Annotated in this window: 53 protein-coding genes and 1 pseudogene (1 of these 54 only partly in view); 20 read left to right on the forward strand and 34 right to left on the reverse strand. The window is 71.8% G+C overall.

Annotation, left to right across the window (positions count from 1 at the left end; genetic code table 11):
- Positions 1–503 precede the first annotated feature (503 nt).
- The 5 genes from ACFWIA_RS13780 to ACFWIA_RS13800 all read right to left on the reverse strand — a co-directional run bounded on the left by ACFWIA_RS13780 (position 504) and on the right by ACFWIA_RS13800 (position 5,654).
- A complete protein-coding gene (locus ACFWIA_RS13780; protein ID WP_387003665.1) occupies positions 504–2,234 on the reverse strand; it encodes a zinc ribbon domain-containing protein in 1,731 nt (576 codons plus the stop codon).
- Between the two features lie 185 nt (positions 2,235–2,419).
- The gene (locus ACFWIA_RS13785) at positions 2,420–3,115 is read right to left on the reverse strand and encodes a demethylmenaquinone methyltransferase (RefSeq protein ID WP_385494977.1); all 696 of its coding nucleotides are present in this window, start codon (positions 3,113–3,115) and stop codon (positions 2,420–2,422) included.
- A 45-nt stretch (positions 3,116–3,160) separates the two neighbouring features.
- Positions 3,161–3,628 (reverse strand): hypothetical protein, encoded by a 468-nt coding sequence (locus ACFWIA_RS13790; protein ID WP_387003668.1) that lies wholly within the window; start codon positions 3,626–3,628, stop codon positions 3,161–3,163.
- Positions 3,629–3,635: 7 nt separating this feature from the next.
- Positions 3,636–4,835 (reverse strand): cyclic dehypoxanthinyl futalosine synthase, encoded by a 1,200-nt coding sequence (mqnC, locus tag ACFWIA_RS13795; protein WP_387003671.1) that lies wholly within the window; start codon positions 4,833–4,835, stop codon positions 3,636–3,638.
- An 81-nt stretch (positions 4,836–4,916) separates the two neighbouring features.
- Complete coding sequence (locus tag ACFWIA_RS13800) at positions 4,917–5,654, reverse strand: prepilin peptidase (protein ID WP_387003674.1); 738 nt, start codon at positions 5,652–5,654, stop codon at positions 4,917–4,919.
- A gap of 231 nt (positions 5,655–5,885) precedes the next feature.
- Between ACFWIA_RS13800 and ACFWIA_RS13805 the strand changes: the two genes are divergently transcribed.
- The gene (locus ACFWIA_RS13805; protein WP_387003677.1) at positions 5,886–6,599 is read left to right on the forward strand and encodes a hypothetical protein; all 714 of its coding nucleotides are present in this window, start codon (positions 5,886–5,888) and stop codon (positions 6,597–6,599) included.
- A gap of 19 nt (positions 6,600–6,618) precedes the next feature.
- On the opposite strand, the gene ACFWIA_RS13810 is transcribed toward ACFWIA_RS13805, so the two are convergent.
- Positions 6,619–8,286 (reverse strand): serine/threonine-protein kinase, encoded by a 1,668-nt coding sequence (locus ACFWIA_RS13810; RefSeq protein ID WP_387003680.1) that lies wholly within the window; start codon positions 8,284–8,286, stop codon positions 6,619–6,621.
- Between the two features lie 652 nt (positions 8,287–8,938).
- On the reverse strand, positions 8,939–9,814 hold the full coding sequence (locus ACFWIA_RS13815; protein ID WP_387003858.1) for a menaquinone biosynthetic enzyme MqnA/MqnD family protein: 876 nt from the start codon (positions 9,812–9,814) through the stop codon (positions 8,939–8,941).
- Positions 9,815–10,253: 439 nt separating this feature from the next.
- On the opposite strand from ACFWIA_RS13815, the gene ACFWIA_RS13820 reads away from it, so the two are divergent.
- Positions 10,254–10,457, forward strand: coding sequence for a cold-shock protein (locus tag ACFWIA_RS13820; protein WP_385494970.1), 204 nt, complete (start codon positions 10,254–10,256; stop codon positions 10,455–10,457).
- Between the two features lie 136 nt (positions 10,458–10,593).
- Here the strand turns inward: ACFWIA_RS13820 and ACFWIA_RS13825 are convergent, their stop codons facing one another.
- Positions 10,594–12,228: an alpha/beta hydrolase gene (locus ACFWIA_RS13825; protein ID WP_387003683.1), complete on the reverse strand. Its 1,635-nt coding sequence runs from the start codon at positions 12,226–12,228 to the stop codon at positions 10,594–10,596.
- Positions 12,229–12,522: 294 nt separating this feature from the next.
- Here ACFWIA_RS13825 and ACFWIA_RS13830 point away from each other — a divergent pair, with 294 nt between their 5' ends.
- From ACFWIA_RS13830 to ACFWIA_RS13840, 3 genes are read left to right on the forward strand one after another with little or no spacing between them, the layout of a single operon-like run.
- Complete coding sequence (locus tag ACFWIA_RS13830; RefSeq protein WP_387003686.1) at positions 12,523–13,413, forward strand: helix-turn-helix domain-containing protein; 891 nt, start codon at positions 12,523–12,525, stop codon at positions 13,411–13,413.
- Entirely contained in the window at positions 13,410–14,069 is a 660-nt protein-coding gene (locus tag ACFWIA_RS13835) for a short chain dehydrogenase (protein WP_387003689.1), read from the forward strand. The genes ACFWIA_RS13830 and ACFWIA_RS13835 overlap by 4 nt, the downstream gene beginning before the upstream one ends.
- Positions 14,066–14,572: a precorrin-3B C(17)-methyltransferase gene (locus ACFWIA_RS13840; RefSeq protein WP_387003691.1), complete on the forward strand. Its 507-nt coding sequence runs from the start codon at positions 14,066–14,068 to the stop codon at positions 14,570–14,572. The genes ACFWIA_RS13835 and ACFWIA_RS13840 overlap by 4 nt, the downstream gene beginning before the upstream one ends.
- A 234-nt stretch (positions 14,573–14,806) precedes the next feature.
- Here ACFWIA_RS13840 and ACFWIA_RS13845 read toward each other — a convergent pair whose 3' ends face one another.
- The 7 genes from ACFWIA_RS13845 to ACFWIA_RS13875 all read right to left on the reverse strand — a co-directional run bounded on the left by ACFWIA_RS13845 (position 14,807) and on the right by ACFWIA_RS13875 (position 20,433).
- Positions 14,807–16,159 carry a dicarboxylate/amino acid:cation symporter gene (locus ACFWIA_RS13845; RefSeq protein ID WP_387003693.1) on the reverse strand — a complete coding sequence of 451 codons (1,353 nt, stop codon included), beginning with the start codon at positions 16,157–16,159 and terminating at the stop codon, positions 14,807–14,809.
- A 178-nt stretch (positions 16,160–16,337) separates the two neighbouring features.
- Positions 16,338–16,487: a hypothetical protein gene (locus tag ACFWIA_RS13850; protein ID WP_385495023.1), complete on the reverse strand. Its 150-nt coding sequence runs from the start codon at positions 16,485–16,487 to the stop codon at positions 16,338–16,340.
- A 234-nt stretch (positions 16,488–16,721) separates the two neighbouring features.
- On the reverse strand, positions 16,722–17,024 hold the full coding sequence (locus ACFWIA_RS13855; protein ID WP_387003696.1) for a DUF4229 domain-containing protein: 303 nt from the start codon (positions 17,022–17,024) through the stop codon (positions 16,722–16,724).
- A gap of 128 nt (positions 17,025–17,152) precedes the next feature.
- Positions 17,153–17,677, reverse strand: coding sequence for a GNAT family N-acetyltransferase (locus ACFWIA_RS13860; protein WP_387003699.1), 525 nt, complete (start codon positions 17,675–17,677; stop codon positions 17,153–17,155).
- Positions 17,678–17,835: 158 nt separating this feature from the next.
- A complete protein-coding gene (mqnE, locus tag ACFWIA_RS13865; protein ID WP_387003702.1) occupies positions 17,836–18,999 on the reverse strand; it encodes an aminofutalosine synthase MqnE in 1,164 nt (387 codons plus the stop codon).
- A 121-nt stretch (positions 19,000–19,120) separates the two neighbouring features.
- On the reverse strand, positions 19,121–19,576 hold the full coding sequence (locus tag ACFWIA_RS13870; RefSeq protein WP_385494957.1) for an Lrp/AsnC family transcriptional regulator: 456 nt from the start codon (positions 19,574–19,576) through the stop codon (positions 19,121–19,123).
- 143 nt (positions 19,577–19,719) lie between these two features.
- On the reverse strand, positions 19,720–20,433 hold the full coding sequence (locus tag ACFWIA_RS13875) for a UbiX family flavin prenyltransferase (protein ID WP_387003705.1): 714 nt from the start codon (positions 20,431–20,433) through the stop codon (positions 19,720–19,722).
- A 231-nt stretch (positions 20,434–20,664) separates the two neighbouring features.
- Between ACFWIA_RS13875 and ACFWIA_RS13880 the strand changes: the two genes are divergently transcribed.
- Positions 20,665–21,258 (forward strand): rhomboid family intramembrane serine protease, encoded by a 594-nt coding sequence (locus ACFWIA_RS13880; RefSeq protein ID WP_387003708.1) that lies wholly within the window; start codon positions 20,665–20,667, stop codon positions 21,256–21,258.
- 110 nt (positions 21,259–21,368) lie between these two features.
- Positions 21,369–22,241, forward strand: a complete 873-nt coding sequence (locus ACFWIA_RS13885) for a helix-turn-helix domain-containing protein (protein WP_387003710.1) — start codon at positions 21,369–21,371, stop codon at positions 22,239–22,241.
- A 133-nt stretch (positions 22,242–22,374) separates the two neighbouring features.
- Here ACFWIA_RS13885 and mqnP read toward each other — a convergent pair whose 3' ends face one another.
- Together mqnP and ACFWIA_RS13895 are read right to left on the reverse strand one after the other, a co-directional pair.
- Positions 22,375–23,295: a menaquinone biosynthesis prenyltransferase MqnP gene (gene mqnP, locus ACFWIA_RS13890; protein ID WP_387003713.1), complete on the reverse strand. Its 921-nt coding sequence runs from the start codon at positions 23,293–23,295 to the stop codon at positions 22,375–22,377.
- A 28-nt stretch (positions 23,296–23,323) separates the two neighbouring features.
- Entirely contained in the window at positions 23,324–24,775 is a 1,452-nt protein-coding gene (locus tag ACFWIA_RS13895) for a menaquinone biosynthesis decarboxylase (protein WP_387003715.1), read from the reverse strand.
- Positions 24,776–24,864: 89 nt separating this feature from the next.
- On the opposite strand from ACFWIA_RS13895, the gene ACFWIA_RS13900 reads away from it, so the two are divergent.
- Entirely contained in the window at positions 24,865–25,251 is a 387-nt protein-coding gene (locus tag ACFWIA_RS13900) for a PLD nuclease N-terminal domain-containing protein (RefSeq protein WP_387003718.1), read from the forward strand.
- Between the two features lie 105 nt (positions 25,252–25,356).
- On the opposite strand, the gene ACFWIA_RS13905 is transcribed toward ACFWIA_RS13900, so the two are convergent.
- From ACFWIA_RS13905 to ACFWIA_RS13935, 7 genes are all read right to left on the reverse strand, one after another.
- The gene (locus ACFWIA_RS13905) at positions 25,357–26,271 is read right to left on the reverse strand and encodes a CU044_5270 family protein (protein WP_387003721.1); all 915 of its coding nucleotides are present in this window, start codon (positions 26,269–26,271) and stop codon (positions 25,357–25,359) included.
- Positions 26,268–26,918: an RNA polymerase sigma factor gene (locus tag ACFWIA_RS13910; RefSeq protein WP_387003723.1), complete on the reverse strand. Its 651-nt coding sequence runs from the start codon at positions 26,916–26,918 to the stop codon at positions 26,268–26,270. Before ACFWIA_RS13910 ends, ACFWIA_RS13905 begins: the two co-directional genes overlap by 4 nt.
- Positions 26,919–27,018: 100 nt before the next feature.
- Positions 27,019–28,098: a c-type cytochrome biogenesis protein CcsB gene (gene ccsB, locus ACFWIA_RS13915; RefSeq protein WP_387003726.1), complete on the reverse strand. Its 1,080-nt coding sequence runs from the start codon at positions 28,096–28,098 to the stop codon at positions 27,019–27,021.
- Complete coding sequence (locus ACFWIA_RS13920; protein ID WP_387003729.1) at positions 28,095–29,975, reverse strand: cytochrome c biogenesis protein ResB; 1,881 nt, start codon at positions 29,973–29,975, stop codon at positions 28,095–28,097. Before ACFWIA_RS13920 ends, ccsB begins: the two co-directional genes overlap by 4 nt.
- 4 nt (positions 29,976–29,979) lie before the next feature.
- Positions 29,980–30,726: a cytochrome c biogenesis CcdA family protein gene (locus ACFWIA_RS13925; RefSeq protein WP_387003861.1), complete on the reverse strand. Its 747-nt coding sequence runs from the start codon at positions 30,724–30,726 to the stop codon at positions 29,980–29,982.
- A gap of 80 nt (positions 30,727–30,806) precedes the next feature.
- Positions 30,807–31,499, reverse strand: coding sequence for a TlpA family protein disulfide reductase (locus ACFWIA_RS13930; RefSeq protein ID WP_387003731.1), 693 nt, complete (start codon positions 31,497–31,499; stop codon positions 30,807–30,809).
- 144 nt (positions 31,500–31,643) lie between these two features.
- Entirely contained in the window at positions 31,644–32,966 is a 1,323-nt protein-coding gene (locus tag ACFWIA_RS13935; protein WP_387003734.1) for a hypothetical protein, read from the reverse strand.
- Between the two features lie 244 nt (positions 32,967–33,210).
- On the opposite strand from ACFWIA_RS13935, the pseudogene ACFWIA_RS13940 reads away from it, so the two are divergent.
- Positions 33,211–33,643 (forward strand): annotated as a pseudogene (locus tag ACFWIA_RS13940) (hypothetical protein).
- 91 nt (positions 33,644–33,734) lie between these two features.
- Here ACFWIA_RS13940 and ACFWIA_RS13945 read toward each other — a convergent pair.
- Entirely contained in the window at positions 33,735–34,433 is a 699-nt protein-coding gene (locus ACFWIA_RS13945; protein ID WP_387003737.1) for a histidine phosphatase family protein, read from the reverse strand.
- The gene (gene hemL, locus ACFWIA_RS13950; RefSeq protein ID WP_387003740.1) at positions 34,430–35,770 is read right to left on the reverse strand and encodes a glutamate-1-semialdehyde 2,1-aminomutase; all 1,341 of its coding nucleotides are present in this window, start codon (positions 35,768–35,770) and stop codon (positions 34,430–34,432) included. The genes ACFWIA_RS13945 and hemL overlap by 4 nt, the downstream gene beginning before the upstream one ends.
- A 1,158-nt stretch (positions 35,771–36,928) precedes the next feature.
- Here hemL and ACFWIA_RS13955 point away from each other — a divergent pair.
- Both ACFWIA_RS13955 and ACFWIA_RS13960 read left to right on the forward strand, forming a co-directional pair.
- On the forward strand, positions 36,929–37,546 hold the full coding sequence (locus tag ACFWIA_RS13955; protein ID WP_385494939.1) for a hypothetical protein: 618 nt from the start codon (positions 36,929–36,931) through the stop codon (positions 37,544–37,546).
- Positions 37,547–37,882: 336 nt separating this feature from the next.
- A complete protein-coding gene (locus tag ACFWIA_RS13960; protein WP_387003743.1) occupies positions 37,883–39,175 on the forward strand; it encodes a glycosyltransferase family 4 protein in 1,293 nt (430 codons plus the stop codon).
- Between the two features lie 105 nt (positions 39,176–39,280).
- Here the strand turns inward: ACFWIA_RS13960 and ACFWIA_RS13965 are convergent, their stop codons facing one another.
- The 3 genes from ACFWIA_RS13965 to ACFWIA_RS13975 all read right to left on the reverse strand — a co-directional run bounded on the left by ACFWIA_RS13965 (position 39,281) and on the right by ACFWIA_RS13975 (position 41,974).
- Complete coding sequence (locus ACFWIA_RS13965; RefSeq protein WP_387003746.1) at positions 39,281–39,970, reverse strand: FMN reductase; 690 nt, start codon at positions 39,968–39,970, stop codon at positions 39,281–39,283.
- Complete coding sequence (locus ACFWIA_RS13970) at positions 39,967–41,088, reverse strand: LLM class flavin-dependent oxidoreductase (protein WP_387003749.1); 1,122 nt, start codon at positions 41,086–41,088, stop codon at positions 39,967–39,969. Before ACFWIA_RS13970 ends, ACFWIA_RS13965 begins: the two co-directional genes overlap by 4 nt.
- A 241-nt stretch (positions 41,089–41,329) precedes the next feature.
- Positions 41,330–41,974, reverse strand: coding sequence for a TIGR03086 family metal-binding protein (locus ACFWIA_RS13975; protein WP_387003752.1), 645 nt, complete (start codon positions 41,972–41,974; stop codon positions 41,330–41,332).
- Between the two features lie 83 nt (positions 41,975–42,057).
- Here ACFWIA_RS13975 and ACFWIA_RS13980 point away from each other — a divergent pair, with 83 nt between their 5' ends.
- Positions 42,058–42,894 carry a DUF6597 domain-containing transcriptional factor gene (locus ACFWIA_RS13980; RefSeq protein WP_387003755.1) on the forward strand — a complete coding sequence of 279 codons (837 nt, stop codon included), beginning with the start codon at positions 42,058–42,060 and terminating at the stop codon, positions 42,892–42,894.
- A 121-nt stretch (positions 42,895–43,015) separates the two neighbouring features.
- Here the strand turns inward: ACFWIA_RS13980 and ACFWIA_RS13985 are convergent, their stop codons facing one another.
- Positions 43,016–43,501, reverse strand: coding sequence for a hypothetical protein (locus tag ACFWIA_RS13985; protein ID WP_387003757.1), 486 nt, complete (start codon positions 43,499–43,501; stop codon positions 43,016–43,018).
- 255 nt (positions 43,502–43,756) lie between these two features.
- On the opposite strand from ACFWIA_RS13985, the gene ACFWIA_RS13990 reads away from it, so the two are divergent.
- The 3 genes from ACFWIA_RS13990 (at position 43,757) to ACFWIA_RS14000 (ending at position 45,237) form a co-directional block, all read left to right on the forward strand.
- Complete coding sequence (locus tag ACFWIA_RS13990; protein WP_387003760.1) at positions 43,757–44,095, forward strand: YnfA family protein; 339 nt, start codon at positions 43,757–43,759, stop codon at positions 44,093–44,095.
- A gap of 141 nt (positions 44,096–44,236) precedes the next feature.
- A complete protein-coding gene (locus ACFWIA_RS13995; protein ID WP_387003762.1) occupies positions 44,237–45,034 on the forward strand; it encodes an SDR family NAD(P)-dependent oxidoreductase in 798 nt (265 codons plus the stop codon).
- Complete coding sequence (locus ACFWIA_RS14000; RefSeq protein ID WP_387003765.1) at positions 45,031–45,237, forward strand: hypothetical protein; 207 nt, start codon at positions 45,031–45,033, stop codon at positions 45,235–45,237. The genes ACFWIA_RS13995 and ACFWIA_RS14000 overlap by 4 nt, the downstream gene beginning before the upstream one ends.
- 30 nt (positions 45,238–45,267) lie before the next feature.
- Here ACFWIA_RS14000 and ACFWIA_RS14005 read toward each other — a convergent pair whose 3' ends face one another.
- Positions 45,268–46,461, reverse strand: coding sequence for an RtcB family protein (locus tag ACFWIA_RS14005; RefSeq protein ID WP_387003767.1), 1,194 nt, complete (start codon positions 46,459–46,461; stop codon positions 45,268–45,270).
- Positions 46,462–46,676: 215 nt separating this feature from the next.
- Here ACFWIA_RS14005 and ACFWIA_RS14010 point away from each other — a divergent pair, with 215 nt between their 5' ends.
- The 3 genes from ACFWIA_RS14010 (at position 46,677) to ACFWIA_RS14020 (ending at position 50,220) form a co-directional block, all read left to right on the forward strand.
- On the forward strand, positions 46,677–47,543 hold the full coding sequence (locus ACFWIA_RS14010) for a DUF3558 domain-containing protein (RefSeq protein WP_387003770.1): 867 nt from the start codon (positions 46,677–46,679) through the stop codon (positions 47,541–47,543).
- A 123-nt stretch (positions 47,544–47,666) separates the two neighbouring features.
- The gene (locus ACFWIA_RS14015) at positions 47,667–48,554 is read left to right on the forward strand and encodes a DUF3558 family protein (protein ID WP_387003773.1); all 888 of its coding nucleotides are present in this window, start codon (positions 47,667–47,669) and stop codon (positions 48,552–48,554) included.
- Between the two features lie 145 nt (positions 48,555–48,699).
- On the forward strand, positions 48,700–50,220 hold the full coding sequence (locus ACFWIA_RS14020; protein WP_387003776.1) for a DUF2637 domain-containing protein: 1,521 nt from the start codon (positions 48,700–48,702) through the stop codon (positions 50,218–50,220).
- A gap of 14 nt (positions 50,221–50,234) precedes the next feature.
- On the opposite strand, the gene ACFWIA_RS14025 is transcribed toward ACFWIA_RS14020, so the two are convergent.
- Together ACFWIA_RS14025 and lysS are read right to left on the reverse strand one after the other, a co-directional pair.
- Positions 50,235–50,450 (reverse strand): hypothetical protein, encoded by a 216-nt coding sequence (locus ACFWIA_RS14025; RefSeq protein ID WP_387003779.1) that lies wholly within the window; start codon positions 50,448–50,450, stop codon positions 50,235–50,237.
- Between the two features lie 130 nt (positions 50,451–50,580).
- Positions 50,581–52,314 (reverse strand): lysine--tRNA ligase, encoded by a 1,734-nt coding sequence (lysS, locus tag ACFWIA_RS14030; RefSeq protein ID WP_387003782.1) that lies wholly within the window; start codon positions 52,312–52,314, stop codon positions 50,581–50,583.
- Positions 52,315–52,473: 159 nt separating this feature from the next.
- Between lysS and argS the strand changes: the two genes are divergently transcribed.
- Both argS and ACFWIA_RS14040 read left to right on the forward strand, forming a co-directional pair.
- On the forward strand, positions 52,474–54,252 hold the full coding sequence (argS, locus tag ACFWIA_RS14035) for an arginine--tRNA ligase (RefSeq protein WP_387003785.1): 1,779 nt from the start codon (positions 52,474–52,476) through the stop codon (positions 54,250–54,252).
- Between the two features lie 335 nt (positions 54,253–54,587).
- Complete coding sequence (locus ACFWIA_RS14040; RefSeq protein ID WP_385494918.1) at positions 54,588–55,073, forward strand: beta-class carbonic anhydrase; 486 nt, start codon at positions 54,588–54,590, stop codon at positions 55,071–55,073.
- Here the strand turns inward: ACFWIA_RS14040 and ACFWIA_RS14045 are convergent.
- Positions 55,057–55,782 carry the 3' portion of a PLP-dependent aminotransferase family protein gene (locus ACFWIA_RS14045; RefSeq protein ID WP_387003788.1) on the reverse strand. The gene runs 486 nt beyond the window's last position, so the window shows 726 of its 1,212 coding nt (coding positions 487–1,212); its start codon lies beyond the right edge, outside the window — the gene reads right to left on this strand; the stop codon is at positions 55,057–55,059. The genes ACFWIA_RS14040 and ACFWIA_RS14045 overlap by 17 nt on opposite strands.

Here is a 55,782-nt window from a genome sequence, read left to right on the forward strand (position 1 = left end):
CGAACTTCGCTGCCCTACACAGGTGCGCTGTGGCTTCGCGCAGTTCCCCGCGCCCCTGATCCGGTGCGCTCCGGAACCCGTACACGGTCCAGTCCGCGTGCGCTGGAGGATTGCGCAGTTCCCCGCGCCCCTATCCGGTGCGACCCGCCCGAACTTCGCTGCCCTACACAGGTGCGCTGTGGCTTCGCGCAGTTCCCCGCGCCCCTGATCCGGTGCGCTCCGGAACCCGTACACGGTCCGGTCCACGTGCGCTGGGTCGATGCGCAGTTCCCCGCGCCCCTGTGGGGTGCGTTCCGGCGGAGTGCATCTCGACCGGGGTGCCCCGATAGGGGCGCGGGGAACTGCGCGAACCATCAGCGCACCCGAGCCGGACCACGCACGCGCAGCGGAACGCACCCGCCCAGGGACCGCGCACCCGAGCCGGACCGCGCACGCGCAGCGGGACGTACTCAGGGGGCGCGGGGAACCGCGCGAACGGCCGGCCCGCAGCCGACCACGCACCGCTACCGCTGAGGCGACCGCACCGCCGGAGGGGAAACCATCCGGACCAGCACCGCACCCACCAAGATGCCACCGGCGACCCACAGGAGCCCGAAGAGCAGGGCGTCCGACACCTGAGTGCCGATCTCCGTGGCCCCGGAGGACCCGTAGCTACCGACGGGCCGCTGCTGCTCCATCCCGTAGCCACCGATCGCCACCAGGACCAGGAGCAGCCCCAGGAACAGCGCGCCCGCCAGCACCCGGTCCGCGGTCCCCGGATGGCGGCGGGCCGCGAGGACGCCCAGGAACACCGCGCACACCGCGCCCGCAGTGAGCGAACCGGCGACCGCCCACCCACCGACCGCATCGCCGAGTTCGGAGAGGCCGAAGGTCTCGCGCTCCCGTCCGCCGCCGCTTCCGACCTCCACCCCGGTGGCGGCGCCCCAGGAGAAACCGAGCCCGGACACCGCGAAGTTCAGCAGCAGGAGCAGGGCGACGGAGTACGAGGAGTAGTCGCCGCCCAGCGAACCGCCGTCCTCGAACTCGTCGCGTTGCAGGTACACGACGAGCAGGATCACTGCGCACAGGCCCAACGCGAAGCCCATCGCCCGCAGCGCGGTGCCGAACGCCTGGGTGAACCGCAGCAGGCCCGGCCGGGCGGCGAGCCAGCCGGCGTGTTCGTCACGGCCGAGGACGACCGCCGACAGGACGGCGGTGAGCAGCAGCGCGCCCGGGACCGCCCACAGCGCCCCGGAGATCTCGAAGTCCTTGATGGAGGGCCGGGCGAACAGGGCCAACACCAGCACCCCGCCGGCGACGAGCACGCTGACCCGCACGGCTGCTTCGAGCCCGGCGGTGGCGCCCCGGGTCCAGGGCGTGGCCGACGCCCAGGGGTCCGCCGCGGCGCCGGACGGCGGGAAGCCGAGGGCGGACCGTTGCCGTGTCCGGGTGCGCAGGGCTCGCAGCCCGCCGTAGAGGGCGAGCAGCCACAGGGCCGTGACGGTGAGCGGGATCAGTGATATCTCGATCTTCTCGCCGTCCGTGCCGCCGAGCGCCGAGGAGTCCGATCCGTACGCGTCGCCGTAGTCGTCGCCGTAGTCGTCGCCCTCCGGCCAGGACTCCCCGGACCGCTCGTCCGGTCGGGACTCCTGGAACGTGACGTCCCCGCCCACCGACTGGAGCACCGCGGCGAGGCTGATCTGGAAGCGGTCGCCGAAGCCGACGGCATCCGGGTCGGACGTGTCCTGACCGTACGTGGGCGCAGCGAGCGCGAAGGTGACCGCCACCAGGACCACCAGCGGCCACACGGCGGCCTGGAACGCCCCGCCCCAGTCTCCGCCGAAGGCCCGCCGCAGGAACGAGCCCGCGCCGGACGGCGGGGCCGGGGGCGGCGGCAGGACGTGACCGGGCGGGTGGGCAGTGAACCCCGGTGCGGCCGGGGGGACCTGTGCGGCGGGAGGCGGCGGCGGTGCGCTGGAGGCGATGAGTTCGGGCTCCCCGAGGGCCTGGCCGGGGGCCGGCGGGGGCGGGACGGGTACGGGCGGGGTGGGTGAGGGCGGGGCGCCGGGCGGCGCGGGCGGGACCTTCGCCGTCGGCACCTGCCCGGTGGGCGGGCCGGTCGGCGCCGGCGGGGCCTGGGGCGCGGGGGGCGCCGCCGGGGGATCGGGCACGGGCGGGCGTTCCCGCCCGCAGCTCATGCAGAAGCGCCCCTCCTCGGGAGCAGGTGTTCCGCAGTACGGGCAGTACGACGCCATCAGGGCACGCTCCGTCGTCCGGGACCGGGAGTGAGACACCCGCTACGGGGCGCGATCACGTAGTCAACGGACACATCTTCGGTGCCACCGGTTCCCGTCATCCAGACATCTGCGCAAGGAAGTTGGGCCGATTCGACCGGGAGTGGACGGCCCCGTCCCGGAACGGGGTGCGACCGAGGGGGGGCTCAGCCCTGTTTGAAGCCCCGGTGCAGGGTCACGATCCCGCCCGACAGGTTCCGCCAGGCGACCCGCGACCAGCCCGCGTCCTGCAACATCGCGGCCAACCGGGGCTGGTCCGGCCAGTCACGGATGGACTCGGCGAGGTACACGTACGCCTCGGGGTTGGAGGACACCGCGCGGGCCACCGGCGGCAGGGCGCGCATCAGGTACTCGCTGTAGGCGGTGCGCAGCGGGGCCCAGGTGGGGTGGGAGAACTCGCAGATGACGACGCGTCCGCCGGGCCGGGTGACGCGCAGCATCTCGCGCAGGGCCCGCTCGGTGCCGTGGACGTTGCGCAGCCCGAAGGAGATGGTGACCGCGTCGAAGGTGTCGTCCTTGAACGGCAGTCGGGTCGCGTCGCCCGCCGTGAGCGGCAGCCAGGGGTTGCGCCGCTTGCCGACCTTGAGCATGCCGAGGGAGAAGTCGCAGGGCACGACGTAGGCGCCGGCGCGGACGAACGGGAGGGAGGAGGTGGCGGTTCCGGCGGCGAGGTCCAGGACCTTCTGCGCGGGCCGGGCGTCCACCGCCTTGGCGACCTCGCGGCGCCAGATCCGGTCCTGTCCGAGGGACAGCACGTCATTGGTGAGGTCGTAGCGTTCCGCGACGTCGTCGAACATCGAGGCGACGTCGTGCGGCTGCTTGTCCAGAGATGCGCGGGTCACCCCCCCATTGTCGCAGCCCTCCGCCGCCCGCCCGGGACGGGGGCGCTATCGGCGGCGGTGCACGATGCGGCCGGCGCAGACCGTGACGAGGCATTCGCCCGGGGCGCCCGCGCGCGGGTCGCCGTCGAAGGCCGCGAGGTCCGCGCGGGCCGACTCGGCGAGCGTCAACGGCCGTCCGTCGGGGCGGACGAGGACCCCGGCCCGCTCGGCCGCGGACCGCAGGGCCGGATCGGTGAGGTGGCCGGCCACCACGGCCACGCCGCCCGTGGTGAGCACCGCGTGCACCCGCTCCCGGGGCGAGGGCGCCCCGGGCAGTGCGCCGTCGTGCACCCGCCCCGGACCGAGCACCCCGGGCCAGGACCGCACCCGGGCGGTGGGGAACCGCTCCCGCAGGACGTCGAGCGCACCGATCGCGGCGATCCGGTCACCCCGCACGGCGACCGCGCCGTGCGGCACGGACGGGCCGCCGTCCCAGTCGAGGACCAGTTCCCGGCCGGTGTGGAGGGTCAGCACCGGCGGGTCAGTTGCTGCTGAGGAGCTTGAGTTCGGGGTGCGCGGTGCCCCCGGCGATGGCGGTCGAGGAGATGTGCGACTGCACCCGCTCGTCCACCGGGTCGTTCGCCGGGTCGTCGTGCACCACCAGGTGCTCGTACGTGGTGGCCCGCTGCGCGGGGACCCGTCCGGCCTTGCGGATCAGGTCGATGATCTCCAGCCGGTTGGACCGGTGCTTGGCCCCGGCCGAGGAGACGACGTTCTCCTCCAGCATGATCGACCCGAGGTCGTCCGCGCCGTAGTGCAGGGAGAGTTGGCCGACCTCCTTGCCGGTGGTCAGCCAGGAGCCCTGGATGTGCGCGACGTTGTCGAAGAAGAGCCGGGCGATCGCGATCATGCGCAGGTACTCGAAGAGGGTGGCCTGCGTACGGCCCTTGAGGTGGTTGTTCTCCGGCTGGTACGTGTACGGAATGAAGGCGCGGAAGCCGCCCGTCCGGTCCTGTACGTCCCGGATCATCCGCAGGTGCTCGATGCGCTCGGCGTTGGTCTCGCCGGTCCCCATGAGCATGGTGGACGTGGACTCGACGCCCAGGCCGTGCGCCGTCTCCATGATCTCCAGCCAGCGCTCGCCGCTCTCCTTGAGCGGGGCGATGGCCTTGCGCGGGCGGGCCGGCAGCAGCTCCGCGCCGGCCCCGGCGAACGAGTCGAGCCCGGCCGCGTGGATGCGGGTGATGGCTTCCTCCACGGAGACCTTGGAGATCCGCGCCATGTGCTCGACCTCGGAGGCGCCGAGGGAGTGGATGACGAGCTGCGGGAACGCCCCCTTGATCGCGGCGAAGTGCTCCTCGTAGTACTCGACGCCGTAGTCGGGGTGGTGGCCGCCCTGGAACATGATCTGGGTGCCGCCGAGTTCGACGGTCTCCGCGCAGCGGCGCAGGATGTCGTCGAGCTCGCGCGTCCAGCCCTTCTTCTTGTCCTTGGGGGCCGCGTAGAAGGCGCAGAACTTGCACGCCGTCACGCACACGTTGGTGTAGTTGATGTTCCGCTCGATGATGTACGTCGCGATGTGCTCGGTCCCCGCGTACCGCAGCCGGCGGGCGGCGTCGGCGGCGGAGCCCAGGGCGTGCAGCGGCGCGTCCCGGTACAGGTCGAGGGCTTCCTCTGGGGTGATCCGGCCACCCGCGGCGGCACGGTCGAGGATGGGCTGGAGGCCGGCCTTCTCGGTCACCGGGCGGTCCCTTTCGGCAGGGGTTGGTCGGTCCGATCCAGCGTACGTCAGCGGGGTGCGGCCCCCGGGAACGGGCCGCCGTCAGGCCCCGTACCCGCCAAGCAGGACGCCGACGAGGGCCCCGCCGAGCAGGAACGGCCCGAAGGGGATGGCCGTGCGCCGGGTCGCGCGCCGCCGCAGCACCAGCACCGCCCCGTACAGCGCGGCGAACAGGAACCCGGCGAAGGTGCCGACGAGGACGGCCCCCCAGCCGTACCAGCCGAGGGCGGCGCCGAGCGGCAGGGCGAGCTTCACGTCGCCGAAGCCCATGCCGTCGGGGTTCAGCAGGAAGAGGACGAGGTATCCGGCGCCCAGCGCCAGCGCACCGAGCAGGGCACCCGGCCAGCTGCCCCCGTGGCCGGGGAGCAGGGCGGCGGCGCCCAGGAGCACGGGTGCGGCGGCGGCGAGCGGCAGGGTCAGCACGTCGGGCAGCCGCTTCACCGCGAGGTCCACGAGCGCGAGCAGCACCGCCGGCGGCGCCAGCAGCAGCCAAACGGCGACTTCCGGCCGTACTCCGGTGGCGCCCGCGAGCAACGCGCACACCACCGCCGTCACCCCCGCGACCAGGGACGTCCGGGGGCCGATGCGGCCCTCGGCGCAGCGCGCCGGGCCCAGCCAGCCGCGCACTCCGCGGGGCAGCGGGTGCCCGTGCGGGCCGTGCGCGCGCCAGGGGTCGCCGGGCTCCACCGACAGGCGGTACGCCACCCGGGGGAGCAACGCACCGGCGGCGAGCCCCCACCCCGCCGCCACCACCGTCACGACCACCCCACCCGTACCCATGCCGCCCCCGCTCCCCCGGCGGTCGGCCCGCTGCCCACCGCTCGCGGGGTCCACCCTGGCCACCCCGGCGCCCGCCTGGATACCGTTTCCGCGTCCCGGGACGGACGTTGGCCGAAATCACACCGTCAGCGGAAGGACGCAACCGTGGGCGCGGTTCCCGTCGTCACCGCACGGGAGGGCCCGACCCGCGGGTGGGGGCCTCCCCGGGGGCACGCAGCGAGGAGACGACACATGCGCACGGTCACGACGGGGTCCGGCAGCGGGCTCCGGGCACCCCGGTGGACGGCACGGTCCGCCGCGGCGTTCGGACTGGCGACGACCCTGCTGCTCACCGGCTGCGGAGGCGGGGCGAAGGACGGGGCGAAGGAGCGGGCCGCCCCCACGCCCACGCTCAGCGCCTCCGTCGCGCCGCTCGAAACCGGCAACGCCCGGCCGCGCACCGAACGCCCCGACGTCACCCTCCCCCGTGACCTCACTGAGCGGTACGAGACCTGGGTGACCCACGACTCCGAGCGGGACCTGGTGCTGGGGGACGCCGGTCTGGCCCGGGGCACGGTCCTGGACGCGCTGGTCAGCGGCGAGACCACCACGGAGGCGGTGGAGTTCTTCTTCACCGGGAAGGCCCTGTCGGCCGTCCGCGCGTACACCCGCGACGGTGCCGCCTCCGGCTCCCGGCCCACGGGCTTCGTCCGCTACTTCGAGCCGAAGCTCGACCTCCCCGACGGGCTGTTGGACCTTCCGGACCGACCCCGCGCGGCCCTGTCCTTCTGCGCCGACGAATCGAGGCTGTCCCCCAAGAACCGGGTGACCGGCAAGGTCGGCCCGGCCCCGCGCGGGGCGGACGCACACGTGCTCTACGAGACCCGGCTACGGCTGAGCGACCGGGGCGTGTGGCAGACCTTCGAACTCACCACGGAGCGCGGCGCCGCGGAGTGCGCCCCGTAACCCGGGCCTTCCCCGTAGCTCAGGAGACCTTCTCCAGTTGGGCCGTGGGGTTGCCCGCCGGTGCGTTGTCGGACTCGTACCGCAGGCCCTCCGCGGTCGGCTCCAGTCGGACCTCGTGGGCCCCGGTCGTGCACTGGTACGGGTTCGACTCCTTGGGGCGGCCGGTGGCGACGAGGCGCTTCGCGTCGGCGCTGCGCAGCACGAGGACGTTCTCGCAGACCCCGTCGATCGGGTCGACCTGGCGGAACGTCCCGATCGTGGCGCCCCCGGCGGCCTGTCGGACGGTGACGGTGAAGGTGCCCATCGGCAGGGCGCCGGACAGGGCGAAGCCCTCGCCCTCCCAGGTGCCCAGGTACCGCTCGGGCACGGCGGGCCGCTTGGCGTCGGAGGAGCCCGGGGCACCGTCACCCGAGTCGCCCCCGCCGAACAGGTCGAAGACGAACGCCGAGCCCACCGTGACGGCGGCCAGGGCGCCCGCCACGACCAGGGCGATCGTGCAGCTCACCCTGCGCCCCCGGCCGCGGACGTCCGCCGTGCGTTCGGCGCCCGCCGAGACGGAGATCCGGTCGGGCGACACGGTGCCGGTCGGGGCATCGGCAGGGGCGGCAGAAAACGACGCCGGGGTGACGGCCGCGGGCGGGTAGGGCGGCGGCGGCCCCACCCGACCGCCGCCGGGCAGGGTCGTTCCGGGGCCGCCCACGGACGGGCTGGCGAACGGGACCGGGCCGGTGGGGCAGGCGGCGGGTGCCAGGGGTTCCCGGTGCGGGACCGCGTCCAGGTCCAGCAGACCCACCGCGACCCGGCTCACCTCGGCCACCAGCGCGGTCGGCAACCAACCGGCCGGCACCAGCGGGCCGGTGCCCTCGGGCGCCAGTCGCCGCACCAGTTCCGCGGCGTCCGGCCGGTCGCCGGGGTGCTTCGCCAGACAGGCGGCCACGACCTCGCGCAGCTCCCCGGTGACCCCGGACAACTCCGGCTCCTCGTGGACCACCCGGTAGAGCAGCGAGGCCGAGGAGTCCCCGGGGAACGGGGACGCACCGCTCGCGGCGAAGGCCAGGACCGCGCCGAGCGAGAAGACGTCCGCCGCGCCCGTGACGTCCCCGCCGAGTATCTGCTCGGGCGCCATGTAGCCGGGTGAACCGATGGAGACGCCGGTGGAGGTGAGGGTGGTGGTGCCGTCGGTCGCCCGGGCGATGCCGAAGTCGATCAGCCGCGGCCCGTCGAGGGCGAGGAGCACGTTCGACGGCTTCACGTCGCGGTGGACCAACCGCAGCCCGTGCACCCGGACCAGCGCTTCGGCGAGCCCCGCCCCGAGGATGCGGACCGTGTGCGCGGGAAGCGGTACGGGCCCGTCCGGGCCGCTGACCGCACGGGCCAGCGAGGGGCCCGCGACGTAGCCGGTCGCCACCCAGGGCACCGCGGCGGTCGGGTCGGCGTCCAGGACAGGGGCCGTCCAGTCGCCGCCGACCCGCTGGGCGGCGGTCACCTCGCGGCGGAACCGGGCCCGGAACTCCTCGTCGCGCGCGAAGTGCGGGTGCACGACCTTGACGGCGACCGTCCGGCCGCCGGCGCTGCGCCCGAGGTAGACCCGGCCCATCCCGCCGGAGCCGAGGCGGCCGACCAGGCGGTAGGGGCCGATCGCGGTCGGTTCGTCGACGTCGAGTGGTTGTACGGTGCCCGGCTGCACGACGTCGGCCTCCCCCAGAAGCACATGGCTGTGCGCAGCAGCGTAGCCCCGTGCGGTACGGGGCGGTGCGGGGCCGTCGGGACGGCGTTCCGGGCGGTGCGGATTCGGTCCGTCCCGCAGGACTCCCCCGGGGCCGGACGCCCCCTCAGTCGCCGTTCATGGATAACCCGTTGCCGGGGACGCTCCCGTTCGTCCCGCAAATGCCCCCGTAATTGACGCCGGACATGATTGGCCGGTCGAACAGGACCGGCTCGTTCCGCAAGGAGTGGGGACCGCGTCCGGTTCCGCCCCCCGGTCCCGGGGCCGGAAGGCTCCCCGGGGGTTAGGGGAATTCCCGGTGACGCCCCGGGGAATTCCAGGACGCCGTCAGCACGCTATGACGCTGCTAAAGCGATTCACGCGGAATGCGCACGACCACCGCACGGAAACCCGGTACCGCCCGGTTCCGTCGCGTTCCGTTCCGTCGCGTTCCGTCGTGCTCTGTTCCGTTGCGTTCCGTTCCGATCCGTTCGGGTTCGTTGCGCGGCGTTCGGGTCCGGCGTGCCGCCTTGCGGTCCCGGCGTGCCGCCTCCGGGTCGGGTCCGAGGCGTCCGGGTCCGACGCAGGGCGCCGCCCGCTTCCGATGCGGGCACCCCGGCCGGACGCGGCCCGCTCACGGTTCCAGGAGCCGCACCCGGACGTCCGCCGGGAACCCGGTCGTCGGGCCCACCCGGCGGGCGAACTCGGAGACGGCGGCCAGCTGCGGAGCGGCGAAACGGAAGTCGAGCGTCCGGAAGTACCGTTCCAGCACCTCCGTGTCGAACGTCTCCCACCGCGCGGCCTGTTCGGCCACCTTGGTGACCTCCTCCAACGACAGGTCACGGGAGGCGAGGAACGCCTCGTGCACCTGGCGCACCACCTCGGGCTCCCGCTCCAGGTAGTCGCGACGGGCCGCCCACACGGCGAACACGAAGGGCAGCCCCGTCCACTCCTTCCACAGCGCCCCCAGGTCGTGCACCTGGAGCCCGAGCCGGGGCGCGTAGTGCAGGTTCGCCCGCAGGGCCGCGTCCCCGATCAGCACCGCCGCGTCCGCCTCCTGCATCATCAGGCCCAGGTCCGGCGGGCAGGTGTAGTAGTCGGGGCGCACGCCGAAGCGCTCGGCCAGCAGGAGTTGCGCCAGGCGCACGGAGGTCCGCGAGGTGGAACCCAGGGCGACCCGGGCCCCGTCCAACTGGTCCAGCGGCACCTGGGAGACGATCACGCAGGACATGACGGGGCCGTCGCAGCCCACGGCGATGTCGGGGAAGGCGACCAGGTCGTCCGCGTGCTTCAGGAACTCGACGAGGGTGATGGGCCCGATGTCCAGGCGGCCCGCCACGAGGTGCTCGCTCAGCTGCTCGGGGGTGTCCTTCATCAGTTCGAGGTCGAGGAGCGTTCCGGTCCGCGCGAGCCCCCAGTACAGGGGTACGCAGTTCAGGAACTGGATGTGACCGACACGGGGCCGGGTACGGCCGGCGGCCGGGGGCGCGGTGGCGTCCTGGGCCGGCAGGGGTGCCGCGGGAGAATTGTCCACATCGCGAGGCTAGCCCGCGGGGGCGCGCGGCGGGCGCAGGGGGGCGCCCGTCACGGTGCGCCGGACGGCGGTCCGGGGAGTAGGTCGGGCCTCGCGAGCCAGCGGCAAGGGGCAGCGGGTTATGCCGCGTCACTTTGCCGAACCATTGGCTCCGACAGGGCCCCGGCGCGGCTCCGACACGGCACCCTCGCGTCAAGGCCAACGGCCCGACTCAAACATCCGGGTGACGTGATCTTGACCTCTATCGCTTTCCCGGGGCTCCGTGCTAAGCTCAACGCAAGTTGCAGTTTGGTTTCCCTTGCAGTACAGAGCCTGCGGAGCATGTAACCCGCAGGCTTTTGTCGTTTTCAGACTTTTGCAGTTGTTACAACAGCAGGTTCTGGAGCAGGGCAACCCTTTGGCCCAAGGAGGGCTTATGGCTACCGGAACCGTGAAGTGGTTCAACGCCGAAAAGGGCTTTGGTTTCATCGCCCAGGAAGGCGGGGGCCCCGATGTCTTCGTCCACTACTCCGCGATCAACGCGGCCGGGTTCCGCTCCCTTGAGGAGAACCAGGCCGTGAGCTTCGACGTCACGCAGGGCCCGAAGGGCCCGCAGGCGGAGAACGTCACCCCGCTGTAGCGGGACTCCCGAGGTCACTCGGGGACCGATCCGGAACGGATAGCAGTACCCAAGGAGCCCCGCTCCCTCCGCGCCTGCCGCGGTGGGAGGCGGGGCTCCTGCCTGTTCCGCCCGCTGCACGGGTCGGGCGCCCGCTTCACGGGTCGGGCAACAGGGCGGGGTCCACCGGGTCGGCGGGGCAGGAACGCCCCGAAGCGGGCAGGTCCCCCTCCAGGAAGAACGCGTCCACCACCCGCTTCACGCACTTGGACGAGGTGTAGCCGCCGTGCCCCTCGCCCCGGTTGTCCAGGACGACGGCCGAGTCGCCGAGGCGGCGGGCGGTCTCGACGGTCCACCGGTAGGGCGTGGCGGGGTCCCCGCGCGTGCCCACCAGCAGGAACCTGGGCGTCGGAACGTCATGGATCGAGCGGATGAAGTCACTGCCCGGCGGGTAGCCGGTGCACAGCAGCACCTGACTCAGCTGGGCGGGGCCGAAGAGGGGCGAGGCCGCGGTGTAGTCGGCGAGCAGCCGTTCGTACGCCGGACCGGACAACTCGGCGGCGGTCGGCCGGTCGGGGTCGTCCGCGCAGTTGACGGCGGTCAGCGCGGCCCATCCGTTGTCCAGGGGCACGGCGGGCACGTCCTTGCCCCTGGGGTGGGGGGCACCGGTGACCGGGACCGGCATGGAGGTCGCCAGCAGCGGGATCGGGTCGTCGTCCTCGATCAGCGAGGTCAGGGCGAGGGACAGCGCCGGCCAGTTGGACTGGCTGTACAGCGTGGCCGACAGCGCGGAGACCAGGGTGTCCACCGTGAACAGCGAACCGTCGTAGAGGGTGATCGGCTCGGCCGTGACGCGCTCGACCAGTCGGGTGACGGCGCGCTTGGCGTCCCGGGCGTTGGTCCCGAGCGGACAGTCGGGGCGGGTGGCGCACCAGGTGGCGAAGTCGTCCAGGGCCCGCTGCCGCCCCTCCGCGGTCACCAGGCCCTGTTCGACCAGCGGCTCGGTGAGGGTGTCGACGCCGTCGAGGACCATCCGGCCGACGCGGTGCGGGAACTCGGCGGCGTACGCGGCACCGAGCCGGGTCCCGTAGGAGAAGCCCAGGTAGTGGAAACGGTCGTCCCCGAGGGCGTGCCGGATGACGTCCAGGTCACGCGCGGTGTTGATGGTCCCCACGTACGGCAGTACGGGGCCCGAGGCGCGGCGGCACTCCTCGTAGTGGGCGTCCGCCTGCTCCACGAAGGCGTCCGGGTCCGTGCCGGTGAAGACGGGCGGGGCGCTGTCGCCGCAGCTGACGGGGGAGCTCCGGCCGACGCCGCGCGGGTCGAAGGTGACCACGTCGTACGCGTCGGTGAACTCGTTGAAGGTCCTGCCGAAGCCGGCGAGGGTGACGATGCCGGGGTCGCCCGGGCCGCCGAAGTTCAGCAGCAGCGAGCCTTCGGGGTCGTCGGTGGTGGCCTTGATGCGGGCCAGGGCGATGCGCAGGGTGCCCTCGTCCGGGGCGGCGTAGTCGAGGGGGACGGTGACCTCCGCGCAGGTCATGTCCTCCGGGTTCTGCGGTAGGTCCTCACAGGGGTGCCAGGTGATGCGTTGCTCGTAGAACGGGCGTAGGTCCGGCTGCTCGGCCTGCTCCGCTCGGCCTGGCCGGTCGGCTCGGTCGGGGCTGGCCGGTTGCGCCGGAGCGAGCGCCGGGGCGGTCACTGTGAGTAGCGTCGCGAGCAGGGCTGCGGACCGTATCCGTAGCGTGCGCTTCGCGCCCATCGCGCCCTCCAGTAGGGGGGAAGGTGCACTCACCTCACCATAGGAGCGGTGCGGTGACCCCGCGCTACGGAGTCCCGGCCGGGTGCTCGGGGCTCCGACGGTGCGCTGCACTCTGCGGGTGCGCTGGGGTCGCTCGCGCAGTTCCCCGCGCCCCTATCGGGGCGCCCCCCTGTTGGGTGACCTGGCGGTCGGGGCGTCCAGCGGGTCGATCAGGGGCGCGGGGAACTGCGCGAAAGTCGAAGCCGGCACGGACCATCGGCATCCGGGCCGCGAAGGTATCCCTGTTTGGGGCAGGGGGAGTCCCGGAATCCACGCGACGATGGGCTCGTGGTCACCTCAGCAGCGAACGACCTCGGCGGATTCCTGCGCAGCAGGCGCGAACGTCTGACGCCGGAGGCGGCAGGCATACGCCCCGGCATCACCCATCGGCGCGTCCCGGGACTGCGCAGGGAGGAACTGGCCGAACTCGCCGGGGTCAGCATCGGCTACTACACCCGGCTCGAACAGGGAGCCAGCAGCAGCGCTTCGCCCGCGGTCGTCGACGCACTGGCCGCGGCGTTACGGCTGGACCCGTCCGAACACGAACACCTGCGCGTCCTCGCCGCCCCGAGACGACCGACCCGGTCCCGGGCGCACCGCAGCAAGCTGAGGCCATCGGTGCGCGATCTGCTGGCCGCCGTCCCCACAGCGGCGGCGATCGTGATCGACCACCGCGCCGACGTCCTGGCGTGGAACCGTCTCGGTCACGCCCTGCTGGCCGGTCACGTCGACTTCGACGCCCCCGACGCACGCGTCCGGCCGAACATCGCGCGCATGCTGTTCCTCGATCCGCACCACCGCGCGGTGTACTGCGACTGGGCCGGCAAGGCACAGGTCACGGTCGCGGCCCTGCACCAAGCGGTCGCCCGGCACCGGGCGGACGCCGGGCTCGAACGCCTCGTGGGCGAACTCGTCGCCGAGAGTCCGGAGTTCGCCCGGATGTGGGCGCGGCGTCCCGTTCGCACCTGCTCGTCCTCCGTACGCACACTCGACCATCCCGTCGTCGGACGGCTGACCCTGTCGAACGAGACGGTCACCCTGCCCGACGACGACCAGCAGATCGGGCTGTTCTACGCCCGCCCCGGCACCCCCGACGCCGACGCCCTCGCCCTGCTGGCGCAGGGCATCGACCGACGATCCGCGCCGGACGCCCCGTCGCAGGAGGAGAACGCACGATGAAGATCATCACAGTGGGCGGCGCCGGCACCATCGGACGCCGACTGGTGCCCGCGCTCCGGGCCCGGGGCCACCAGGTCGTCGTGGCCGGACGCACCTCGGGTGACGTCCACGTAGATCTGACCTCGCACGAGACCATCGAGGCCATGTACCGCGAGGTCGGGGCGGTCGACGCGGTCGTGAGCATCGCGGCGCACGGCGAACTCGACGACTTCCAGACGCTGACGCGGCAAGCGCTGTACGAGAACACGCGCGCCAAGTTCTTCGGCCAGGCCGATCTGGTCCTCACCGGTCAACACCACGTCGCCGACGGCGCCTCCTTCACCCTGACGTCCGGCGTCTTCGCCGACCAGCCGTGGCCGCACGTCACCGGCGGCGGCGTCATCAGCGGCGCCCTGCACAGCTTCGTCCTGTCGGCCGCGATCGAGTTGCCGCGGGACCTGCGGATCAACGTGGTCAGCCCGACGCTGATCGGCGACTCCGTCGATGACTTCGGCGCGCACTTCCCCGGCCTGCGACCGGTGCCGATGAACGAATTGGTCGAGCACTACCTGGCCTGCGTCGAAGGCGACGGCACCGGCCGGATCATCCGCGCGTACGGACCCGCTCCCGAGAAGGCCCACGCAGGAGGCACGCACCTGGCATCGTCGGACGCATGACACGGATACGCCCGCGGCTGACCACCGCCGCCCCGTCCCTCGCCCTGCTCGCCCTCACGGCGACCGGCTGCGCCTTCCCGACCGACCCCAACCCCGCACCCGGCGCTTCCTCGTCCGCTCCCGCGCCGCCCGTCACGGACGAATGGAACGACCGGTTCGCGGAGAACCACGCGTACCGCAAGCAGGCGTCCATCACCGCCGAGCAGCGACGGGAAGCCGGGCCCAGGGCCGAGGCGTTGGCCACGGCCCTGCGGAAACTCGCGGACTCCGGCAGCACCACCGAAGCGGCCCTGCGCACCGTAGCCGCCCGGGCCCTCGGCTTGCGGCCCGAGCACGTCGAGTCGGTGGGCGACCGGTTCGCCCCGCTGCGCAATGCGCTGGTGGGCGGCGGCGAGGGCAGCGTGTGCGTCAACGGCACGGTCCACGCCACCGGCAAGGTGCAGACGGAGGTCGTCGGCCGCACCGCGGACGGCACCTGCATCCCCGACCTGGGCAAGTACTGAGCCACCCCCGAGCCTCCGACGACGCACGACCGGCTGACCGCCCCGAAAGGGGCGCGGGGAACTGCGCACCACCACCGCGCACCGCGCAGACAAAGCGCACCCGCGCCCAGACGCACGCGAAAGCACCCGCAGGGAATCGCACCCGCAGGAGCACGCCGATACGCCCGTGGGGCCCACCGAGAACGGCGAGCCCCACGGACGTGAGCGGCACCCCGGGAACCCGGGGGTCAGAGGTCAAGCAGTAGCGGGAGCCGGGCCCCGGTCCTGCGGGACGGGAGCAACAGCCTCCGCCTCGTCGATCGGCGAGGCCGACGCATTGTTGTACGCGTCGTGGTCGAGGATCTTCTCGCGGGCCGAGACGATCACCGGAACCAGCGCCTGACCGGCGACGTTCGTGGCGGTGCGGATCATGTCGACGATCGGGTCGATCGCGAGGAGCAGACCGACGCCCTCGATCGGCAGGCCCAGCGTCGACAGGGTCAGCGTCAGCATGACCGTGGCACCGGTGAGGCCGGCCGTGGCCGCGGAGCCGACCACCGAGACGAAGGCGATCAGGATGTAGTCACCGAGGTTGAGGTCGACCTTGAAGATCTCCGCGACGAAGATCGCGGCGATGGCCGGGTAGATCGCGGCGCAGCCGTCCATCTTGGTCGTGGCGCCGAACGGCACGGCGAAGGACGCGTACTCCTTCGGAACGCCCAGGCGCTCGGTCACGCGCTGGGTCAGCGGCATCGTGCCCACGGAGGAGCGGGAGACGAAGGCGAGCTGGATCGCGGGCCAGGCGCCCTTGAAGAACTGGAGCGGGTTGACCTTGGCGACGACCGCCAGCAGCGTCGGGTACACGCCGAAGAGCACCAGGAGGCAGCCGACGTACACGGCGGCGGTGAAGACGGCGTAGTCGCCGATCAGGTCCCAGCCGTAGGTGGCGATGGCGTAGCCGATGAGGCCGACGGTGCCGAGCGGGGCGAGCTTGATGACCCACCACAGGGCCTTCTGGAGGAGTTCGAGGACGGCCTCACTGAGGCTGAGGATCGGCTTGGCCCGGTCACCGATCTTCAGCGCGGCGATACCGGCGACGGCGGCCAGGAAGACGATCTGGAGGACGTTCAGCTCGGTGAACGGCGTGATCACGTCGGTGGGGACGATGCCGGTGAGGAAGTCGATCCAGGAGCCGGTGTTCTTCGGCTCGCCGCCGTCCTTGGGGGTCAGGCCGGTGCCCGAGCCCGGGTTGGTCACCAGGCCGATGACCAGGCCGATCGCCACCGCGATCAGCGAGGTGATCATGAACCAGAGGAGTGTGCGGGACGCCAGCCGCGCGGCGTTGTTGACCTTCCGGAGGTTGGTGATCGACACCAGGATGGCGAAGAACACCAGCGGGCCCACGGCGAGCTTCAGCAGCCCGACGAAGATGTCGCCGATCTTCTCCAGCGTGGTCTGCAACCACGAGATGTCGAAGTGTCGGGACAGCCAGCCCAGGGCCACACCGAGTACGAGACCGATGAGTATCTGGGCCCAGAAGGGCACCGGGAACTGCCGCTTGGCCGGTGTCACCGGCTGCGACGGCGTGTTCGTGGCGGGGACGGACACGAGGACACTCCCTTGGGGGGTGATGGGGGTCGGGGGGTGGTGCTGGCGGCGCGGCGCTGCCCTGGGGAACGGATGCCCGAGGGTTGCGGGCAGGGGCGGGAAGCACCACCGGATCGGCCGGCGGTCGCGCACGGGGGTCCGGACGGGCCTGGGAACGGGGCGGGTCCGGCGGGGGAACTCAGAAGCGGCGACAGGCCGCGCGGGGGTGACGACAGGCCGCGGAGAGACAGCGGCACAGGTCCACGTGCAGGCGCGCCACGAGCGGGACGCCCATGGTGGTCATGGGCGACGGACCCATGACGGAGCGGCGCGCGGCGGTGGACTTCATGCCGCACACGTTAACACTTGTACTTTCAGGTCCTCAAAGCCCCACTTTGACCTCGGTGCCGGGCCCCGCACTCTCGGTTCCATGCCCTGATGGTCCCCAACGGCCCCCGCACGCACACCACATGAAACAGGCCGACTCCTCGTCACGGCGAGGAGCCGGCCCTTTATCTGAGACATACCTCACGCCCGCGGAACGCGGAACGGGGCCGCGGACCGGGGGGCCGCGGAACGCGGTTCACGCGCGGGTGGGTCCCGCGTCCTCGACGAGGTCCACCAGGTGGTCCTCCTGGCTGGCGGAGCGTTCGAACCCGGCCTTGGCCTGGTCGACGCGGTTGACGATCTGCCCGGAGGCGACGTCCCGCTGCTTGCGCAGCACGATGAAGCTGATCGGCGCGGAGACCACCATGGCGAGCAGCAGGATCCACAGGCCGTTGGAGGAGCCGAGCCCGCGGGGGAGCAGACCCGCGTAGACGAGGGCCCAGACGAGCCCGAAGCAACCGGCGAAGATCCCCAGGCGCATCAGTGTGTAGCGGAGCATGATCCACTCTTCCGTTCCGACAGTGGGCGCATATCAGTGAAGCACTACGCCCTCGGCGGCCGTCAGCCGGGTGGGACGCTCGGCGCGCCGGACCCGCCCGTCCGGCCCTCGTCGGTCACCCTCGGTGGTCAGGTGAGCGGCAGCAGCATGGTGACGTCGTCGCGGTCGTCCCCCGGGGCGACCCGGATCGCGTCGGGCACCCGTCCGACCTCCTTGTACCCGCAGGAGGCGTAGAACCGCTCCAGGCCGAGACCGCCGCGGCAGGTCAGCCGGAGGGCTTCGACGCCCGGCACGGCGCGCGCCGTGTCCGCGGCGGCGGCCATCAGGTCCTGCCCGTAACCCTTGCCCTGGTGCCGGGGGTGGACCATCACCGTGTACAGCCACAACCAGTGGCGCATCAGCCGGTGCCGGTTGGCGGTGAGGAACGCGGTCGCGGCGACCTCGCCGCGGTCGTCGCGGCCGATGAGCAGCCGGGTGCGCCCCTCGGCCATCGCCGCGAAGTGCTCGACCACCTCGGGCCGGACCTCCCGGGCGGTCACGGGCGGCACGAAACCCACCGCGCCGCCCGCGTTGGACACGTCCACCCAGAGGCCGACCAGCCCGTCACGGAGCTCCTCGTCCACGGAGGGGTCCACGGTGAATGTAAGGGTCATAGGCGCATTCTAATCATTACGTCCGGGTGGTCGTTCCCGGCGCCGCCCCCGGGAACGGCCGTGCCCCCGTACGCGCTTCGGCAGGCGAGGCGTACGGGGGCACGGATGCTCGGGGGCTCGGGGGCACGGCGGCGTCCGCTCGGCCCCGCGCGGAGGGTTCAGACCCGCATCGGCTGCGGCGACTCCCGCCGCCCGGGATCGGGACCGTCGTACTCGCGGATGATCTCGTACCGCGTGTTCCGCTCCACCGGCCGGAAACCGGCGTCCCGGATCAGCTCCAGCAGGTCGTCCCGGGTCAGCTTGTTCGGGGTGCCGAAGTCGTCCGCGTCGTGCGTGATCTTGTACTCGACGACCGAGCCGTCCATGTCGTCGGCGCCGTGCAGCAGGGCGAGCTGCGCGGTGTGCAGCCCGTGCATCACCCAGAAGCACTTCACGTGCTGCACGTTGTCGAAGAGCAGCCGGGAGACGGCGAAGGTCTTCAGGGCCTCCGCGCCGGTGGCCATGGTGGTCTGCGCCTGGATGCGGTTGCGGACCTTGCCGTCCTTCACGTCCACGAAGTCGTGCTGGTAGCGCAGCGGGATGAAGACCTGGAAGCCGCCGGTCTCGTCCTGGAGCTCACGCAGCCGCAGTACGTGGTCGACCCGGTGGCGCGGCTCCTCGATGTGGCCGTACAGCATCGTCGAAGGGGTCTTGAGCCCCTTCTCGTGGGCCAGCCGGTGGATGCGCGACCAATCCTCCCAGTGCGTGCGGTGGTCCACGATGTGCTGGCGGACCTCCCAGTCGAAGATCTCCGCCCCGCCGCCGGTCAGCGATTCGAGGCCGGCGTCGATCAGCTCGTCCAGGATCTCGCTCGCGCTGAGCTTGGAGATCGTCTCGAAGTGGTGGATCTCGGTGGCGGTGAACGCCTTCAGCCCGACGTTCGGCAGGGCCTCCTTGAGGGCCCGCAGCGAACGCGGGTAGTACCGCCACGGGAGCGAGGGGTGCAGACCGTTGACGATGTGCAGCTCGGTGAGGTGGTCGCCCTCCATCTCCTTCGCGAGCCGCACGGCCTCCTCGATGCGCATGGTGTACGCGTCCTTCTCCCCCGGCTTGCGCTGGAAGGAGCAGTACGCGCACGACGCGGTGCACACGTTCGTCATGTTCAGGTGGCGGTTGACGTTGAAGTGGACCACGTCACCGTTCTTGCGGGTGCGCACCTCGTGTGCGAGACCGCCGAGCCAGGCCAGGTCGTCGCACGCGTACAGCGCGACACCGTCCTCGCGGGTCAGCCGCTCACCGTCGCGGACCTTCGCCTCCAGCTCGCGCTTCAGCCCGACGTCCATGCCCCTGCCTCTCTCGCCCTGCCTGCCGTGTGCGGCCCCGTCCGCGGTGCCGGTGCGGGGCCCTGTTCGGTCCGCCCACCGGGAGCGTCCGTCCGGAGCGCACGCGCGCTCCACCGTACGCCTAGACCTCTTCGGGCAGGTCCCCGACCCGGTTCTCCCACTTGGTGGAGAGCACGATCGTGGTCCGGGTCCGGGAGACGCCCTTGGTGCCGGACAGCCGCCTGATCGTCTTCTCCAGCCCGTCGACGTCCCCGACGCGCACCTTCAACATGAACGAGTCGTCGCCCGCGATGAACCAGCAGTCCTCGATCTCGCTGAGGTCCCGCAGCCGCTGGGCCACGTCCTCGTGGTCGGCCGCGTCGGAGAGGGAGATGCCGATCAGGGCGGTGACCCCGAGCCCCAGCGATGCCGAGTCGACGCTCGCGCGGTAGCCCGTGATGACCCCGGCCGCCTCCAGCCGGTTGATCCGGTCGGTCACGCTGGGGCCGGAGAGCCCCACGAGGCGACCCAGTTCGGCGTAGGAGGCCCTGCCGTTCTCCCGCAGGGCCTGGATGAGCTGCCTGTCCACGGCGTCCATGAAATCCGAGCCTTTCATTATTCAGCAGTCCCGCGAGTTTACGTCTGAGATCAAAGGCACGTTGGCCGGACACCCTACGAATCTCACCTGGTGGAATGCCGGGAGCGTACGGGGCGTCTACGGGGCGGAACGGGCCGCCCGGTTCAGGGCGCGGCGGACGGAGGGCCTACGCCACCGCCGGGTTCCCCCCGCCCACCGCCCAGCGATCCGTCCCACCGCCGGTACAACCCGTGCCGCACCCCGACCGCGTCGAGGGCCCGGCCGGCGACGAAGTCCACCAGGTCCTGGATGTGCACGGCCCCGGCGTAGAAGGCGGGCGACGCGGGCAGCACCACCGCGCCCGCCTCGTCCAGGGCCACCAGTTGCCGCAGCGTCTGACCGCTGAGCGGGGTCTCCCGGACCGCGACGACCAGCGGCCGGCCCTCCTTGAGGGTCACGCTCGCGGTCCGCTGGAGGAGGTCCTTCGACAGCCCCAGGGCGACCCCGGCCACGCACGCGGTGGACGCCGGCACGATGATCATGCCCCGGGCCGGGTACGAGCCCGAGGACGGCCCGGCGGCCAGGTCCCCGGCGGCCCAGTACCGCACCTCGTCCAACGGCGGCGGGTCGAAGGCGTCGGGCTTGCCGTCGGCGCCCCGCGCCAACCACTGCGCGAGGTCGTCCCGCCAGTGGGCGTCCCGGAACGCGATGCCCGTCTCGTCGAGCAGGGTCAGCCGCGAGGCGCGCGAGACCACGAGGTCGACGCTCTCGCCCGCCGCGAGCAACGCCCGCAGCAAGGACGCGGCGTACGGCGTTCCCGATGCGCCGGACACCCCCACGATCCAGGGGCGCCGGGTGGTCTTCTCTGGCTGCTCCACGCCTTCGAGCCTATCCGGCGCCCCCGCGCGCCCCGCCCCCCGGTGCACGTCGGCCGCCGGGGAACGCGCCGGGCGCGCAGTGCGTTGGAGGTGCACGGGGGAGGCTCCCCGGGCAGCCTCCGTACGGGCCGGCGGACCGGGCCGGCGGACCGGGCACGGGCAGCGGCACCGAAGCGGCACGGGAACCGCGCGGGAACGGCGGGCGACACATAGGCGAGCGGGGAAGGACCCATGGCACTCGACACACCGGGAAGCAGCACGACCCGCGGCGCCGCCCTGCCCGCGGCCAAGCTGATGCTGCTGTGGGTGGGACTCCTGTGGGTCCTGGAAGCGGTGGACACCGCCCTCGGCCACCGGCTGGACACCTACGGCATAACGCCCCGGGCGCCCGGTGAGCTGTGGGACGTCGTACCGGCGGCCTTCCTGCACGTGGGCTGGGACCACCTCGCGTCCAACACGGTCCCGCTGCTGGTCCTCGGATTCCTCACCGCCCTGGCGGGCCTGCGCAAGTTCCTCGGCGTGGTCCTGACGATCACCCTGGTCAGCGGGGTCGGCGTCTGGCTGACCTCCCCGCCGGACACGGTGACCCTCGGCGCCTCCGGCGTGGTCTTCGGACTCCTCGGCTACCTCGTGGTCCGCGGGCTGGTCGACCGCCGACCGTGGGAGATCGTGATCGGCGCGGTCGTCGCCGTGTTCTACGGGTCACTCCTGTGGGGTGTTCTGCCCACCGACTCCGGCGTCAGCTGGCAGGGCCACCTGTTCGGGCTGCTCGGCGGTGTTCTCGCGGCCTTCGCCTTCCGCCGCACCCGCCCCGCCGTCAACTGACGGCCGCCCGCGGGGGCCCCGGCTCCGGACCGGACACCGCCGGCCGGGTGACAGCGGATCACGGCGCACGGCAGACTGTCCCGTCCATCGACCGGACGGAAGGGGCTCCTGTGAGTGCGCCCACGGTGCGCCGGCGCAGGTTGGGCGCGAAACTGCGGGCCCTGCGCGGTGACCTCACCCTCGACGAGGTGGCGGAGAGGTCGGCGGGCGGGTTCATCACCTCGAAGCTGTCCCGGATAGAGACGGCGAAGAGCGCCGCCAAGGCCAGCGACGTGGAGGCACTGCTCGACCTGTACGCCACCCTGGGCCGGGACGTCACCGACGAACTGCGCGCCGCGATGGTCGCCCTCACCAAGGACAGCACCCAACGGGGCTGGTGGCACTCGTACCGGGGCGTGCTGTCCCCCGTCTACGAGGACCTGATCAGCCTGGAGGCCGAGGCCGAGTCCGTCTCCACCTGGCACCTGGGGGTCGTCCCCGGACTGCTCCAGACCGCCGAGTACTCCCGCGAGATCATCCGCGCCACCGCCATGACGGAGGCGATCGAGGCCCGGGTCGACGCCCTGGTCGAGGTGCGGCTCGCCCGTCAGGCGGTACTGACCCGGGACCGGCCGCTCGCCCTGTGGGCGATCATCTCGGAGCAGGCGCTGCGCTCCTCGGTGCCCGGCAACGGCGTGATGTACGACCAGCTCGGCAAGTTGCTGTCGATGGGGCGGCGGACCAACGTCAACATCCAGATCCTGCGCTCCGACGCCCCGCTGCACGCCGGGCAGATGGGCTCGTTCAGCATCCTCGGCTTCGGCACCCACGCCGACCTCGACGTGGTCCACGCCGAGAGCCTGACCGCCGCGCTGTACATCGAGGAGCCGGACAAGGTCGCCATGTACAAGGACGCGGTGCAGCGCCTGACCTCCGCCGCGGAGTCCGTGGAGGCGTCCGTCGAGCTGCTCGCCCGGTTGAGGAAGGACCACGAGCCGTGCTGAGAACGCCGCCGTCCTGCCCGTGACCCGGCGGAAGTCCTCAGCCCTCGTACGCTGACGGCGGGCCGGCCGGCCGGAGCCCCGCGCCGGGCGCGGGGCCGCACGCCGGGCGCGGGGCCGCACGCCGGGCCGGGGCTCAGAGCGAGAGGCCGCGCACCACCAGGTCGAGCAGCGCACAGACGAACAGGGCGATGCCGATGAACCCGTTGACCGTGAAGAACGCCCGGTTCAACCGGGACAGGTCGTGCGGCCGGACCACCCGGTGCTCGTACACGAACGCCACGGCGACGACCAGCAGCCCCAGCCAGAGGAAGAACCCGGCGTCGGTGAGGAACGCGTACCAGACGAGCAGTCCCATCGTCACCGCGTGGCAGGCCCGCGCCCCGTACAGGGCCGCCGGGATGCCGAAGCGGGCCGGGACGGACAGCACGCCCGTCGCCCGGTCGGCCTGCACGTCCTGACAGGCGAAGATCAGGTCGAAGCCGCCGATCCAGATGCCGACCGCGAGCCCGAGGACCACCGCGTCCCAGGACCAGGCGCCGGTGACGGCGAGCCACGCCCCGATCGGACCGATCGCCTGCGCCAGGCCCAGGATGGCGTGCGGGAAGTGGGTGAACCGCTTCCCGTACGGGTAGACCACCATCGGCACCACCGCGGCCGGGGCGAGCACCAGGCACAGCGGGTTGAGCAGGGCCGCCGCCCCGAGGAAGACCGCGAGGGCGATGATCGCGCCGGTCCACGCGGAGCGCACCGACACCGCGCCGGTCACCAGCTCCCGCCCCGCGGTGCGGGGGTTGCGGGCGTCGATCTCCCGGTCGATGATCCGGTTGCAGGCCATCGCGAAGGTCCGCATGCCGACCATCGCCACGGTGACCAGCAGCAGCGTCCCCCAGTGCACGGTGCCGTCGACCTGGAACATCGCGGTCAGGGTGGCGATGTAGGCGAACGGCAGCGCGAAGATCGAGTGCTCGATCATCACCAACCGCAGGAACGCCCGGGTCCCGCCCTTCGGGGCGGCCGGCCCCGGCCCCCCGATGACGCCCTCGGCGGCCGACATCAACGCTCCCCGCCGGTGCGCACGGTGCTCACAGTCCGTACTCCTTCCAGCGGCGGTCGACCGTGGCCGCCGTCGCCGGGTCCGAGGAGACCATCTCGGGCCAGCCGCCGTCGCGGGTGTACCCCTCCTCGGGCAGCTTGCGGGTGGCGTCCAGGCCCATCTTGCCGCCCCAGAACTTCTGGTACGAGGCGTGGTCGAGGTGGTCGACGGGGCCTTCGACGTGGGTGACGTCCCGGGCGTAGTCGACGTTGCCGAGCGCCCGCCAGGCGACCTGTTCGACGTCGTGGACGTCGCAGTCGGCGTCCACCACCACGATCAGCTTGGTCAGGGACATCATGTGGGCGCCCCAGATGGCGTGCATGACCTTCTGCGCGTGCTTCGGGTACTTCTTGTCGATGGAGATCAGCGCACAGTTGTGGAAGACGCCCGCCTCCGGCAGGTGGTAGTCCACGATGTCCGGGACGACGACCTTCAGCAGCGGCAGGAAGAAGCGTTCGGTGGCGCGGCCCAGCGGCCCGTCCTCGGTCGGCGGGCGGCCGACCACGATCGACTGGAGCAGCGGACGCTTGCGCATGGTGATGCAGTCGATGGTGAGGGCCGGGAAGTCCTCCTGCGGGGTGTAGAACCCGGTGTGGTCGCCGAAGGGGCCCTCCGGGAGCATCTTCCCCGGCTCCAACCAGCCCTCCAGCACGACCTCCGCCTGCGCGGGGACCTGGAGCGGCACGGTCTTGCAGTCGACCATCTCGACCCGCTTGCCCTGGAGGAAGCCGGCCAGCATGTACTCGTCCATGTCGCCGGGCAGCGGGGCGGACGAGGCGTACGTCACGGCCGGCGGACAGCCGAAGGCGATGGCGACCGGCAGCCGCTCCCCGCGCCGGGCGGCGACCTGGTAGTGGTTGTGGCTGTTCTTGTGGATCTGCCAGTGCATCCCGATGGTGCGCTTGTCGTGGCGCTGGAGCCGGTAGAGCCCCAGGTTGCGCACCCCGGACTCGGGGTCCTTCGTATGGGTGAGACCCAGGTTGAAGAACGAGCCGCCGTCCTTGGGCCAGGTGAAGAGCGCGGGCAGCGCGTCGAGGTCCACCTCGTCGCCGTGCAGCACGACCTCCTGCACGGGGCCTTCCTTGACCTTCCTCGGCGGTACGTGGGACATGGCGCCCAGCTTGCCGAACGCCTCCCGCACCCCGACGAAACCGTTCGGCAGCTCGGGCTTGAGCAGCCCGCCGATCTTCTCGGTGATCTCCTCGTACGACTTCAGCCCCAGGGCCTTCAGCAGACGGCGGTCCGTCCCGAAGACGTTCATCGCCAACGGCATCGACGAGCCCCTGACGTTCTCGAAGAGGAGCGCGGGGCCCTTGGCCTTCTGCACCCGGTCGACGATCTCGCCGACCTCCAGGTACGGATCGACCTCGACCTTGATCCTCTTGAGATCACCTTCGCGTTCGAGCGCCCTGAGCAGAGACCGGAGATCGTCGTAAGCCATGCTGTCCAGTATCCGGTACCGGTTACCCTGGCCCGGTCACCGGGGCCGCACCGCGGCCCGCCGCCGCTCGCTGGGGGGTCACACCACCAATGCTCAGGGCCCTTCCCTTCCTGCTGATCCTCGCGCTGTGGATCTACGCCTTCATCGACTGCCTGAACACGCCGGAGAAGGAGGTCAAGCACCTGCCCAAGATCGCGTGGGTGATCATCGTCCTGCTCTTCGGCCAGGTCCTCATCGGCCCCATCGCCTGGTTCGTGGCGGGCAAGGAGCGCAAGGGCGCCCTCGCCGGCGGGCCCGGGCGCCGCGGCAGCGCCCCGTGGGTGGCGCCCGACGACAACCCCGAGTTCCTGAAGTCCCTCGGTGAGGAGAACCGGCGCAAGGCCGCGCCGGACCCGACTGACCCGGCCGGCTCCGCGGACCCCACCGACCCGACGGACCCGGACCGCCAGGACCCCAAGGGCGACGCGCCCAAGTAGGCTCCGCCGACCCCGGGCCCCGGTGGGGCCCGGTCAGGGGCTCGGGGCCGCTGTCACCGGCTCCGAGCCCCCTCCGCGGACCAGCCGCCGGGGTCCTACGGGACGTCAGGGGCGCTGCTCGCGCTTGTCGACGACCTGGCGGTCGAGGAGGGCGGCGGTGCCCTGCACGTCACCCTTCTTCAGACCGGTCTCGGCGTGGTCCTCGGTGGTGACCACGCGCTCGCCCAGGTACTGCTTGGTCTTCGGGTCGAAGATCAGCTGCCGCTGGGCCGCCGGGCCCTCGTCCCGGACGACCGCGATGCCGGTGCGGCCCGCCGCGTCCTTGACGTCCTTGACCACGTCGACGTCGGGCACCTTGGCCACGGCCCGGTAGAGCGCGGCGGCCTGCGCCGGCGGCACCAGGGACTCCCGCACCAGGTCACCGACGAAGGTGAACACCTGCTCGTCCTTCTGGTTGTCGCCCTGCTTGTTCTTGTACAGCCACTTCAGCATGGCGTCGGGGTCGGTCGGCAGGGTCTTGAGGTTCTTGTAGTTGGTGTTGCTGGGGATGCCGGGGGTGTCGGCCTCCAACTCGATGCGTCCGTTGCGGTTGTCCTCGACCAGCAGCCCGGGCCGCGTGCCGTCGACGGCGAACCAGATCTCGCGGTCGTGCACCGGGTCCAGCTTCGCCTTCTTGCCCAGCTCCTGCGAGGTGTAGCCGACGACGCTCTTGATGTAGACGTACTGGTCGTCGCGGATGTCGTCCGGGACGTCCCCCTTGGCTGCGACCAGGGCGATGTCCTCCAACAGCGCCGCCGCCTCGTTGGCGGTGGCGTCCTCGGCGCCGCCCGAGGGCAGCGCGACCAGCACGCCCGCGGCGACGGCGGCGGCTGCCGCGCCGATGAGGACGGGACGCAGCCAGGGGCTGCGGCGGGGACGGCTCTCGGTGGCCTGGGTTTCCTGCCGGATCTCGGTCATCAGATGCTCCTTGAGGAGTCGGTGACGGCCCGGCGGGAGGTCCTTCTCGGGAAGAACGCTCATCGGTTTCCCTCCTGGGTGGGCCCGGCCGCAGGAACGCGGCCACCTCTCATCTGTCCGTACCTGAGGGGGAGTTCCCCACGGGGTTCGGGAGTTTCGGAGCGGAGCGCGCCGACGGCCTTCGCGAGCTTCTTGCGGGCGCGCGACAGTCGGGACCGCACGGTCCCCACCGGTATGCCGAGGGCGACCGCCGCCGAGCCGTAGTCGAGGCCCGACCAGACGCACAGCGCCAGCACCTCCCGTTCCGCGCGCCGCAACTTCGCCAGCGCGGCGCGCACCAGGGCGAGCTGTTCGGCGTCGTCGATGCGTTCGGCGAGTTCGTCCGCGAAGTCCGGTACCGCCTCCGCCCGCGGCAGTCGGGCCACCGCCGCCGCGTGTCTGCGGGCGGTGCGGCGGGTGTTGCGGGTCACGTTGGTGGCGACGCCCAGCAGCCAGGGCCGTAGGGAGCCGCCGTCCGGGTCGATCTTCCCCCGCAGCCGCCATGCCTCCAGAAAGGTCAGTGAGACGATGTCCTCGGCCGAGGACCAGTCCCCCGTCAGCCGGAACCCGTGGTTGTAGACGGAGCGGGCGTACGCGTCGAAGAGTTCGCCGAAAGCGTCGGCGTCCCCGTCCCGTACGCGGGCCCTGATCCGCCGCGTGTTGGTGTCCACGCCCCCTCACCTGTCCGCCCGGGCCACTCGGGTTCCCGTACGCCACGGGCCGGCCCCCATGACCCGTGTCACAGGAACCGGCCCGATGCGTACGGAACCGTCAGACGCCGCCGTACGAGTGCTTGCCGCTGACGAAGATGTTGACGCCGTAGTAGTTGAACAGCCAGCAGCCGAAGGCCAGCAGCGCCAGGTACGCGGCCTTGCGGCCCTTCCACCCGGCGGTGGCCCTGGCGTGCAGGTAGCAGGCGTAGGCGACCCAGGTGATGAACGACCAGGTCTCCTTGGGGTCCCAGCCCCAGTAGCGGCCCCACGCGTCACCGGCCCAGATGGAGCCGGCGATGATCGTGAACGTCCACAGCGGGAAGACCGCCGCGTTGACCCGGTACGCGAACTTGTCGAGGGTGGCCGCGGCCGGCAGTCGGGACAGCACCGAGCTGGCGAACGTGCCGGGCGTCTTGCCGCTCACGAGCTTGTTCTCGTAGGAGTCGCGGAAGAGGTAGAGGACCGTCGTCACCGCGCCCACGTAGAACACGGCCCCGCAGAAGATCGCGGTGGAGACGTGGATCCACATCCAGTACGACTTGAGCGCGGGGACCAGCTGGGCGCTCTCGGTGTACAGGACGGTGACGGCGAGCCCGAGGTCGAGCAGGACCGAGGTGGTCAGCGGCAGGCCGATCCAGCGGACGTTCTTCTTCGCCACGAGGAGCCCGAGGTACACGCCGGTCGCCACGCACGAGAACGTGATGTTGAACTCGTACATGTTGCCCCAGGGGGCACGCTGCACGGACAGGGCGCGGGTGAGGACGCCGCCCACGTGCACGGCGAACGCCAGGAAGCTGAGGGCGATCGCGATCCGCCCGTACAGGTCGCCCTGCTCGGTGCCGCCCGCGGCGCCCGGCCCGTCCGGGAGGTCCCGGGCCCCGGAGACGGCCCGGGTGACGACCTGGGGGCGTTCCAGGGTGGTGGTGCCACCGGCGGACTTGACGGTGACGGCGGGCCCGGCGGACTTCGCCGCGTCCTGGCCGATCGAGGCGGCGGTGCGGCCGACCTTGCTCCGGCTGCCGAAGGTCCACTCGGCGATGTAGGCGAAGAAGGCGAGCGTGTAGACGGCCATCGCCGAGTAGATCAGCACGTTGCTGATGCTCGCGAGGTTTTCGTTGGTCGCTGCGGCGAGAGTCACTTCTCTGCCCCTTCGGCAGGAACGGCTGGGGTCTCGGGGGTGGACGGGGCGGGGTCGACGCTACCCGCCCCGGGTTTCCCGCCGTCGGGCCCGTCCGCGGAAGCGGAGGCGGAGGGCCCGGTGGGTTCGGCGGGTCGGGCGGGTTCGGCGGGCGGGGCGGATTCCGTGGATGTCTCGGACGCCTCGGATGCCGTGGGTTCGGTCGGGGCGGCGGTGGGCGCGGTGGCGTGGAGGGCGGCGGCCAGGTCGCTGAGCTCCTCGGCCACCTTCGCGGACTCGCTGCGGCCGAGTCCGGCCATCTCCACGACGGTCACTCCGTCCGGACCGGTCACCGCCCGCACCCAGACGCGGCGGCGCTGGATGAACAGGGAGCCGGCGAGACCGGCGATGGCCGCGAGGGCACCGGTGAGGGCCCAGCCGCTCCCGGGCTCCTTGGCGATCTGGAAGCCGGCCCACTCCTGGATCTCCTTCTCGAAGGTGATCGAACCGGCGCCACCGGGCAGCTTCATGGTCTCGCCCGGCCGCAGCATCTTCTTGAACAGCTCGCCGTCCTCGCCCTTGAACTCCTTCATCTTCCGCTTGTCGAGCTGGTAGACGTTCTGCGGAACGCCCGAGTCGACGCCGAGGGAGCCGTGGTACGCGGAGAGCGCGAGGACCGGGAAGTCGAGCGCCGGGAAGGTCGAGATCATCTGGCCGCTGCCCGCACCGGCGAAGGTCGGCACGAAGAAGGCGTTGAAGCCCAGCTGCTCCTTCTTGTCCTTCTTGTTGCGGTAGCCGTCGAGGACCTTGATCGCCCCGGACGAGGTGACGTTGGCGTCCAGCGGCAGCAGCGGCACCGGCTCCCGGAAGATCACCTTGCCCCGGGGGTCGCGCACGGTCACCACGGGCGCGTAGCCGTGGCTGACCAGGTAGACCTTGGTGCCGTCGATCTCCAAGGGCTCGTTGACCTTGATCGTCCGCTTCTTCTCCGGTCCGTCGACGCCCTCGCTGTACGTGACGTCCGCCTTGAACGTGCTCGGGGTGCCGCGGGCCGGACCGGAGCGCTCGTAGGTGCCCTCGAACTTGTCGAAGCGGAAGCTGAAGGGGGTGAGGTCGTCGGTGTGGAAGAGGTTGCCGGACTTGAAGTCGTCGTACTGCGTGAGCGTGTTGGAGAAGCCGCCGCCCGGCAGGATCAGCTTGTTGCCCTCGTGCCGCAGCAACTGGCCGGCGGCGAAGGCGAGCAGCATCACGATCAACGCGATGTGGAAGACCAGGTTGCCGGCCTCGCGCAGGTAGCCCTTCTCCGCGGCGACCGCGTCGCCGACGGCGTGCGCCCGGAAACGCTTCTTGCGCAGCAGGGCGAGCGCGGCCCCGCGCACCGCCTCCGGCTCGGCCTCGGTGCGCCAGGTCGCGTACGCGGGCAGCCGGGTGAGCCGCTTGGGGGCGCCCGGCGGACGGCCGCGGAGCTGGCCGACGAACTGCCAGGTGCGCGGGAGGATGCAGCCGATCAGCGAGACGAAGAGCAGGATGTAGATCGCGGAGAACCACACCGAGCCGTAGACGTTGAAGAGGCCGACCGCGTCGTAGAAGGACGCCAGCTTCGGACTCTCCTTGCGGAGGTCCTCGATCCGGAAGTCGTCGACGCCGGCCTGCGGGATCAACGAGCCCGGGATCGCGGCGAGCGACAGCAGCAGGAGCAGCAGCAGGGCGACCCGCATCGAGGTGAGCTGGCGCCAGAACCAGCGGAACCAGCCGACCACCCCGAGCGCCGGGAGGTTCGGGGCGTCCTCGCGGGGGGCGGTGGTGAGCTGGGCGCCGGCGGCGCCGAGTTCGTCGCCGTCCGGTGCGGAGGCGCCCCGGCCGGGCGCGCTGCCGGGCTTGGCCTTGGTATCGCTCATGTGCTCAGATCCCCACCACGAAACCGTTGGACCAGACCTGCATGTGCTGGACCATGGTGTTCCAGACCCCGGTCAGCAGCAGCAGTCCGGTCACGATCATCATTCCGCCGCCGATCCGCATCACCCACACGTAGTGCCGCTTGACCCAGGCGAAGGCGCCCAGCGACTTGCGGAAGGCCACCGCGGCGAGGATGAAGGGCAGCCCGAGCCCCAGGCAGTACGCGATCATCAATATGGCACCGCGGCCCGCGCTGCCCTCGTTCATGGCGAGCGTGTTGACCGCCGACAGCGTCGGGCCCATGCACGGCGTCCAGCCGACCCCGAACATCGCCCCGAGCAGCGGGGCGCCGGCCAGTCCGGCAGCGGGCTTGCGGTGGAAGCGGAATTCGCGCTGGGTCATCCCGGGGATCATCCCCATGAAGAACAGGCCCATCAGCACCATGAGCCCGCCGAGGACCCGGGTGATGACCTCCTGCTGCTCCTGGAGTTCCCGCCCGAAGTACCCGAACAAGGCGCCGCCGGAGACGAAGACCACGGTGAAGCCGAGGACGAACAGCGCGGCGCCGGCGGTCATCCGGCCGCGTCGGGCGTCGGCGAGGTCGGTGCCGCCGACCCCGGTGACGTAGCTGAGGTAGCCGGGGACCAGGGGCAGCACGCACGGCGAGAAGAACGAGACGAGGCCGGCGAGCAAGGCGACCGGCAGGGCCAGCAGGAGCGCACCGCTCAGGACGGTCGTGCTCGGGCCCTCGATCGCGGCGAGGAACTGCGGTGCGGCGGCGAGTACCTGGGGGTCCGCGAGGGCGGCCCCTTCGGTGGAGGAGCTCACACCGATCACTTCTCCGCGATGACGGGGTCGACCATCTTGCGCAGGTTCTCCTCGCTGAGCGGGGTGAGCGCACGGGCGGCCACCCGTCCCTCACGGTCGAGCACGATCGTGGACGGGATCGACTGCGGGTTCAGGGTGCCCTTGGGGAAGCGGAGCATCAGCTTCCCCATCGGGTCGTAGAGGCTGGGGTAGGTCACGCCGAAGTTCTTCTCGAACTCCCGGGCGGGGCCCTTGCTGGAGTCCCGGGTGTTGATGCCGACGAACTCGACGCCCTCGGCCTTGGTCTCCTTGGCCACCTTCTGGAAACCGGGCGCTTCCGCACGGCAGGGCGGGCACCAGGAGCCCCAGACGTTGAGGACGACGACCTTGCCCTTGAAGTCGGCGACGTCGAGCCGCTCGCCCTCCAGGGTCTCGCCGTCGATCTTCGGTCCGGCGCCGCGCTCGCCCTTCTTGACGGTGGAGACACCGTCGGAGCTGGCCACGAAGTTGGTGCCGTTCGCGCCTCCGCTGGTGCCGCCGGAACCGCAGGCGGTGAGCAGCAGGGCGGCGCCCGTGGCGGCGGCGGTGAGCACCGCGATCCGGCCCCGGCGCCCCCCGGCGCCCCGGACCGCGGCCCCTGGACGGTGGTGGTGGCCCGACTGGCGGTGGGCGCGGGGTGCTGCGGCTGGGCTCTGCGGGGCGCGGCGGACGGCACTCATGTGAAAAGTTTCGCATGCCCGATTCGGGGATCTTCCGCACCCCCCTGACGGGGTCGAACGCCCATTTCAGAGGGGGTACGGGAAGCTCCGGGCGGGTTCGCCGACGGCACCGCCCGGAGGGGTACCGGAACCCGGCCCGCCGGTTCAGGCGGTGGGCGTCGCGGCGGACTTCCCCAGGTACGCCCGCCAGCCCCCGACGGGGGCCTTGCCCACGTCCAGGGCGCGCAGCCGGTCGAGGACCTCGGGCCGCTGGACGTCCAGCCAGTCCACCAACTGCCGGAAGGAGACGATCCTGATGTCGCGGTCGTGCGCCTTGCCGGAGTTGCCGGACTTCTTGGGCTCGTTGGCGGTGTCGGCGATGCGCCGGAGGGCGTTCTCCACGGCGTCCATGTAGATGCCGCCGTTCCACTGTTCGAAGTGGTTGCCGATGAACAGCGGGGCCCGGTTGGTCTCGTACGCGCGGCGGAAGCCGGCGAGGAGGGCGTCGGTGGCCTGCTCGCGCCAGCGGGTGCGGTGCCGGGTCGGGCCCTGGGTGGCGTTCCCGGACTGGTTGACCATGAGGTTGTAGTCCATCGACAGGACCTCGAACGAGTGCCCGGGGAAAGGTATCGCCTGGAGCGGCAGGTCCCACAGGCCGCCGCGCTTGCCGGGCCAGCGCTGGGTGCCGCCGGGCGAGGAGGAGTCGTAGCGCCAGCCCCGTGCGCGGGCCGCGGGCAGCAGTCGGTCCCGACCCAGCAAGCACGGGGTGCGGGCCCCCACCAGTTCCTTCCCGTAGTCGAAGGGGAGCGGAGGCAGGTCGGCCCAGCCGGTGTGGGTGCGCCACTCCTTGACGAAGGACTCGGCCTGCTCGATCTCGCTGCGCCACTGCGCGGAGGTCCAGTGCGCCACGGAACCGCTACCGCCGCAGAAGTGGCCGTTGAAGTGCGTGCCTATCTCATGGCCCTCGCGCCAGGCGCGGTCGACGCACCGGAGCGTCGCCCGGATGTTCTCGTCCTTCAGATATCCGATGTCGGACGCCCCGACGGGATTGTTCGGCGGACGGTACAACCGTTTCTTCGACTCGGGCAGCAGATAGATCCCCGAAAGGAAGAAGGTCATGTGCGCGTCGTGTTCACGGGCGAGATCGAGGAATCGCGGGAACAGTCCGTTGCCGACCTCCCCCGCGCCGTCCCAGGAGAAGACCACGAACTGCGGTGGCGTCTGTCCCGGCTCCAGCGGCACCGGGGCGGGGGGTTGGTGCGGCTGCTTTCCGGTGTACGAGGTGGAACCGTCGCCGATGAGCCTGACCGGCCGCCCGGTCGGGCTGCTCCTGACCGGCCCGGGTTCCTTTCCCCGGCGGGCGTCCGTGCCGCCGTTTCCGCTCCCGCCGCTCCCGCCGTCACCGCCCGGGTCGCAGCCCGCGAGCCCGAGCGCGGCGAGCGCGCCCGCTCCGGCCCCGATCATTCCCCGTCGACCGATGTCCTGCATGGAATCCCCTGAAGATCGCTTTGCGTCCCCCCAAAGACGCGTCCACTTGTTCGACGCTTCTTGAGAGCACGCAAAGAACCTTGAGGTTCCCTTTCAGACCGTTCCCGATCGGTTCTTTACCGATTCATGATTACTAGTACTCCAGTTGTAGATCGCGATCTTGCCGATGGGGCAGGGCCGTGGCCATGGCCACGGAGCGAAATCGCATCGCGTGGCGCGGTCGGGGGCTGGCACACTGCCTCCCATGGATCATCCGGAAGTACTGCTCATCGGTGGGCGTGCCGGTGTCGGCAAGACGACGGTGGGATGGGAGGTTTCGGCGCGACTGCGCGCCGCGGCGATCCCGCACGCGATCGTGGAGGGGGACTTCATGGGCCAGGTGCATCCGGCACCGGAGGGGGATCCCCACCGCTCGGAGATCACGGAGAGCAATCTGACGGCCGTCTGGACGAACTTCGCCCGGCTCGGCTACCGCCGCCTGATCTACACGAACACCGTGAGCGTGCTGCCCGAGGCGGCGGGCATGTTCGAGCGCGCCGTGGGGGCGGGCGTCCGGATCGTCCGCGTGCGCCGACACGGTGCGAGTGGCGACCGACGGGCGGCCCGTCGTGGACATCGCGCGTGAAGTGGTGGCCGCCACCGGCTGGATCGGGCGGCCCTCCACCGGGCGCTCCTGATCCTGCTGGTCGGGGCCCGTCCGGGAACGGGCGCGGCCACCATCAGCGACAAGCCGCTCGGACATGAAGATCGCGAGCCACCGCTGGAGCGCTAGGCCCCGAACGCCTTGTCTTTCCCCTTCACCTTCTTGGCCCCCGCCAGCAGGTGGGCGGGCACCAGGTCCCGGGCGGGCTCGGAGTACCCCACGGAGACGATCCGGTCACCGACGTACGTGAAGCTGGTGAGCGAGGCGAGGGTGCACTGCCGCCGCCGCGGGTCGTGCCACAGCCGGCGCCGCTCCACGTAGCTGCGCACGATCCAGATCGGCAACTGGTGGCTGACGAGCACGGCCTCGTGCCCCCGTGCGGCCTCCTTCGCCGCGTCCATCGCCCGCATCATCCGCACCACCTGGTCGATGTACGGCTCGCCCCAGGAGGGACGGAACGGGTTGATCAGGTGCTGCCAGTTCTCCGGCCTGCGCAGCGCCCCGTCACCCACCCCGAAGGTCTTGCCCTGGAAGACGTTGCCCGCCTCGATGAGCCGGACGTCGCTGCCCAGGTCGAGGCCGTGGGACTTGGCGACCGGCGCCGCCGTCTCCTGCGCGCGCTCCAGCGGGGAGGCCGCGACATGGGTGACGTCCCGCTCCGCGAGGTGCTCGGCGACCCGGTCGGCCATCCGCTGGCCCAGCTCCGACAGGTGGTACCCGGACAGCCGCCCGTACAGGATGCCCTCCGGGTTGTGGACCTCGCCGTGCCGCACCAGGTGGACGACCGTGCGGTCCGCGGCCGTCTCGCGCGCCGCGCCGCTCATGCCGCGCCTCCCGCGGTCCCCGGAGCGACGGCCTCGGCGGCGGCGCGGGCCGCTGCGGGCAGCGCCGCCGCGATCCGCTCGACCGCCCGCTCGTCGTGCGCGGTGGACACGAACCAGGACTCGAAGGCGGAGGGCGGCAGATAGACCCCCTGGGCGAGCATCGAGTGGAAGAACGCGGTGAACCGGAAGGACTCCTGCCGCTTGGCGTCCTCGTAGTCGCGGACCTCGTTCTCCGTGAAGAACACGGAGAACATGTTGGCGGCGCTCTGCACCCGGTGCGCGACGCCCTCCTTGTCGAGCGCCCCGGTCACCAGGGCCCTGACCTGCTCGGCGACCGCGTCGACGGTCACGTACGCGGCATCGTCCAGCAGACGCAGTTGGGCGAGCCCGGCGGCCGTCGCGACGGGGTTCCCGGACAGCGTGCCCGCCTGGTAGACCGGGCCGACCGGGGCCAGCGCGGCCATCACGTCCGCCCGGCCGCCGAAGGCCGCCGCGGGGAAGCCGCCGCCCATGACCTTGCCGAAGGTCATCAGGTCGGGCGCCACCCCGTCCACCCCGTACCAACCGGCCCGGGAGGTGCGGAACCCGGTCATCACCTCGTCCGAGATGAACAGCGCGCCGTTCTCCCGGCACAGGTCCCGCAGCCCCGCGTTGAAGCCCTCGCGCGGCGGCACCACGCCCATGTTGCCGGGGGACGCCTCGGTGATCACACAGGCGATCTCACCCGGGTGCGCGGCGAACGCGGCCCGGACGGCGTCGAGGTCGTTGTACGGGAGGACCACGGTGTCCCCGGCCTGCGCACCGGTCACGCCCGGGGTGTCCGGCAGGGCGAAGGTCGCGAGTCCGGACCCGGCGGCGGCCAGCAGGGCGTCCACGTGACCGTGGTAGCAGCCGGCGAACTTGACCACCTTGGCCCGGCCGGTGAAGCCGCGGGCCAGCCGGATGGCGGACATGGTGGCCTCGGTGCCGCTGGAGACCAGTCGGACCTGGTCCACCGGCGCCACCCGGGCCACGATCTCCTCGGCGAGGGCGACCTCCCCCTCACCGGGCGTGCCGAAGGACGTGCCGCGGACGACGGCCTCCTGCACGGCGGCGATCACCTCGGGGCGGGCGTGCCCGAGGATCATGGGCCCCCAGGAACACACGAGGTCCACGTACTCGCGGCCGTCGGCGTCGGTCAGGTAGGGCCCACGACCGGACACCATGAACCGGGGCGTACCGCCCACCGCGCGGAAGGCGCGTACGGGGGAATTCACACCCCCGGGCGTCACGAGGGCCGCGCGGTCGAAAAGCGACTGCGAAGCGGGGGCTTCGTACCGATAGGGTAGTTGGCTCATGACCTGCGGTTCCCTAGTGCCGAATGGGGTGGACGCCCCCCAGACTAGAAGAAAGGCCCCGCCCCCATCTCCCGGGGCGGTGCGGTCACCGGGTCTCCGGGGCGGGTAGCGGGTACGTGATCTCCACTGCGGTGCCACACGACCGTGGCAGCCGGACGGCCGAGGGCCCCGCCGGACCCGGCGGACCGACCCGGACGCGGCGGACACGCGGGGCGGCGCGCGGCGCGCGGGGTGGACGCAGCGGGCGGCGGGGACGCAGGACGGGCGCGGTGGGCGACCGATCGGCGCGCACCCGCACCGGTTCCCCCCATTTCCCTTACCGGTACCGCACACCCGCATTGCCGGTCGGCCGGGCACCTCCATTCCGTACCGCAAACCGGCGCGTCGGTTCCCGCTCGTTCGCCGGGCGCTCCACATCACGGGCACCGGTAATTCCCCACGCGTTCCACAACACGGTGCCGGCTCTTCCCGATACCGGCCCGGTGTTCCGTTTGCGGGGCCACCGTTTCCCTCTGTTGCACAAGCCCCGGGAACGGAACGCGCAGAACGCGAATATCCGGGCCGCCCCGTAGCGGAGTGTCATCGGCACGGCCCGGCGGGGCGTTCACCGCAGGGCAACACGCAGGAACGCGGGGGCAACCGGGGAAGCACCCACGAGGGGGCGGGTTCCGGGCAACCCCGGGAGGGCGGCGGCCACCGGGCGTGCGGGTCCCGCGGTTGCGGACGTCCACGGGTGCGTTCTCGGGTTCCCGGTGAAAAGGCGGGGCCGCAGCGAACACGGTGATTTCCCGACGCACCCGTTCCCGGGGTTCAACGGGCTTTTCCCCGAGCGACTTCACCCCGCGCTTTCGAGCCGGCTCCGCGCTTATCCCCTTTGGACTTTGCCCGACGGGTATATCCTGCTGCCACCCGGAGTACGGTGGCGACCCGCCTCCGGGCGCCCCACCTCATGAGCCGGACCCATGATCCGTAGACTACCCAGACGGCTCGAAGCCGGACATGATACGGACTGCGGCCTTGGTGCCAGAGCCTTCCGGCGTCCGGCGTCCGGGTGTTTCACGGCACGTTTCGGCGCGTGGGCGTGGGGGAGGTCACTGACACGATGATCGGGTTGCGCGGCCGGTTCCGCGCGCCTTGGAAAAGCAGTCGGGTGGAGATATGCATCGCGGTGGCGGACTGGGCGAGGGGACCGATGACCTGGGCCCCCGGCGTGCCCGGCGGGGAAGGCACCGGCGTGAAGCGGCGGAGGCGGCGGGAGCCCAGCTGCCCGGCGGGGCGCACGTCCCGGGGGGCCGGGGCGAGACGGAGCGGGCGTACCCGGGAAGCAGGAGCGGGCGGGTGGGGGTGACCTACAAGTACTTCGGCGCTCCCGACGGCGCCACCGCGGCCCGGGTGCCGATCTCGATGCGCCCCGAGGAACTCGGCGGCGACGAGCTGGGCATGGGCGGCATGTTCACGAAGATCAAGCCGGAGACGATGGCCGCCATGGTCCTCACCGGCATCGAGGGCATACCCCTGCACAAGGTGCCGCCGCTGGAGCTCGTCGTCCTCCATCCCGACTACGCCGTCGTCAAACTCCCCATGACGGTCGTCGACCCGCTGCGCGGCGTGGGCGAGGAGTCGGTGGGCGCGGCGGCGTTCATCTGGTCCACGGTCCCCGACCGGGGCGGCCCGCGTGACGCGTTCAACGTCTACCAACTGTTGCACCAGTGGCAGGACTTCAGCCACCGCCTCCACGAGGCTGGTCACCAACCGTACTGTCTAGTATGGCCTTGACCATTGCACTACCGCAGCACCCCTGATGTTCCGTCACCACCTTCGGGCCACAGCACGTTCCACCTCGCCGTGCCCGACTCCCCCGTCCACCATCTGGCTCGCGCTCGTAACCACTTCTCGACACGGGGCGTTCCCACTCTGTACACCGCGCGGCCGAGGCCGGGGGCTCAAGCCATGGAGGTGACGTGCGCGCGGTGCGCGGGCCAAAAGCTGGAGGAAGCACGTGGAACCGCACGTGAACGAAACCGCTCAAAACGCTCCGACCGGCGGGGGGGTGGAGGGCCGCGCTGACGACGGCCCGGCCCCCGGGGACCGCCTGGTACGGGGAGCTGGCGCATGAAGATCGTTTTCCTGCTGCACAACGGGTACGCCATCGGGGGCACCGTCCGGGTGACCCTCAACCTCGCGGGTGCGCTCGCCGAACGGCACGACGTGGAGATCGTGTCGATGATGCGGCACCGCGAGAACCCCCGGTTCGTGACGCCCCCGCGGGTACGGCTCGTCCCGCTGGTGGACATGCGCGAGGACGGACCGGACGCGGCCCTCCCCGAATTCGCGGAACCCGCCCGGGACTTTCCTTTCGAAGACACGCGTCACCACCAGTACAACCGGCTGATGGACCTGCGGGTACGGGAGTACCTGAAGGGCTGCACCGCGGACATCGTCATCGGGACGCGGCCCGGGATAAATGTGTATCTGGCACGTTTCGGGCCCCCGGGCGCCCTGCGGATCGCCCAGGAGCACCTGCGGCACGACGCCCACAAGAAGCCGTTGCGCGGGGTGCTCGCCCGCCACTACCGCACCCTCGACGCGCTGGTGACGATCACGGAGGCGGACGCCGCCGCGTACCGGGCGAAGATGCGGCTGCCGGGCGTCCCGGTGATCGCGGTGCCGAACATCGTGCCGGACACGGACGTGACCCCCTCCGACGGTTCCGCCAAGGTCATCGCCGCGGCCGGGCGACTCGCCAAGGGGAAACGGTTCGACCTGCTGCTTGACGCGTTCCGGCAGGTCTCCGACAAGCAGCCCGACTGGCGGCTGCGGATCTACGGGGGCGGGGCGCAGCAGGAGCGGTTGCAGCGGCAGATCGACCGGCTGGAGCTGGCCGGCCGGGCCACCTTGATGGGTCCGCACTCGCCGATCGAGCCGGAGTTCGCCAAGGCGTCGCTGCTGGTCAGCGCCTCGGACGCCGAGTCCTTCGGGATGACGCTGGTCGAGGCCATGCGCTGTGGGGTGCCGGTGGTCAGCACCGACTGCCCGCTCGGACCCGCCGAGATCATCCGCGACGGCGTCAACGGCAGGCTCGTCCCGATGGGGGACGCCGGTGCGCTGGCCGAAGCCATGCTCGCCCTGATCGACGACGAGTCGGGGCGCCGGGAGATGGCCGCCGCCGCGCTGGAGAGCGCCCGGCGCTACGATCCGGGGCCGATCGTCGACCGTTACGAACTGTTGTTCGACGATCTGGGGGCCAGCCGGGGCCGGCGGAACTGGCAACGCACCCGCGCCCGGTACATCGCCTCGCTGGTGCGCAGACGTCGCGCCCTGATACGGCGGGTGCGGCGATGGCGCGCGGCCCGGTGGCTGCGCGATCTGGTGCGGAGGCCGAGTCCGGGGCGCGCTCGGGCCTGACCCCGCACACGCGGCGGTCATGACTGCGTCACCTGCGCGGGGCGCCCCGTCCGGGGCGGATGCCCTCCGCCCGGGCCGTGTCCACGGTCCGGGCGGAGGGTTGCGTCACCGCACCTTCAGGGCGGCGAGCTGCTCTTCGAAGGGCACGACCCGGTCCTTGAGGGAGCCGGTGCCGAGCGGCCGGTCCTCGATCGAGCCGACCGTGCGGGGCGCCCCGCCGGCCGTCCCGGCCGGCCCGTCGCCCCGGTCCTGCGCCGGCACCTCGGCGGAGGCCGCCCGGTCCCGCGGCGCCGTGAGGGCCACGAGTTCCCCGGCGGCCCGCTCGATCCGCTCGGCGAGCCCTTCGGCTCCCCAGTCCTCGGACGCCGCGTAGACGCCGGTCGGCAGGACCACGGCCCGCAGGTACCCGAACAGCGGCCGTAGCGCGTGGTCGAGCACCAGCGAGTGCCGTCCGGTGCCCCCGGTGGCGCCGATGAGCACCGGCTTCCCGGTCAGCGCGTCCTTGTCGATCACGTCGAAGAACGACTTGAACAGTCCGCTGTAGGAGGCGGAGAACACGGGCGACACCACGATCAGCGCGTCCGCCTCCGCCACCGATTCCAGGGCCGACTCCAGGGCGGGCCCCGGGAAGCCGGTGACGAAGTTGTGCGCGATCTCGACGGCGAGGTCCCGCAGTTCGATCACCTCGACGTCCGTACCGGGCGCCCGCCGCACCGTCGACTCGGTGAGCCGGTCGGCGAGCAGCCGGGTGGACGAGGGGACGCTCAGTCCCGCGGAAACGACCACGAGCTTCATGCGGTCGTCACCTCCTGGGTGTCGTTGGTGTCACTGGTGTCGGCGGCTCGTGCCGCGGCGAGCCGGCTGGCGTGGGTGGGCGCGTCCGGCACGTTCGCCGGGCGGTTCTTGGCGAACTCCTTGCGCAGCACCGGGACGACCTCCTCACCGAGCAGGTCCAGCTGCTCCAGGACCGTCTTGAGCGGCAGTCCCGCGTGGTCGACGAGGAACAGCTGGCGCTGGTAGTCGCCCGCGTACTCACGGAAGGACAGCGTCTTCTCGATGACCTCCTGCGGCGAACCCACGGTCAGCGGCGTCTGCTGGGAGAACTCCTCCAGCGACGGGCCGTGCCCGTAGACCGGCGCGTTGTCGAAGTACGGACGGAAGTCCCGGATCGCGTCCTGCGAGTTCTTCCGCAGGAACACGTGTCCGCCGAGTCCGACGACGGCCTGCTCGGCCGTGCCGTGCCCGTAGTGGGCGTACCGGTCGCGGTAGAGCTCCACCATCCGCTGGGTGTGCTGCTTGGGCCAGAAGATGTTGTTGTGGAAGAAGCCGTCACCGTAGTACGCGGCCTGTTCCGCGATCTCCGGGGAGCGGATCGAACCGTGCCACACGAAGGGCGGCACCCCGTCCAGCGGACGCGGGGTCGAGGTGAACGACTGGAGCGGCGTGCGGAACTTGCCCTCCCAGTCGACCACGTCCTCGCGCCACAGGCGGTGCAGCAGCGCGTAGTTCTCGATGGCCAGCGGGATGCCCTGCCGGATGTCCTGACCGAACCACGGGTACACCGGGCCGGTGTTGCCGCGGCCCATCATCACGTCGATGCGACCGTTCGCGAGGTGCTGGAGCATCGCGTAGTCCTCGGCGATCTTCACCGGGTCGTTGGTGGTGATGAGGGTGGTGGAGGTGGAGAGGATCAGGTTCTCGGTGCGGGCGGCGATCCAGCCGAGCATGGTCGTCGGCGAGGAGGGGACGAACGGCGGGTTGTGGTGCTCGCCCATCGCGAAGACGTCGAGCCCGACCTCCTCGGCCTTCAGCGCGATGGACGTCATCGCGTTGATCCGCTCGTGCTCGGTGGGGAGACGCCCGGTGGTCGGATCCGGCGTGACGTCCCCGACGGAGAAGATTCCGAACTGCATGGCTGCTCACCCTTCGAAGTGGTTGATTGTTCAACTACATCAGTCCGAACCGTACCCCACCTCCAGGTATTCCCGCACCCCCGCCCCGCCCCCGGACCCGTCCCGCACACCGCACACCGCCGGACCGCCGGACCGCAGCCCGCCCCGGACCGCCGCACGCACGAGGGCCCGGCGGGCGATCCACCGCCCCACCGGACCCTCATCACGTTCCGTAGCGCCACGCCTGCCGAGGGGGCGCCGCCTACGCCTCCGCCGGCCCCGCCGACCCCTGGGCCGGCGGGGCCCACCGCGGGTCACGCCCCGTCGCGGCCAACAGCCGCTCGAACGCCCCGCCCCCCTCCGGCACGGCCACCGGCTCCCCCATCATCCCCATCCGGCGCGCGGTCGGTCCCAGCTCCGCCACCGCCCGCTCCAGCACCGGCACCACGCCCGTACCGTCCGGATCGGGCCGGTACGGCACCCCCAGGGCCCGGGCGAGGTCCCAGGCGTGCACCGTGAGGTCGAGCAGCGCCATGCACCCCACCGTCCGCGCCGGCATGTCCAGCGCCCCCGTGGTGCCCTCCTCCGCGCCGGGCAGCGACCACGCCCCGACCAGCTCCGCCACCGCCGCGGCGAACCCCTCGCGCCAGTCGGCGGCCACCGCCACCCGCTCGGGCGTCGCACTGAAGTCGGACGGTTGCTTCAACGCCAGCTCCCGGAACTGGACCACCACGTGGAAGAGGTGGTCCACCAGGGCCCGTACGTCGTAGTCGGCGCACGGCGTGCGGTGGGTCAGCGAGGCGTCGGGCAGCGTCCGGACCAGGTCCACCGCCTGGCGTCCGGAGGCGTCGAGGAGCACGCCCAGCGCGGGGGCACCGGACTCCGGTGCGGTACGAAGATCACTCATACGTTCACCGTAAGAACGCGCCACGGCCGCGGCTTGAACAAACGCGACAGCTCTTCGCGAGCACCCCCGCTTACGATTCCCCCATGTCAGCGCCACGCCGTGACACCCGGGGCATCGTGAACGCCGCCGACCTGCTGAGCCACGTACGTTTCCGCCGCCACGAACCCGCCGCCGACCTACGCCCCTACCTGGAGCACTACTGGCTGATCGACTGGGACCTGCCACGGCCCTACGCGACCCATGTCGTCCCCCACCCCTGCGTCAACATCGTCTTCCAGCACTACGCGGGCCAGCAGCCGTTCTGCGAGGTGGCGGGCGTCGGACTCGACCTGTTCACCCAGGAACTGGCGGCCACCGGGCGCGTCTGCGGCATCCAGTTCCGTCCGGGCGGCTTCCGCCCCTTCGCCCCGCACGCGCCCGCCGCCGAGTGGACCGGACGCCGTCTCGCCCCGCCCGCGGTCTTCGACGAGCCCGCGCACGCACCCGCGCTCGCCACCGCCCTGCACGCCGTCCTCACCCCCGAGGACGACCGGGCGCGCGTGGCGGCGCTCGACGCCTTCCTCCGGGGGCTCGGCCCGCACGGCCGGGGTCCCGAACCCGATCCGCAGGCCGCCCTGGCGACGGACCTGGTCGACCTCATCCGGCGGGACCGGTCGATCCGCCGGGTCGGCGACTTCGCCCGCGACCAGGACATGCCGGTCCGGACGATGCAACGGCTGTTCGCCGGGTACGTCGGGGTCGGCCCCAAGTGGGTCATCCTCCGCTACCGCATCCACGAGGCCCTGGAGCGCGCCGAGGACGAGCGGGCGGTGGACTGGGCGGGGCTCGCGGCCGACCTCGGCTACGCGGACCAGGCCCACCTGGTCCGCGACTTCACCGCGACGGTCGGCGTCCCCCCGACCGCGCACGCGGCGCGCTGACGGAGGTGCGTTCACCTGACGGTGCGCTGTCGGGTGCGGGTGCGCTGTTGTTCTGCGCAGTTCCCCGCGCCCCTGAAGGGCTCCCGGCCGGTCTGATGCGCATCGGACGGGCCGGTGCGCATCAGAAGTGGTAGACGTCGCCCGTCTCCAGCACCAGCACCTCGTGCCGGTGGTTGTCCGGGTTGTCGTCCCGGGCGCCGCCGTTCCACAGGGTGTCGATCCGCAGGGACACCTCCGTCGGTGCGCCCGCCAGCCGGACCGCCAGGTCGACGGGGTCGCCTAGGCCGCCCGCCGTCAGCCCGCCGGTCCGGCACACCAGGGCGGCCCGGCCCGCGCGCACGCACCGCGCCGGGAGGGTCTGCTCGTCGGCGAGCGGCACCGACCAGTCGAGGCGTGTCGTCGCGTCGCTGATGTCGGAGGGCCCGAAGTTCTGCGGGGTGAACCGCAGGCTCACCCGGCCCTGCGCCATCGACACGCTGCCGTGCTGCGCCAGGTCGGCCTCCGACACCGACGCGTCCGGTTCGTCCCCGGGGGCCGCCCCCGTCGGCAGCGGTCCCGCGGCGGCCGTGCCGAGCACCACGGCGCCCACCAGGCACGTCGCCAGCACGCCGCGGACGGGACGCCACCCGGTCCCGCGGTGGCCGCGACCGTACTCATGTCCGCATCCGTGGCCGTGGCCGCATCCGTGGCCGTGTTCCTGTCCGCGCACCGCGCCCCGCTCCTCACCGTCACACCGGTCCGGTCCCGTGGCATCAGGTCCGGTCATACGATCCGACGCATCACGGGGATGTATCCCCCGCCACGCCCGACCCAGGCGCCACCCAACAGGTGACGCGACCCGGCGACGTGGCAGCCTCTCCGCATGCTCACCGCTCGCTCCGTCCTGCTCTTCGTCGTCGCCGCCCTCTTCGAGATCGGCGGCGCCTGGCTCGTCTGGCAGGGGGTGCGGGAGCACCGGGGCTGGGTGTGGATCGGTGCCGGGATCATCGCCCTCGGCGCGTACGGGTTCGTCGCCACGCTCCAGCCCGACGCCGAGTTCGGCCGCGTCCTCGCCGCCTACGGGGGTGTCTTCGTCGCCGGTTCGATCGCCTGGGGCATGGTCGCGGACGGCTACCGGCCGGGCCGGTGGGACGTGACGGGTGCCCTGATCTGCCTCGCCGGCATGGCCGTGATCATGTACGCGCCCCGGAGCGGCAGCTGAGACGATCGGGGCGTTCGCGCTGGTCAGCCGGGTGTCGCCGAAAGTTATCCACAGGCCCGAACGGTGCACGCCGGACCCGCCTATCCTGAATCCCGGCGACGCAGCCGCGCCACCAGCCGCCCCAGGCCGAGGAGTCCCGCCATGACCCGCCCGGACGCCAGTACCCTCCCCCACGGCGCGCCCCCGCCGGGGCGCACGGCGGTCGTGACCGGAGCCAGCAGCGGCATCGGCGCGGCCACCGCCCGCCGGCTCGCCGCCGAGGGGTTCCGGGTGGTGCTCACCGCCCGCCGCAAGGACCGGATAGCGGACCTGGCGGCGGAGCTGACGGCGGCCGGCCACCAGGCCACGGCCCACCCGCTGGACGTCACCGACCGCGCCGCCGTGGAGTCCTTCGCGGCGACCCTGGACCACTGCGCGGTCCTGGTGAACAACGCCGGCGGAGCCCTCGGCGCCGACCCGGTGGCGACGGCCGACCCGGCGGACTGGCGCCGGATGTACGAGACGAACGTCCTCGGCACCCTGCACGTCACCCAGTGCCTGCTCCCGGCGCTGGAGGCGAGCGGCGACGGCACGGTGGTGATCGTGTCGTCCACCGCGGGCCACGCCGCGTACGAGGGCGGCGGCGGGTACGTCGCGGCGAAGCACGCCGAGCACGTCCTCGCCGAGACGCTCCGACTGGAGATCGTGGGGCGCCCGGTGCGGGTCGTCGAGGTGGCGCCCGGCATGGTCCGCACGGACGAGTTCGCGAAGACCCGCTTCCGGGGCGACGAGGAGAAGGCCGCGAAGGTCTACGAAGGGGTGGCCGAGCCCCTCACCGCGGACGACGTGGCCGACACCATCGCCTGGACCGTCACCCGCCCGAGCCACGTCAACATCGACCTGCTGGTGGTGCGCCCCCGCGCCCAGGCGTCCAACACGAAGGTCCACCGGGTCCGATGACCACCGACCCGGACGACCCCGCCCCCGGCCCCCACCCCGAAGCCGGCTCCGCCGCCCGGCCCGCCGACACCGACGCGGACGTGCGCCGCCGCGCCGAGGAGAAGCGCACCGAGCGCCACGTCTGGTGGTACCTGGCCTACTTCCTCTTCGGCATCCACCTGGTCGCCTTCGTCATGATCTACGCAGTCCGCCACGGCAAGTAGCCCACCGGGGCGGTCGGCCGTCCCGACGACTCAGCCCTTGACGCAGACGACCTGCTTCAGCTTCGCCACCACCTGCACCAGGTCCTGCTGCTGCTCGATGACGTGCTCGATCGGCTTGTACGCGCCGGGGATCTCGTCGACCACGCCGGCGTCCTTGCGGCACTCGACGCCCCGGGTCTGGTCCGCCAGGTCCTGGACGGAGAACCGCCGCTTCGCCGCGTTGCGGCTCATCCGCCGGCCCGCCCCGTGGGAGGCGGAGTTGAACGACTTCTCGTTGCCGAGCCCGCGCACGATGTACGAACCGGTGCCCATGGAACCCGGGATGATCCCGTAGTCCCCGGACCCGGCGCGGATCGCGCCCTTGCGGGTGACCAACAGGTCCATGCCGTCGTACCGCTCCTCGGCCACGTAGTTGTGGTGGCAGGAGATCTCCGGTGCGAACCCGACCTTGGCCTTGCGGAACTCCTTGCGGACCACGTCCCGCAGCAGCGACATCATCAGCGCACGGTTGTACTTCGCGTACTCCTGCGCCCAGAAGAGGTCATTGCGGTAGGCGGCCATCTGCGGGGTGTCCGCGACGAAGACCGCGAGGTCACGGTCGACGATGCCCTGGTTGTGCGGGAGGGACTGCGCGATGCCGATGTGGTGCTCGGCGAGTTCCTTGCCGATGTTGCGCGAACCCGAGTGCAGCATCAGCCACACCGCGTCGTCCGTGTCGATGCACACCTCGACGAAGTGGTTGCCGCCCCCGAGCGTCCCCATCTGTTTGCTCGCCCGGTCCTGGCGGAAGTGCACCGCCTCGGCGATCCCGCCGAACCGGGTCCAGAAGTCGTTCCAGCCCGCGGTGGCGAAGCCGTGGAACCGTCCGGGGTCCACCGCCTCGTCGTGCATGGCGCGGCCGACCGGGATGGCCTCCTCGATCTTCGAGCGCAGCCGGGACAGGTCACCCGGCAGGTCACCCGCCGTCAGCGAGGTCCGGACCGCCGACATCCCGCAGCCGATGTCCACCCCGACCGCGGCCGGACACACCGCGTCCCGCATCGCGATCACCGAGCCGACCGTGGCGCCCTTGCCGTAGTGGACGTCCGGCATCACGGCGAGACCCTTGATCCAGGGCAGCGTCGCCACGTTCTGGAGCTGTCGCAGTGCCCCGTCCTCGACGGTCGCCGGGTCCGCCCACATCCGGATCGGTACCCGGGCCCCCTCAAGCTCCACGTACGACATAACGCCCTCTTAACCCCGTAGTTAGACAAATGCCCGAAAACGCAAATACCGGTGCCAAGGTCAAGGAAAAGGATGCTGGACCGGCATTCACGGCCGTGCGTGCGATACACATTGTGTCGGCCGGACCGTCCCCTGCGGCAAGCGATTAAGCCCTTCCAGGACCCGGCCGCGCCCCCGCGCCTGTCCGGCGCACCCCCGTCGAGAGGAACACCACCGTGCAGCGGAAGGCGTACGTACCGGGCGTCGCCGTACTCCTCACGGCCCTGCTCGCGGGCTGCACCAGCGGCTCCGAAGCGGACGGCTCGGCCGGCGACGCCAAGCAGGGCGGGCCCGGCGCCTCCGTGCCCGCCGCCGAACCCGGCCGCTACCGCACCCTGCCCGAACCCTGCGGCGCCCTCAACCGCAGCACCCTGGACTCCCTGCTCCCCGGGATCAAGGAGATCGCCGACGAGGAACAGCGGAACAATGCCTACGAGGGCACGGCGACCGCCACCTACGACACCGACCGTCGGGTCGGCTGCCGCTGGAAGGCCGAGTCCGTCGACGCCACCCACCACCTGCTGATCGACCTGGACCGGGTGGTTTCCTACGACGGGGAGGTCAGCGACGAGGAGCGCGCCCAGGAGGTGTACGAGGCGAAGAAGTCCGACGCCGACATCCCGGAGCCCGCCCGCTCCTCCCCGGACACGCCGTCGAACTCCGGTTCCCCTTCCGGCAGCACGTCCCCGGACGCCTCCGGCACCCCCGACGGCGGGACGGGTTCGCAGCCCGCGGCCTCGGACGACCCCACGGCCGACACCGACACCGACACCGACTCCAGCGGCGACGCCGACTCCGCGGACGAGTTGCTCCCCCGCGTGCTCGACGACCTCGGCGACGCCGCCTTCATCGACGACGCCGCCACCTCCTCGGGCTCCGCCCAGCACCGCGAGGTGACTGTGGTGTTCCGCACGTCGAACGTGATCGTGACCATCGGTTACGAGGCCCAGCCGACGCTCGCCGGCGAACAGCCCGACAGCAAGGACATGCAGGACAGGGCGCGGAACCTCGCCGCCCGACTGGCCGACCGACTGAGCAACTGACGGCGGTCCGGCCCGTCCCCGCAGGGGGTGTTGCGGACCCGCCCGTCACCCGTTCGGCGTACCGTGACCCCTCGGACCACCCCGCAAGGCCCACTGATCCACCGCGTCACGAGTGAAGGAACCATGCACCGACCAGCACAGCGACTCACCCGCGCCCTCGTCTGCGCGGCCACCGCGACGGTGATCATCGGCGCGGCCGGCTGCTCGTCCGATTCCGGCTCCGACTCCGGTTCCGACGACGCGAAGAAGGGCAGCGGGTCCAGCGCCCCGGCGTCCGGCTCCACCACCCCGGACTCCGCGCCCCCGCCCGTCGAGGAAGCGGCCTACGCGAAGCTGCCCGACCCGTGCGAGACGCTGTCGAAGACGACCCGCGGGGAACTCGCCCCGAAGGGAGGGGCGGGCAAGGCCAGCACCTCCGACGACACGGCGACGCGCGGCACGTGCTCGTGGAGCAGCCTCGACAACAACGGGGTGAAGGGCTCGCAGTTCCGCTGGCTGAACGTCTCGCTGCTGCGCTTCGAGTCCGACCAGAACCGCGGTTCCGGCGCGAAGCTCGCCAAGGAGTACCTGGGCAAGCAGGTCGCGGACGCCCAGGGCACGAGCGGGGCGAAGAAGCTCGCCACCAGCCCGCTGAGCGGCACGGGCGACGAGGCGCAGCGGATCGCGTACGACCTGAAGAAGAAGGAAGGCACCTTCAAGCAGAACACGGTCGTGGCGCGCGTCGAGAACGTCGTCGTGACGGTCGACTACAACGGTGCGGGCCTCGCCGGTGACGCGACCCCGAGCGCCGAAACCCTGACGAAGGCGGCCCAGAAGGCGACGAAGGAAGCGGTGGCCGCGGTCATCGCCGCCAACGAGCAGTCCGCCGACGCCGACAAGGACAGCAAGAACAAGAAGAACGACAAGGGCGACAAGGGCGACAAGGGTTCCGAAGAGGGCAAGACCGGCGGCGGCTCGGGCAGCGGCATCTCGCGGTCCCCCGACAAGAGCAAGCCCCAGAAGGCCGCTTAGCCCACGCCCGGCCCTGGTCAGGGGAGGTCGGGGAGGGCACCGCGTCGCCGACCACCCGCACAGGTGTGCCACTCTGTTGCGCGCAACAGCCTCACACGGCAGGGCGAGGGCGCGGCGACACAGGCGGCGCAGGGAGGGGGCGACGGTGGCCGAACCACTTGAGCTGACGCGGACCCACCGCATTCTCATCGGGCTGGTCGTCGCCGGCGCGGTCATCATCGCGGGCATCGGCTTCGCCGGTTCCTACGCGGCGGTGCGCGAACTCGCCCTGGCCAAGGGCTTCGGGAACTTCAGCTACGTGTTCCCGATCGGCATCGACGCGGGCATCTGCGTACTGCTCGCGCTGGACCTGCTGTTGACCTGGATACGCATCCCGTTCCCGTTGCTGCGGCAGACGGCGTGGCTGCTGACCCTGGCGACGATCGCGTTCAACGGCGCGGCGGCCTGGCCCGATCCGCTGGGCGTGGGCATGCACTCCGTGATCCCGGTGCTGTTCGTCGTCTCCGTCGAGGCGGCCCGGCACGCGGTGGGCCGGATCGCGGACATCACCGCGGACAAGCACATGGAGGGCGTCCGGCTGACCCGGTGGCTGCTGTCGCCGCTGCCGACGTTCCTGCTGTGGCGCCGGATGAAGCTGTGGGAGCTGCGCAGTTACGACCAGGTGATCCGGTTGGAACAGGACCGGCTCGTCTACCAGGCGCGGTTGCGCTCCCGCTTCGGTCGCTCGTGGCGGCGCAAGGCCCCGGTGGAGTCCCTGATGCCGCTGCGGCTCGCGCGCTACGGGGTCCCGCTGGCCGAGACCGCCCCCGCGGGTCTCGCCGCCGCGGGCATCGAACCGGCCGTGCTGCCCGCGGCCGAGGCCAAGAACACCCCGATCGCGCCCGCCGCACCGGTCCCGGCCCTCGATCACGAGCCGGAACGGCAACTCGCGCCCGCCACCGGCGCCGCACCCCCGCAGCACCGGGGACCGGACCGACCGGCCGCCGCGAACCCGGCCCGGGCGCAGGCCCAGGGGGTCGACGAGCACGGCAACCCGTGGTTCAAGGACCCGCAGCAGCAGAAGCCCTACGCGGGCGGCTACGACCCCACGTACGAACCGGACGAGCGGTACGAGGACGAGGACGGGCACCGGGCCCCCCGGCGCGCGGAGGGCATGCGGCCCGAGGACCTGTGGCGCGACGACCTGTGGCCCGAGGACCCCGAGGCGGCCCTGCCCGACGACATGCTGCCCCCGTACCCGGAAGCCGAGTTCCCGGGTACGGAGTACGTGCGGCCCGAGCCGCCGCGGCCGGGGTTCCACGTGCCCGCGGGGCCGAACCAGACCCGTCCGCTCGGTCACGGCACGGTGCCCGGTCCGCGGACGGGGGACGTCATCGAGCAGGCGCCGGACGACGCCGTGTTGCCGCATCCGGAAGGGGAGCCGGCCGGGGTCGCGGGCGACGAGGAGCGTTCGGGGTTCCCGGAGGGCCTGTCCCGCCAGGACGCGTACTACCAGGTCTTCCGCCAGAGCTTCAAGGCCCAGGGGAGCATGCCGACCCCGGGGAGCTTCGGCGCGGACCTCCAGTCGACGTACGGCGTCCAGGAGAGTGACGCCGCACTCAAGCGCTATGTGAAGTCCTTCGGGGAGCGGTTCAACACCGAGCTGGCCGAGGACCACATCGCGTAGGACCTCGTGGAGGACTAGCGCGCAGCCCGCGCCCGGTCCCGTTTGCGGGAGACGTCCGCCCACACGCCCAACGCCAGCCCGCCGACCAGCAGTACGGCGTACACGGCGGCGGGCAGGTCGAACCAGAGGTGGAGCAGTCCCATGGGCTGGTCCCCGAAGACCGGCCCGAACAGTCCGAGCCCGCCCTGGATTCCGACGACCCATCCGACGATGGCGAGGATTTCCTTCATGCCTCCACCCTCCTCCCGGCGGTGACCCGTTTCGTCCTGCGCGGGGCGGAACCGGCACTACACCCAAAGATGCAGCGAAGACGCAGGGAGCCCCCGGCAGGTGCCGGGGGCTCCCTGGTCGTCCCGGGCGTCAGCCGCCGAGCAGCTTGCGCACCCGGTCGGCACCCACCGCGAGCAGCAGGGTGGGCAGCCGCGGACCGGTGTCCCGGCCGACGAGCAGCCGGTAGAGCAGCACGAAGAACTCGCGCTGGGCGACCTTCAGCTCGGCCGTCGGCTTGGCGTCCGGCTCCAGTCCGGCGAGGACCTTCGGCACCCCGTAGACCAGGGTGGTCAGCCCGTCGAGCGACCAGTGTGCGTCCAGTCCGTCGAGCAGCAGCCGCAGCGAGTCGCGGCCCCGGTCGTCGAGCGAGGACAGCAGTTCGGCGTCGGCGTCGGCCCTGACCACGGTCCGGGCGTCGGCGGGCACGTACCGCAGGATCCACGCCTCGGCCCGGTCGAGCCGCGGCCGGACCGCGTCCAGCGAGGTCAGCGGGTGCTCCGGGTCCAGTTCGCCGAGGATGCGCAGCGCCTGGTCCGCGTGGCCGCCGGTGATGTCGGCGACGGACGCGAGGGTGCGGTAGGGCAGCGGGTGCGGGGTCGTCGGCAGCGGCCCCGCCGCGGTGCCCACGGCGCGGGCGTGCGCGGCGGCGTCGGCGGGCAGCACCGACCCGTCGGCGACCTTCGCGCCGAGCTTGTCCCACTCGTCGTAGAGCCGCTGGATCTCCTGGTCGAACGCGATCTTGAACGACTGGTTGGGCCGCCGCCGTGCGTAGAGCCAGCGCAGCAGCTGGGGCTCCATGATCTCCAGCGCGTCGGCCGGGGTGGGCACCCCGCCCTTGCTGGAGGACATCTTCGCCATGCCGGAGATCCCGACGAACGCGTACATGGGTCCGATCGGCTGCTTCCCGCCGAAGATGGGCCCGACGATCTGCCCGCCGACCTGGAACGACGAGCCGGGCGACGAGTGGTCCACGCCGGAGGGCTCGAAGATCACGCCCTCGTAGGCCCAGCGCATCGGCCAGTCGACCTTCCACACCAGCTTGCCGCGGTTGAACTCGCTCAGCCGCACGGTCTCCGCGAAGCCGCAGCCCGCGCAGGTGTAGGAGAGCTCGGTGGTGTCGTCGTCGTACGCGGTGATGGTGGTGAGGTCCTTCTCGCAGCCGCCGCAGTACGGCTTGTACGGGAAGTACCCGGTGGCGCCGGAGGACCCGTCGTCCTCCGCGGCGGCACCGGAGCCCTCGGCCGCCTCGATCTCGGCCTCGTCCAGCGGCTTCTGCTGCTTCTTGGGCGCGGCCTTCTTGGTGCGGTACTGGGCGAGGATGGCGTCGATGTCGCCGCGGTGCCGCACGGCGTGCAGCACCTGCTCGCGGTAGGTGCCCGCGGTGTACTGCTCGGTCTGGCTGATGCCGTCGTACGCGACGCCGAGGTCGGCGAGCGCCCCGGTCATGGCGGCCTTGAAGTGCTCGGCCCAGTTCGGGTGCGCGGAGCCCGCCGGGGCGGGCACCGAGGTCAGCGGCTTGCCGATGTGCTCGGCCCAGGACCCGTCCACGCCGTCGATGCCCGCGGGCACCTTGCGGTAACGGTCGTAGTCGTCCCACGACAGCACGTGGCGGACCTCGCGGCCCCGGCGGCGGATCTCGTCCGCGACCAGGTGCGGGGTCATGACCTCGCGCAGGTTGCCGAGGTGGATCGGGCCGGACGGGGACAGGCCGGACGCGACGACGACGGGTTTCCCGGGGGCGCGGCGCTCCGACTCCTCGATGACCTCGTCCGCGAAACGGGAGACCCAGTCGGTGGTCTCGTTGCTCTGAGCCACGATCGGCACGTCCTTCTTTCCCAGTGTTCCCAGTGGTTCCCTGTGGCGGCGCCCGGGAGCGCTCCGTCCTCAGCCGACCGCCCCGCACGGGCGTGCGCGGGCCGTCCGTGCCATTCTCCCAGTTCCCCCCGCATGGGCGAAAACGCCTTATCAGTGGGCGCGGGGCGCGTGGGATACTTCGGTGCGGGCCCTCCGTGCGGTCGCGGTGAGCGCGGGCGGACGGGAGCGGCCCTGCCGGAGGCCGGCGCCGCGGACCCGCTGCTGCGACGGAGCGACCGGGCCGACTTCCAGGCCAACGGCATCCTGGCCCTGGCGAAGAAGGCGAAGGCCAACCCGCGCGAGCTGGCCGGCAAGGTCACGGACGCGCTCCCCGCCGGCGGGGTGATCGGCGAGATCGAGGTGTCGGGCCCCGGCTTCCTCAACATCACGGTCACCGACCGGGCGATCACCGAGAACCTGGCCGCGCGGCTCGCCGACGGGGAGGGCCGCCTCGGCGTGCCGCTCGCCGCGGACCCGGGCACCACGGTCGTCGACTACGCGCAGCCGAACGTGGCCAAGGAGATGCACGTCGGGCACCTGCGGTCGGCGGTGATCGGCGACGCCGTGGTCCGGCTGATGGAGTTCGCGGGCGAGACGGTCGTGCGCCGGCACCACATCGGCGACTGGGGCACCCAGTTCGGGATGCTCATCGAGTACCTGATCGACCACCCGCACGAGCTGGACCGGGAAAAGGACGACGACGGCGCCGACGCCGAGGGCACCACCGCCATGTCGAACCTGAACCGCCTCTACAAGGCGGCGCGGACGCTGTTCGACGCGGACGAGGACTTCAAGGCGCGGGCCCGCCGCCGGGTGGTCGCGCTCCAGTCCGGCGATCCGCTCACCCGTGAGCTGTGGCAGCGGTTCGTCGACGAGTCGAAGGTCTACTTCCACTCGGTCTTCGACAAGCTGGACATGGAGGTCCGCGACCCGGACGTGGTCGGCGAGTCCGGCTACAACGACATGCTGGAGGAGACCTGCCGGCTGTTGGAGGAGTCGGGCGTGGCGGTCCGCTCGGAGGGCGCGCTGTGCGTGTTCTTCGACGACGTCTTGGGCGCGGACGGCAATCCGACGCCGCTGATCGTCCGCAAGTCCGACGGCGGCTACGGCTACGCGGCCACCGACCTGTCGGCGATCCGTGACCGGGTCTTCCACCTGAAGGCGTCCACCCTGCTGTACGTGGTGGACGCACGGCAGGCACTGCACTTCCGGATGGTCTTCGAGACGGCCCGTCGCGCGGGCTGGCTGAACGACGAGGTGCGGGCCGTGCAGCTGGCGTTCGGCACGGTGCTCGGCGCCGACGGCAAGCCGTTCAAGACCCGTGAGGGCGAGACGGTGCGGCTGGAGGGCCTGCTGGACGAGGCGGTGCAGCGGGCCACGGCGGTCGTCCGGGAGAAGGACCACCTGGGGCAGCTGACCGAGGAGGAGATCGTCCAGCGGGGCACCCAGGTCGGCATCGGCGCGGTGAAGTACGCGGACCTGTCGACGTCCGCGAACCGTGACTACAAGTTCGACCTGGACCAGATGGTGTCGCTGCACGGCGACACCAGCGTGTACCTCCAGTACGCGTACGCCCGCATCCGTTCGATCCTGCGCAAGGCGGGCGAGGCGCGGGCGGCGGCCCACCCGGAGCTGGCCCTCGAAGACGCCGAGCGGGCGCTCGGCCTGCACCTGGACCAGTTCGGCGACACGGTGGCGGAGGCGGCGGCCGAGTACGCCCCGCACAAGGTCACCGCGTACCTGTACCAGGTGGCCTCGCTGTTCACCACGTTCTACGACAAGTGCTCGGTGCTCAAGGCGGACACGGACGAGCAGCGCGAGAACCGGCTGTTCCTGTGCGAGGTCACTGCGACGACCCTGCACCGGGGCATGGACCTGTTGGGCATCCGGACGCCTGAGCGCCTCTGAGTTCGGGCGTCCGCCCGTCGGGGTGTACGGGGGCGTGGCCGTGTGCGGCTGCGCCCCCGTTCCCCGTCTCGGTGGGGTACCCGTGCGGGTGCGTGGTCGCGTGCGGGTGCGTTGGGGCTGGGCGCGCAGTTCCTCGCGCCCCTGTCGGGGCACCCCCGGGCGACGTGCGCTGTGCTGTGCTGTGGGTGTTTCTGGGGCGTTGCTTTCTTGTTTCTCTGTTGACGGGATTCCCGGGGCGTGTGCAATTCGCCGCTACTGTTTCCCCGCCATAGCGGTACGGCGTCCGACCGTACGGGCACGGGCACCGATCTTCATAGGAATGCGAGGTCCTGAACATGTCAGTGACCGATGAGTTCCTGGAGAACAACGCGACGTTCGCGACGACGTTCTCCGGGCCCCTCTCCCTCCCCCCGAAAAGGCGGCTCGCCGTCGTCGCGTGCATGGACGCGCGCATGGACATCTTCTCGATCCTGGGCCTGCGCCCGGGAGACGCGCACGTCATCCGCAATGCGGGCGGGGTCATCACCGAGGACGTGATCCGTTCCCTGGTGATCAGTCAGCGCCTGCTCGGCACCCGCACCGTCATGCTCATCCACCACACGGATTGCGGAATGCTCACTTTCACCGACGATGAATTCAAACACGAGATCGAAGAGGAAACGCTGATTCGTCCGGCCTGGTCGCCGGAATCCTTCAAGAGCCTGGACGACGACGTCCGGCAATCGATCCGGCGCATCGAGACGAGCCCCTTCGTCCCGTACACGCGCATTCGCGGATTCGTGTTCGACGTGGCGACGGGGAACCTCAACGAGGTGAAGTGACCGCCGGATTCCGCAGCACCCGGGCGAGGCGTTCCAGGCCGAGCCGGATCTCGTCCGGGGTGTGGGTGACGAAGCACAGGCGCAGGGTCGCCGGGTCCGGGGTGTCGCAGTGGAAGGGCGCCCCGGGCACGTAGGCCACGCCCTCCGCGACCGTCGCCCGCAGCAGCGCCCCGGTGTCGTGGCCGTCGGGCAGCCGGGCCCACACGAACATGCCGCCCTCCGGACGGGTCCACGTCGACCCCGGGGGCAGGGCCTCGGCGAGCCCCGCGAGCAGCGCGTCCCGCCGCTCCCCGTACGCGGCGGCCACGGTCCGCACATGGGCGTCGAGGTCCCGGTCGGCGAGGTAACGGGCGGCGGCGAGCTGGTTGACGGTCGGCGTGTGCAGGTCCGCGGCCTGCTTGGCGACCGCGCAGGCGCGCAGCAGCGCGGCGGGCGCCCGCAGCCAACCGAGCCGGAGACCCGGCGCCATCACCTTGGAGAAGCTGCCGAGCAGTGCGGTGCGGTCACGGGCGCCGTCGAGCGAGGCGATCCAGGGCACCCGCCGGCCCTCGAACCGCAGCTCCCCGTACGGGTCGTCCTCCACCAGCCACAGTCCGCGGCGCGCGGCCACCTCCGCGACGGCGATCCGCCGCTCCAGCGGAACGGTCCGTCCGGTGGGGTTCTGGAAGGTCGGCACCGAGTAGAACAGTTTGGGCCGCAGCCGGACGGT

Origin of the sequence: Streptomyces sp. NPDC127068, from assembly GCF_042724695.1 — a bacterium.
Taxonomy (GTDB): Bacteria; Actinomycetota; Actinomycetes; order Streptomycetales; family Streptomycetaceae; genus Streptomyces.

Excerpts from the sequence above, each read along its gene's own strand:
- ACFWIA_RS13970 (WP_387003749.1), bottom strand. The coding sequence starts at position 41,088 with ATGCAGTTCGGAATCTTCTCCGTCGGGGACGTCACGCCGGATCCGACC.
- ACFWIA_RS13955 (WP_385494939.1), top strand. The coding sequence starts at position 36,929 with ATGCATCGCGGTGGCGGACTGGGCGAGGGGACCGATGACCTGGGCCCC.
- mqnP (WP_387003713.1), bottom strand. The coding sequence starts at position 23,295 with ATGTCGGCCGCCGAGGGCGTCATCGGGGGGCCGGGGCCGGCCGCCCCG.
- ACFWIA_RS13900 (WP_387003718.1), top strand. The coding sequence starts at position 24,865 with ATGCTCAGGGCCCTTCCCTTCCTGCTGATCCTCGCGCTGTGGATCTAC.
- ACFWIA_RS14000 (WP_387003765.1), top strand. The coding sequence starts at position 45,031 with ATGACCACCGACCCGGACGACCCCGCCCCCGGCCCCCACCCCGAAGCC.
- ACFWIA_RS14040 (WP_385494918.1), top strand. The coding sequence starts at position 54,588 with ATGTCAGTGACCGATGAGTTCCTGGAGAACAACGCGACGTTCGCGACG.
- ACFWIA_RS14025 (WP_387003779.1), bottom strand. The coding sequence starts at position 50,450 with ATGAAGGAAATCCTCGCCATCGTCGGATGGGTCGTCGGAATCCAGGGC.
- ACFWIA_RS13920 (WP_387003729.1), bottom strand. The coding sequence starts at position 29,975 with ATGAGCGATACCAAGGCCAAGCCCGGCAGCGCGCCCGGCCGGGGCGCC.
- ACFWIA_RS13880 (WP_387003708.1), top strand. The coding sequence starts at position 20,665 with ATGGCACTCGACACACCGGGAAGCAGCACGACCCGCGGCGCCGCCCTG.
- ACFWIA_RS13850 (WP_385495023.1), bottom strand. The coding sequence starts at position 16,487 with ATGAAGTCCACCGCCGCGCGCCGCTCCGTCATGGGTCCGTCGCCCATG.
- ACFWIA_RS13860 (WP_387003699.1), bottom strand. The coding sequence starts at position 17,677 with ATGACCCTTACATTCACCGTGGACCCCTCCGTGGACGAGGAGCTCCGT.
- ACFWIA_RS13990 (WP_387003760.1), top strand. The coding sequence starts at position 43,757 with ATGCTCACCGCTCGCTCCGTCCTGCTCTTCGTCGTCGCCGCCCTCTTC.
- ACFWIA_RS13905 (WP_387003721.1), bottom strand. The coding sequence starts at position 26,271 with ATGAGCGTTCTTCCCGAGAAGGACCTCCCGCCGGGCCGTCACCGACTC.
- ACFWIA_RS13780 (WP_387003665.1), bottom strand. The coding sequence starts at position 2,234 with ATGGCGTCGTACTGCCCGTACTGCGGAACACCTGCTCCCGAGGAGGGG.
- hemL (WP_387003740.1), bottom strand. The coding sequence starts at position 35,770 with ATGAGCCAACTACCCTATCGGTACGAAGCCCCCGCTTCGCAGTCGCTT.
- mqnE (WP_387003702.1), bottom strand. The coding sequence starts at position 18,999 with ATGGACGTCGGGCTGAAGCGCGAGCTGGAGGCGAAGGTCCGCGACGGT.
- ACFWIA_RS13975 (WP_387003752.1), bottom strand. The coding sequence starts at position 41,974 with ATGAGTGATCTTCGTACCGCACCGGAGTCCGGTGCCCCCGCGCTGGGC.
- ACFWIA_RS13965 (WP_387003746.1), bottom strand. The coding sequence starts at position 39,970 with ATGAAGCTCGTGGTCGTTTCCGCGGGACTGAGCGTCCCCTCGTCCACC.
- ACFWIA_RS13855 (WP_387003696.1), bottom strand. The coding sequence starts at position 17,024 with ATGCTCCGCTACACACTGATGCGCCTGGGGATCTTCGCCGGTTGCTTC.
- ACFWIA_RS13935 (WP_387003734.1), bottom strand. The coding sequence starts at position 32,966 with ATGCAGGACATCGGTCGACGGGGAATGATCGGGGCCGGAGCGGGCGCG.
- ACFWIA_RS13840 (WP_387003691.1), top strand. The coding sequence starts at position 14,066 with ATGACACGGATACGCCCGCGGCTGACCACCGCCGCCCCGTCCCTCGCC.
- ACFWIA_RS13945 (WP_387003737.1), bottom strand. The coding sequence starts at position 34,433 with ATGAGCGGCGCGGCGCGCGAGACGGCCGCGGACCGCACGGTCGTCCAC.
- ACFWIA_RS13895 (WP_387003715.1), bottom strand. The coding sequence starts at position 24,775 with ATGGCTTACGACGATCTCCGGTCTCTGCTCAGGGCGCTCGAACGCGAA.
- ACFWIA_RS13930 (WP_387003731.1), bottom strand. The coding sequence starts at position 31,499 with ATGAGTGCCGTCCGCCGCGCCCCGCAGAGCCCAGCCGCAGCACCCCGC.
- ACFWIA_RS14015 (WP_387003773.1), top strand. The coding sequence starts at position 47,667 with ATGCACCGACCAGCACAGCGACTCACCCGCGCCCTCGTCTGCGCGGCC.
- ACFWIA_RS13835 (WP_387003689.1), top strand. The coding sequence starts at position 13,410 with ATGAAGATCATCACAGTGGGCGGCGCCGGCACCATCGGACGCCGACTG.
- ACFWIA_RS13805 (WP_387003677.1), top strand. The coding sequence starts at position 5,886 with ATGCGCACGGTCACGACGGGGTCCGGCAGCGGGCTCCGGGCACCCCGG.
- ACFWIA_RS13960 (WP_387003743.1), top strand. The coding sequence starts at position 37,883 with ATGAAGATCGTTTTCCTGCTGCACAACGGGTACGCCATCGGGGGCACC.
- ACFWIA_RS13820 (WP_385494970.1), top strand. The coding sequence starts at position 10,254 with ATGGCTACCGGAACCGTGAAGTGGTTCAACGCCGAAAAGGGCTTTGGT.
- ACFWIA_RS14005 (WP_387003767.1), bottom strand. The coding sequence starts at position 46,461 with ATGTCGTACGTGGAGCTTGAGGGGGCCCGGGTACCGATCCGGATGTGG.
- ACFWIA_RS13870 (WP_385494957.1), bottom strand. The coding sequence starts at position 19,576 with ATGGACGCCGTGGACAGGCAGCTCATCCAGGCCCTGCGGGAGAACGGC.
- ACFWIA_RS13995 (WP_387003762.1), top strand. The coding sequence starts at position 44,237 with ATGACCCGCCCGGACGCCAGTACCCTCCCCCACGGCGCGCCCCCGCCG.
- ACFWIA_RS13980 (WP_387003755.1), top strand. The coding sequence starts at position 42,058 with ATGTCAGCGCCACGCCGTGACACCCGGGGCATCGTGAACGCCGCCGAC.
- ACFWIA_RS13800 (WP_387003674.1), bottom strand. The coding sequence starts at position 5,654 with ATGGGTACGGGTGGGGTGGTCGTGACGGTGGTGGCGGCGGGGTGGGGG.